The sequence below is a fragment of the Pirellulales bacterium genome (genome assembly GCA_036267355.1).
In the GTDB taxonomy this organism is placed as follows: domain Bacteria; phylum Planctomycetota; class Planctomycetia; order Pirellulales; family DATAWG01; genus DATAWG01.
The window spans coordinates 1-43577 of sequence record DATAWG010000039.1 but is presented as its reverse complement, the minus strand read 5'-3'; the positions used below and the strand labels follow the sequence as shown (position 1 = coordinate 43577).

Sequence of the window (43577 nt, the reverse complement as noted above, 5' to 3'; positions counted from 1 at the left end):
GAGGGTCCGGCCGCGGATTTCTGCGCCGTAGATTGCGCTTGCACGCTTGCTGCGAAGGCCAGCAGCAGGACCACGACCCAACCAAACACCCACCGCGAAGCGCGGCCTGGGCGCAAACTATTGTCTGACATGAGTGCCTCTCCAAACTGGTTGCCGGACGTACGCTGCAATTGCACCACAAAATCGCCCTGCACGCGAAGCGTTTTGTTGGCTCGCGTTCCAGTGCGCCGTGGTGCCGTTTTTCGGATCGCTCAACCGCCGATCGCGGCCAGCCGCTGCTTGGCGGCCGCCGCTTTGTCACTATCAGGATAACGGGCGAGCAATTCGTTGTACAACTTTTTAGCCTTGTCGACGCTTTTCAGCACCTCGAAACAGCGGGCTGCTTCGAAGGTGGCATTGGCCTGCCAAACGTGGAACGGCGCCGGCGACTGAGTATCGCCGAAGCCGTAGATCACCTTGTAATAGTTGCGGATCGCTTCCTTGTGGTTTCCCTGGTCGAAGTCGACTTCGCCCATCATGAAACGGGCCCGCGCGCCGACGACGCTTTCGGTTTTCTCGGCGACGGATTCATAAAGCTTCAGCGCTTCGGCCTGATGCTCGAGATTCTGCTCGTCGGAGCCTTCTTCGTAAACGGCCTCGAGCTTATGGGCCGAGTCGGGAAATTCGCTGAGCAGCCGTTTCAACAGGGCGAGAGATTCGTCCCACTTCTTCCCTTGCGCGGCAGCCTGGCCGGCATGGAAGAGGGCCAACTCGACGAACTCAGGCGAGGATGGTTTTGCGGCCTTCGCGGCATGGTTCGCAGAGGGCGGATTCTTGTCGGGCGATTTGGCCGAATTGTCGGCCGGGCTCGTGCCGAGAGCCTTTTCGAATGCCGCCAGAGCCGGCTCGTATTTCTCTTCCTTGAACAGGCTCTCGCCGACCATGAAGGCGGCGTCGGCGGCAAGCGCTCCTTGCGGATACGATTCCAGCTCGGCCGCAAACGCATCGTGTGCCTTGCCATACTGCTGGCTTTGGAAATAGGCCCAACCGAGCTTATGGGCGATCTTTTCGCCCAGTTCACCCTTGGGCGCTTTCGCCAGCCCGGCCGAATAGGCTTCCGCCGCCGCTCTGTAGTCTTTCTTATTGTGATAATCGAATTCGCCGACATTGAACCAGCTTTCGGCCGCCAAGGGGCTATCGCCATGATCCTTGGCCAAGCGAGAAAACGCGTCGGCAGCTTGTTGCTCGGCGCCGGTCGATTTTCGGCTCCAGGCCAACTCGTAGAGCACTTTATCCGCCGACGCATAGTTTGGATCGCCCGCCAAGAGCGAATCGAACGTTGCCGCGGCATCGGCATTTTTCTTCAACCCTTCCTGGGCCAGCCCAAGCACATAAAGAGCATCGCTGCGGGCAGGTGGTTTCGGATCCGATTTCAAATAGGCTTCGATATCCTCGGCCGCCCCGGCGTAGTTTTTCAGTTGCTGCCGGGCCGCGGCTCGGCCGTAATGCGCTCGGGCGGCAAGCGGATCGCCGGCGTGCTTATCGATCAGGGCCGCGAATGATTTTTCTGCCCCGGCCGCGTCGGACCGATTCAACTGCGACCAACCCAGGCCCACGAGCGAAGCGGGGACGAGCGGGCTGTCGGCCGCGTGGTCGAGCACCCATTGATATTCGGCCGCGGCGCCGGCGTTGTCGCCCGCTTCCAAGAGCATTTCGCCAAGGCGGAAGTGGGCCCGATCGAGCAATTTGCTTTGCGGGAAATCGGCGATGAGGCGCTTTAAGTCGCTTTGAGCCCCGGCGTCTTTCGTGGCCGAGCGGGCGATTGCCAGGGCCAACAGGGCTTCGTCGGCCTGCGAGCCGTGCGGTCCGGCGGCGAGCGATTTTTGCAGCGAAAGGGCGGCATCGGAATACTGTTTCAATTCGAGTTGGCTGCTGCCCAACAGAAACAGGGCCTCGGCTTGCCGTTCGGGCGACTTCAATTGCTCGACGGCTGGTTTCAGCAGCGACACGACCTCGGCGTATTTCTTTTCGAAATACAAGGCAAACGCCCGCCGCACGAGCCACGAGCGTGCATCGGGATGGTTCGGAAATTTCTTGATTAGCGCGGCATACGCTTTGTCGGCCTTGGCATATTTGCCCAGCAATAATTGCGATTCGGCGGCAACGAATTGGGCATCGGCCATTGACGCGTGGTCTGGAAAGGCTTTTTCGAATGCCTCGGCGTGGGCCAAGGCGGCGGCATAATCGCCGCTGTCCAGCGCCGCGGAAGCGGAGGTATACAGCGCGGCGGCCGCTTGCGAATTGCTCGGAAAATCCTTGGCGATGCGAGCATAGAGGGCCGCGGATTCGCCGCGGCGGCCCGGCAGGTCGTAAATCGCGTCGGCCTGATCCATCAGTAGATCGACGTGCCGCGGGCTCTTCTCCGCCAACGGCAGCGCCTTTTCCACTGCCGCGAGCGCTTCCGCCGGATGCTTTTCCTTCAACCAACTGCGGGCAATCCAATGCGCCGCTTCGACGGCATCCGGTCCACCGCCGTCGAGCACCTTGCCCAGCCACTTGCGGGCTTCGTTGTAGTTGCCGGCCAGATAATAGCAATTGCCGGCCGCCAGCGTTGCCGCGGCGACATATTGCGACTTCGGAAAAGTTTCCACGAGCGACGCATCCGCCGCAGCCGCCGCGGCATATTTCTTTTGCGAGGCCAACGCCATCCCGTAGCGCAGCGTGGCGTAATCGGCCAGCGGGTATTCCTTCTTGCCCGCGATCGAGGCAAACATCTGCTCGGCATCGGCGAAATGATTCGACACCAACAGTGTGTCGGCCTTGCGAATGTAGACTTCGCTGGCCAGTTCGTTCTGCGGAAATTCCTTGAGAAACGTGTCGAACGTCGCGCCGGCGGCATCTTGCTTGCCGAGTTCGGCCTGTGTCAGTCCAAGGTTGAACAGGGCCCTAGGCCGCAGGGGGCTTTGCGGAAAATCGGAAACCAGTCGGCTCCAAGCCTGCACGGCTTCGTCTTTCTTACCCTCGGCATAGAGCGATTGGCCGCGATAATAGAGGGCGTCGCCCACTTGCGGCGATTTCGGAAACTTGGCGATCACCTGGCCGAACGCGTCGGCCGCCTTGGCATACAGCTCGGTCTTGCCGGTCTGAGCGAGATTGAAATCACACAGGCCAAGGTCGAAATACGCATTGTTCAACTGTTCGAAGTTCGGATATTTCGCAACGACTTTTTCGAATGCCTCGCGGGCCTTGTCGTACTGTTTGTCTTTCTCGCTGAGATAGGAAACGCCGGCGTAAAACTGGGCCTGCGCGGCCAGCGGATCGTCGGGAAATGCCTTGAGGAACTTTTCCCATTCGTCGGCCGCCAAATCGAACGCTTTGCCGGTGTGCAGAGCGCGGGCGCCGTCGAACATCCGCTTGGCATCCTCGGAAGATTGAGCGGCCGGCGTGGCCGACGCATCGGCATTCGGCGGATTCGAAGCCGTCGCACCCGGCGCGGCCGGAGCCGGCTTGGCCGGTTCATCGGCCAGGGCTACTGCAGAGACGCTCGCCGTTGTCGCAAAAACAATAAGCAGACATGCTCGAACCCAATCGCGTGCCGTCATCGCAAATACCTCGTCGCAAAGCGTTGCCTACAATTCCGATCCGTTCCCCCCGCGCGCCCCGTGGATTTTTATTGTAGCTGTGGCATCGGGAGGAAGAAAGGTTTCGCGGCCCGCGTCTGCCGGGCTCTGCGGCACGGCGGACGAGATGGAATTCGGGCCCTGAGGCGGCCAGGCGAGTAGCTTTATCCTTTGCCGCCGCGTCCCTCGCTAACGCTTCGGGCTGGTGTGGCCGCCGCTCGAAGCGACACTAGCCCGAAGCGTCAGCGAGGAAGCGCGATGACAGACGCATTCTTCGCGCGCCGAAAAACGCGGGATGTCCGACAGGCCGCTTCCTTTTGCCGACGGAAACGGCTTGCCTGCTCCTTCATCCGCCGGCGCACTCAATAATTCGGCGTCGGCGCGCGGTAGTTGCTCATATCGATCGTGCGGAACCAATCGATCGTCTTCTTCAAGCCCTCGCGGAGCGGGATCGTCGGCTGCCAGGCGAGCTTTTGCCGCGCCAGCGTAATGTCGGGTTGGCGCATCGTCGGGTCGTCTTCCGGAAGCGGGCGGCGAACCAACTTCGATTTCGAACCGGTCATCTCCAGCACCAACTCGGCCAGTTGCAAAACCGTGAATTCATCGGGATTGCCGAGATTGATCGGCCCGATGCAATCGTCCGGGGCGTTCATCAGGCGGATCAAGCCTTCCACCAAATCGTCGCGATAACAAAACGAACGGGTCTGCGAGCCGTCGCCAAAAATCGTGATCTCCGTGCCGGCAATCGCCTGGCGAATGAAATTCGACACCACCCGGCCGTCGAACGGGTGCATCCGCGGGCCGTAGGTATTGAAAATCCGGGCCACGCGAATGTTCACCCGGTTCATGCGGTGATAGTCCATGAACAGTGCTTCGGCGGCTCGTTTGCCTTCGTCGTAGCAAGCCCGCGGCCCGATCGGATTGACCGACCCGCGATAGGATTCGGGCTGCGGATGGACTTCCGGATCGCCATACACTTCGCTGGTCGAGGCTTGCAGAATCTTCGCCCGGCAGCGCTTGGCCATGCCGAGCATGTTGATCGCGCCGACGATCGACGTTTTCATCGTCTTGATCGGATTGAACTGATAATGGCCGGGCGCGGCGGGGCAAGCGAGGTTGTAGATTTCGTCGACTTCGAGCCAGATCGGCTGAATGAGATCGTGGCGCACGAGTTCGAAATTCGGCAGCCCTAGCAGATGGGCGACGTTCGTCTTTTGGCTCGTGAAGAAATTGTCGATGCAAATGACATCGTGCTTCCCGGCGACCAATCGCTCACAAAGGTGCGAGCCGAGAAAGCCGGCGCCTCCCGTAATTAAAATTCGCTTGAGCGTCGGCACGTGCTGGTCCTACGAGGCCAAGTTCCGGAAGGATGATCGCCAAATTACTGCGCGGAGCAGCACCCAGGATATCCTGCGGCTCGGCGCGAGAGAAGGAGCGATCGCGAAACCGCAAGCGAGAATTGCCGCCGGCATCTCGGGGCGACTCGCTCGCCGCTATGCCGCGCGGCGCCCGGCCAGCAGGCGCTCGTTCCGCGCCAGCGACCAGTCGGCGTCGACCATCAGCCGCACAAGTTCGTCGAACGATGTGCGCGGCTGCCACGAGAGCCGCCGCCGGGCTTTGGACGCTTCGCCCAGCAGAAGATCGACCTCTGCGGGGCGAAGATACCGCGGATCGAGCGAGACGTGGTCTTGCCAATTCAGTCCGACGTGGCGGAAGGCGGCATCGAGGAATTCGCGCACACTGTGCGACTCACCCGTGGCGATCACGTAGTCGTCGGGCTCGTCTTGCTGCAGCATGAGCCACATCGCCTCGACATAATCGCGGGCAAAGCCCCAATCGCGGCAGGCGTCGATATTGCCCAGGAATAGCCGCTGTTGCAAACCCTCGCGGATGCGTGTGGCGGCGCGGGTGATCTTGCGCGTGACGAACGTCTCGCCGCGGCGGGGCGATTCATGGTTGAACAATATCCCGTTCGACACGTGCATTCCATACGCTTCGCGATAGTTCACCCCTTGATAAAAGCCGAACACCTTCGAGCAGGCATAGGGGCTGCGGGGATGAAACGGCGTCGTCTCCTTTTGCGGCGTTTCGCGCACCTTGCCATACATTTCGCTCGACGAGGCTTGATACACCCGCACCGGCCGGCGATCTTGCAATAATCGGGCCGCTTCCAAAATGCGCAAGGTTCCCAGCGCGTCGACATCGGCCGTGAACAGCGGTTGATCGAACGACACGCGCACATGGCTTTGCGCCGCCAGGTTGTAGATCTCGTCGGGCTCGATCGAGAGCACGAGGTTCATCAGGCTCGCGCCGTCGGTGAGATCGCCGTAATGAAGAAACAACCGTGTGGCCGGATCGTGCGGATCGGAATAGAGATGTTCGATCCGCTCGGTGTTAAAGGTGCTCGCCCGGCGGATCAAGCCGTGGACTTCGTATCCCTTGACGAGCAGTAGTTCGGCAAGATAAGAACCGTCTTGCCCGGTGATGCCGGTGACGAACGCACGGCGCGGGGTAGAAGAACGAGCGTCGCGAACCGGCTTCCGATCGTCCATGGCATTTTCCCCCGCAGCCCGCCCCACGTCGCTATCCGCCGGCGCGAGCGGCGGTTTGCTTGTTCTATGCTGCCGCCGCCAAGCCGCGATGGTGCGATTCGTACCAGGCGACGGTCTGACGCAGGCCTTCGGTAAACGGCGTGCTGGCCTCGAAACCGAATTCCTCGCGCGCTCGGCCCACGTCGAGACATCGCCGCGGTTGGCCGTCGGGCTGGCTGGCGTTCCAACGGATTTCGCCCGTGAAGCGGCACAGGCGACAAATCATCTCCGCCAGTTGCCGAATCGTGATCTCGCGGCCGGAGCCGATGTTGACCGGCTCGGGCTTGTCGTAGTTTTCCGTCGCTGCGGCAATTCCGCGGGCCGCATCGCGGACGAATAGAAATTCGCGCGACGCCGAGCCGGTGCCCCAGGCGTCGACAAACGCGGCCCCGGCTTCACGGGCCTCGATCGCCTTGCGAATCAGGGCAGGAATGACGTGGCTCGTTTCGGGATCGAAATTGTCGTGCGGCCCGTACAGGTTCACCGGCATCAGCGTAATCGCATTCATGCCGTATTGCTGGCGGTATGCCTGGGCTTGCACGAGCAGCATTTTTTTCGCCAAGCCGTAAGGAGCGTTGGTTTCCTCGGGATAGCCGTTCCAAAGATCGTCCTCGCGGAATGGCACCGGGGCGTGTTTGGGATAAGCGCAGATCGAGCCGATCAACACCACTTTGGCGACCTTCGCCAGCCGGGCCGCCTCCAAAAGCTGGATGCCCATGATGGCGTTGTCGTGGAAGAACAGGCCCGGGTTGGCCCGATTCGCTCCGATTCCGCCGACGACGGCAGCGAGATGCACGATCACTTCCGGCTTCATGACGCGCATCAACCGGCGAACCCCTTCGCGGCGGCGCAGATCGTATTCGAAACTGCGGGGAACGAAGATCGACGCCGGGCCATATGCGTCCAGCGCCGTGCAAACTTCGCGGCCCAAAAAGCCGGCCCCACCCGTGACGACCACACGTCGTCCGCGTAACAAGCCCATCGGTTCCATCCTGCGGGTTCGTCAAATCTAACTAGCGTTCCCTTCGTAGCAGGCAGACTCCGTATGCCGTCTGCCCTGCTCCGAGCGCAACACACGGTCGTGCGCCAGCGGCACATCAATCATGCCCGCTACCGCCGGGGCATTAGGGTCTTACAACCGGCCGATTTCGGCAAGCCCAATTTGGCGGCGTATAGAGACGCTAGCGTGGCGCCAGCGGCGCCGCGCCGCATGCCACGCGCCAAACCACAAGCGAGCTAGCTCGGCCGTTTGGAGTCGAAGCTCGCTTGCGAATTCGGGCGTCGCCGCCGGCCGCTCAGTCGCCGAAATCCAACGGCAAAATCATCTCGCGATTTTCCCGATACCACTCCGCCGTGCGGCGAAGGCCCTCTTCCAAAGAAACCTGCGGCCGCCAGTCGAGAAGCCGGTTGGCTTTTTCGACGTTCGCCCAAGTTGCCGGCACATCGGCCGGATGCGCCGGCGCGTAGCGGATCTCCGGCCGCCGGCCAACCAACTCGGCAATCTGCTCGATCGCATAGTCCAAACGAATCGGCCGGTCGCCGCCTAGATTTATCACCTCGAACCCCAGCGGCCGCAGGGCCGCGACGGTGCCCCGGGCAATGTCGTCGATATAGCTGAAATCGCGCTGCTGGCTGCCATCGCCAAACACCGTGATTGGCTGGCCTTCGGCAATCATGCGCATGAAGCGGAAGACGCTCATATCCGGCCGACCGGCCGGCCCATACACCGTGAAATACCGCAGCACGCTCACATCGATGCCGTGCAAATGATGGTACGTGTACGAGATCGCCTCCGCCGCCTTTTTCGACGCGGCATAGGGCGAAAGCGGCCGGTTGGTGTCGGCGTCTTCGGCAAAGGGGATCGGATTCTGCCCGCCGTAGAGACTTGATGTCGACGACAGCACGAACTTCGGAACGCCGAATCGGCGGCACATTTCGAGCAGATTCAGCGTTCCATCGGCATTGGTTTGAAAGTAAACCCACGGATCGGCCACCGATGGCCGAACGCCCGCGCGGGCGGCCAGATTCAGCGCCGCTGCAAAGGGGCCGGCAGATACGCTTTGCGGTTCAGCAGCGTCCTTCGCACGCTTGCCGGTTTCGCGCGTCGCCGTATTCTCCGCCGCGGCAAACACCCGTTCGAGCGCCGCGATATCCCCGATATCAACCCGCTCGAGCCGAAACCGGGGCCACGCCGCCAACTGCGCGAGCCGCCACTGCTTCAGCCGCGGATCATAGGCCGAGTTAACGTTGTCGACGCCGACAACGTCGTGCCCTGCCTCAAGCAGCAGCCGGCTCACCTGCGAGCCAATAAATCCCGCAGCGCCGGTGACCAAATAGCGCTGCGAATTAAAGGGGACGGGAGTCATTTTTTACGCGGTTCGGAAGGCACGCCGGCAATCTGCTTCTTGGGACGGCCGCGAGGGCGAAAGGTGTGTGCCAGCCCGAGTTGGCCGGTCACCTTCGCGGTCCACCGCTCGCCGCCGAACGGCTGGCCACGATTCACCGCTCGGCGAATCGCATCGAGTTCTGCCTTCGATTGGGGCGCGTTCACGTGGCGGATCCAATCATCGCCCAAGGGAGCCGGCGGCTCGGCAAGCAGATTTCTTTCGGCCTCGGTTCCTGACACGCGGCGATGCAAACTGCCCCATCGCCATTTTTCCGCCCGGCGGACCAAACCCGCGCGCAGCGGGTTACGCTCGACATATCGCAGGACGCCGAGCAAGTGTTCGTCGGCAGCCACGGGAAAGGATTTGAAACGGCCTTGGTAGACGTGCCCCATGCCGCTCGTGTTATGATGGGCCCGCCAGCGCTGGGCGTGCGTGACCGTTAGCCAGCGGAAGAATTCCGACACCTCTTGGCCGCGATCGCGCCGCGGCCAGACCACGAAATGCCAATGATTGCCCATCACGACATATCCCAAGATCCGCAGCGGCACGTGCTCGTGCGCTGCTTCGACGATTTGGTCGAAAGCGGCGAAGTCGGCGTCTTTCCTAAACAGCCGCAGCCTGCCATTGGCCCGGTTCAGCACATGGTAGGCGTATCCGCCCACGATAGTTCTCGCACGTCGAGGCATTCAAGTAGCGTACTGCAACCGCGTGGGACAGTCAATAATGACTCCCGTCCCCTTTAATTCCTCTTTAATGGCGCCACATGCATCAACCGGCGCTTTTGCTGCGGGGGGTTGGTTTGGCGGCGGTTTCGGCGGTCCAGGCTTGGAGGGCTTGGAATTGGACGGCGAAATCGTGTTCGCTCGTTCCCAGCGGGCTCTTGAAGAATGAAGCCAGAAATTTCATGACGCCCACGTCGCCGCGGCGCCATGCGCGCTCCGCGAAGCGGACCAGATCGAGCACCAGCGGGGCGGCCAGCAGCGAATCGCAGCCTTGCCAGATGAATTGCAGCGTCATCGGGGTGCCCAAGAAACCGCGGAAATGGATGTGGTCCCAGGCCGTCTTCCAATCGCCGAGGCTCTCGATGTATTCGATCGACACCAGCGTCTGCGGCGGATAGCCGAGGATCTGGCCCAGCAGCCGGTCTTTGCTCGTGACCTTGCTCTTCTTGTTCGTCGGGTCGTCGAGCACCTTGCCGTCCATGTTGCCGAAGATGTTGTGGCCGACCCAGCTCATCACTTCCAGATTGCGATGGGCAAACATCGGGGCCAGAACGCTTTTCATCAGCGTTTCGCCCGTTTTGCCATCGTAGCCCATGTGGCGCGTGCCGCGCTCGATGGCCAGTTCTTGAATCGCCGGCGGCGTGGCGCCTGTGGAGGGCGTGAAATTGATGAACGTGGCCCCTAAATCGAGCGCCGCAATGGCGTAGAGCGAACTGGCCGAGAGCGGGCACTTTCTAGGCTGATCGAGCAGTTTATCAAGCTGCGACCAGCGCTCGGGAATCGTCGACGCATCGACGGGCGGCTCGGTCGACGCAACGTAGACCACGATCAGATGGGCCAGCTTTTCGCGGCGGCGGAACGAATCCATGTCGTCCTGCAGCCGCTTGATCGCCTCGCGGGGCGTCTCGCGCCGCGACTGCACGGCCGGCTCGGCGAATTTGGAAATCGTCGGGCCGACGTTGTGGATCGTGCCCGGCCGAAGGTTCTTTTCGATCTTGTCGAGGTCTGGCTTACACTTGTGCAGGATTTCGGCCGAGATGGCTCGGCTTTCAGTGTGCATCCGCATCGCTTCGTCGAACAGGCGGCCGGCGCGAATATCGTGCCCGCCGACGATGAGGTCTTTCCAATCCAACAATTCGAGCGATTGGAACTGCGGCAGGGCGCTGACCAAGCCCGTCTCGCTCATCAGGCCTTTTTTCAGGGCCACGAGGCCAGTGAGAGCAGTCGTGGCAACTCCGCCTTTGGCGCCGATCAACCAGAGTCCGATTCGAGGCATGGGGGGGAAGGCTTGAGGCTGTAGGCTTGAGGGACGAAGCAGGAACCGCTGTCGGGGAGGGAAATCTAGCGGCGGTAGCGAAGCGGGATTCGTGTCGGCGCGTCGGCGAGAAAGAAGCGGTTGTATGAGGGCAAATGCACCGCGTTTCCCTGCGGACCCTTGGACGCGAACACGGAAGAAACTATGATTGTCGTTTGATTAGAGAACTCCGTCAAGCGGCTTGATTTTTCGCCACGGCTTCGAGCGCGCGGCCGCGCCCATCGGCCAGGACGGACCGCTGATCTCCTAGGCGATTAGCTGTCCGCTAGAATGCGAACATGTCCGACCCCTACTCCTCCCCCGAACCGTTGAAGCCACGCCGCCGGTGGTATCAATTTAGCGTGGAGGGGTTGCTCGTGATCCTCGCGATTCTTGCGGCTTGCGCCGGCACGTACTATCGAGCCACTCGACCAACCCGCGACGACGAACAGAGGGCTAAGGTTGTCGAGAAACTCAAAGCGCTCGGCGATGCGCTGCAGAAGCATGAGGATGCTTATAAGAAGTTTCCGAAGGTGCTTGAGGAGAAGCCCGCAAATAATCCGGCCAGCTAGTAACATGGCTCCCAGCCGCCACCGATCTCCTTCGTTTCTTTAGTATTTACGCTCTCAGCCGACAGGCTGCTGCCTATGCCCGCGATCTCTCGAATTCTGCAAGCGCTCGAACCCTCCGCTACGCTAGCCATGGCTGCCAAGGCCAAGGAACTTGCCAAGGGCGGCAAGAAGGTTGTCGATTTCAGCGTCGGCGAGCCCGATTTCACCACGCCGCAGCACATCTGCGACGCGGCCACCGCCGCCATGCGCGCCGGCCATACGCACTACACCGCCGCCAGCGGGATCATCGAGTTGAAACAAGCCGTGGCTGCGGCCTATGGCAAACGGCACCGCTTGACCTACGCGCCCGATCAAGTGGTGATCTCCAACGGCGCGAAGCATTCGCTGCACAATGTTTTCACCGCGCTTTGCAATCCGGGCGACGAAGTCATCATTCCGGCCCCGTATTGGGTCAGCTATGCCGAACTGGTGAAATTGACCGGCGCGACGCCGAAGATCATCCCGACGCGCGAAGAAGACGATTTCAAGCTCACGCCCAGCCAATTGCGAGCCGCGCTGTCGCCGCGAGCCACCATTTTGCTACTTTGCTCGCCCAGCAACCCGACCGGCAGCGTCTATACGCCGGAGGAATTGGCGGCGCTGGCGGATATCGTGCTCGAGCGGAATCTGCTCGTGGTCAGCGACGAGATTTACGAACGGCTGATTTACGCGCCGCACCGCTTCGCCAGTTTTCCGACGGTTCGCCCGGGCTTGCAAGAGCGCACGATCGTCGTCAACGGCGTGAGCAAGGCATACGCGATGACGGGTTGGCGAATCGGCTGGACGCTGTCGCCGAAGAATGTCGCAGTGGCGATGGCCGATTTGCAGAGCCAAGAGACGTCGAACCCTTCGAGCATCAGCCAATACGCCGCGTTGGCGGCCGTGGAAGGACCGCAGGAATGCGTCGAACGGATGCTCGCGGAGTTTGCCAAACGGCGCGAATTCGTGGCGGGGCGGATTCGCGAGATTCCGGGCCTGCACTGCACGGAGATGGCTGGAGCTTTTTATGCGTTTGTCAATATTCGCGAACATCTCGGCCGCAGCTACGTGGGCAAGCGGATCGAGAATTCGGCCGAGTGGTGTTTGGCGCTGTTGGAGCAGCAGAATGTCGCCACGGTGATGGGATCGGCGTTCGGCGCGGAAGGCTACGCGCGGATTTCGTTTGCCACGAGCATGGAGAATTTGCGCGAGGGGTTTGCGCGGATTGAAGGGTTTGTGCGCGGCGCGGAGTGAGCGCTGCGAACCCAGGGAAGGCCGAGGGTGGCGGTTGGGCAGTTGAAGATCTTGGGCGGCCTTCCCTGGGCTTGGCACCCCAGTGGAGAGGCGGTTAGCGGGTGTAGCCGGCTTGTTGGACGCCGTAGTAGACGGGGGCGCCTGGCGCCGGGGGCATGGGCTGTCGCATCTGCGACATTTGCTGCGGGGCGGGCGCGGTGCTGATCGAAACGGTGTCGATCATCCAGCCGCCGCCGACGTGTTGAAATGCCAGGCGAAACTGGATTTGCATCGGTTGCGTCGGGAAGTAGCCCACCAGCAGCAGTTCGCCCGCTTGGTCGATTCCCGGCCGCTGGGTGTAGACGGGTTGCAGCACGAGAATCGGACTGAGATCGAATTTCTGGTCGCGAAGTTTCTGGAAGATCGTGGCCAACTGGGCGGCGGAATTCCGCTCGCGGAAGCTCGGCGCGCCGAGATCGCGGAGCACGGTGTAATTGCCGGTCAAATTGCCGTGGTTCACGGCGGTGATGGCGTTCTTGACCAGCATCTCTTGCACGTCGAGCTGTCCATCGCGGCGCGGCGCTTGAGCGTCGACAGCGCTTGGAAGGAGCCAAATTCCAGCGGCCACAACCGCTGCCGCCGACCACGCTCGCCACACCGCTTTCATTGTCGTCATCGCCGATTCCTTTCATCGCGTCGCTCCCACGCTTCGCGGCGTGGCAACGACGATTGCGCTCCCCTGCGATCCAATTACCACGAATAAGCCAAACCGGCGCGGCCGCCGACGGTGCCTTCGTTGCACCCGACGCCCACGCTGCCGTTGAAATACAGGCTGTCGTAGAGCCGGGCCGTGCCCGAGGCGGCGACGGCATTGAGGCCCTCGAACGTGCCCCAGTTCACCGCGACGCCGAAATTTTGGCCTGGCGGCAAGCTGCCGACGCCGCTGCCCATCGCGATTGCCACGCCCACGCCCTGCGTGTTCTTCTTCACATCTTGCTGCAAGCTCTGGAAGGCCGGCGAGCTGGCGACGATCGTGCTCGCGCTCTCCGTGGCCAAGTTGCCGCTGGCATCGGACGTGACCAATTGGGTGGCGCCGGTTTGGGCGGCGGCGCTGGCGGCCGAGGTGATACCGGGAGCGGTGTAGGTGTTGGCGGCGGTGCCGAACACCATCTGGTTGGCCCGCGTGGTGGCGGCGCCTTGGCCGATGGCCGTCGAATTCGCGAAGGCGGCCACGGCGCTGTCGCCCAAAGCCGTGCTATTGGTTGCGCTTGCCGAACTGGCGTATCCGATTGCGGTGCTGTCGGTTCCGGCGGCCGACGCGGTCTGGCCGAATGCCGAGCCGTTGGGTCCCGCGGCGGTGCTGGCCTGGCCGTATGCCGAGCTATTGGCGCCGCTGGCGGTGCTTCCCTGGCCGGCCGCGGTGCTATTGGTGCCGCTAGCCACGCTGGTGTCGCCCAGCGCGGTGCTGTTCGTGTTGCTGGCCGAAGCGATATAACCGACAGCCGTGCTGTCGGTGCCGGCGGCCGAACTACCCTGGCCGAACGCCGAGCCGTTGCCTCCAGCGGCGGTGCTGGCCTGGCCGAACGCCGAGCCGTTCGCTCCGCTTGCCACGCTGGTGTCGCCGACCGCGGTGCTATTCGTGTTGCTGGCCGACGCGATATAACCGATCGCCGTGCTATCCATGCCGGCGGCCGAGCTTGCCTGACCAAACGCGGAGCCGTTTGCTCCAGCGGCGGTGCTCGCTTGGCCATAGGCCGAAGTATTCGAGTTGCTCGCGGTGCTGCCTTGGCCGGTGGCCGTGCTATTGGTGCCGCTGGCGACGCTGGTGTCGCCGAGGGCAGTGCTGTTGGTGTTGCTGGCCGAGGCGATGTAACCGATCGCCGTGCTATCCATGCCGGCGGCCGAACTGGCTTGGCCGAATGCGGAGCCATTGGCCCCCGCGGCACTGCTGGCCTGACCGAACGCCGAGCCGTTCGCGCCGGCGGTGCTGCCCTGGCCGAATACCGACGCATTGGCTCCCGTGGCACTGCTTCCCTGGCCGAACACGGCCGCATTGTTGTTCGTGTTGTCGGTTGCGGCTTGGCCGTATACCGAGCTGCTGCTGCCTGCGGCGGTGCTTCCTTGGCCGGTGGCGGTGCTATTGGTGCCGCTGGCCGTGCTGGTGTCGCCGAGCGCGGTGGTATTGGTGTTCGAGGCGGTGCTGGTAAAGCCATAAGCCGAGCTATCGGCGCCGGTCGCCGAACTGGCCTGACCAGTGGCCGTGCTATTCGAGCCGCTGGCCAAGCTTAGCTGGCCGACGGCGGTGCTATTGGTGTTGCTGGCGATCGAGGTATCGCCGAGGGCTGTGCTGCTGATGCCGCCTGCTGTGCTGGTGAAACCGACGGCAGTGCTGTCGCTGCCCGCAGAGGTGCTGCCAAAGCCAAGGGCGGTGCTAAAGTTCCCGCTCGCGGTGGCGGTGAAGCCTGCCGCCATCGCGTTTGTGCCTGCGGCCGTGGCTCCGTCGGCGGTTTGGGTGACGAAGTCTTCGCCGAGAAACTGTGCCATCGCCGAACGCGGAGCCGTTGCAAGTCCAATCGCGGTGACGGCGACCGCCAAAACGGATGGCGCGATTCGCAATTGGGCAATTCGTCTGTCGGAACACTTTTTTCGCATTTTTCATCCCCCCAAGAAACCGGCTCGCCTCTGGTGCATCGCCGGCAAATTGAACCGACGGCGCTTGGGCCCTATCGCTTTTCCCAGGTTCCCCCCTGAGAGCGGCCGCGCGAGTCTACTAATGCTCTATCGGCACCGATTTTGCCGAATGTGACGGAAATTTCGGTCAGGCCGACTTTCCTCACGGGGTAAGGCGATAGGATCGCAACGCTTGTATGGCCCGAAGATCGTGGGCCAGGAGAAGTTGGCAGCGGATGATTGCACTGCCAGCGTGCCGCCTCGAATTCGGCGGGAAATCGCCCAAGCTCTGCGGTTCACCCGCACTGCACGGCTCGTGCAGCCACGTGCGGCTACACTTGCCCGATCCAATTCGATTCGGCGCACTCGTGCCAACGGGCGCGGATTGGCTCGAATTGATCTTTGGGCAATAGTCCGGCTTCGAGCAATGCCGCGTTTTCGCGCCACCGGCCCGGATGCTTTGTGCCGACGATCGCCGTGCAAACTCCCGGCACGCTTAGCGTAAACCTTAGCGCGATGGCTGCCGCTTGCCGAGCGTCGCCGCTCGCAAAATCATATTTCAACTTTTGCGCTCGGTCCCAATAGGGTTGATGATAGGTGTTGTCGGGCCGGCTCGGATATCGCCAGACGGCATTGCCGATCGGCCGTTTGGCGATCACGCCCATCTGCCGCTCTCGGGCCAGCGGCAATGTCAGTTCGATCGATTGTTGATCGAAGACGCTGAGCGATGTTTGCAGCGAATCGAACGCACCGCATTCGACGGCATACTTCGCCGCCTGGGCGTCGCCGCTATAGCCGAGGTAGCGCGTGTAGCCCTTTTCGCGAGCCTTCTGCAACGCCGCGATCACGTCTCCCTTGCGCAGCTCGGCCTCCGAGCAGCTATGCAGGTGCACAAGATCGACTCGATCGGTGTGCAGCCGCTTCAAGCTTCGCTCGATGCTCTGCAAAAGCGACTCGGGGCGCCAATCGCCGACGCCTGGCGATTCTGGATGCCCACATTTCGTGAACAGATGAAATTCGTCGCGCCGGCTGCCCACGGCGTTGCCGATCAACTCTTCGCTATTCATGTAGCACTCGGCCGTGTCGATCACATTCAGCCCGGCGTCGAGTGCGTCGCTGAGCAAGCGGCCGACGGTGTCGGGGGTCGCTTCCTCGAACCCGATCTCGGCCCCGCCGAAACCGAGCACGCTCACCTGCATATCGGTCTTGCCGTATTGCCGCTTTTCCATGATGAAGGCTCCATTCATTGGCTTGAAGGGAATTGATTGGCTCGAATCGACCAACTTGGCTCTGTCTGAAAAATCGCCCCGCCGACCCACTAGCCCGAAGCGTTAGCGAGGGAGGCCCGCAACTGCGGCATCGTCTCGCTAGCTGACAGCCGCACGAAAACCGGCTGGACCATTACGCTCGGCCGAAAAATAACTTCTCCACAGACCCCTTTCCCCCTGCGGGAAAGGGCAGGAGGGGGGGTTCGAAAGGCGAAAGTTATTTTTCGGCCGAGCCTTAGCGAGGACCATCCGCTACGGAGCGCATCCTCGCTGACGCTTCGGGCTAGTGTTTTGCGCCATAGCCTAGCCTTGCCGGCGCCTCTCGAATCGTCGAGCGCCGCAGCCGGAGAGTCAAGCCTGTAAATCGCATGCGTCGCCGTCACGCGAGCTCGCCCAAAATCAGTCGGAGTGCCGCAGCCGACAGTGCCGCCGGAAACGATGCGGCGCCGTGCGGCTCGCTGACCACTTGCGATGTGTCGAGCGGCAAATGCACGAACGCGGCCCGCGTGTTCAGGCCCATCCGTTCCGTCAGATAACAACTCCAATAGAGCGTCGCGTTGCACAAATACGTGCCGGCGTGATACGACACCTGGGCCGGTATGCCGGCGGCGCGCAGCTTCACGGCCCAATCCCCCAGCGGCAACGGGCTGCGGTAGGCCACGGGCCCGTCGTCGGCGAGCGCGCGATATTGGTCCGGCGCTTCGGTGCTCGAACCGCCGACATTGATCCCAATCGCCTCGAGCTGCACGCGGCTGGAGCCGGGCGCCTGGCCAAGATGGATCGCGTAGTCGAATCCCGTGGCCAGATCGTCGCCGAGTCGCTGCTTGACGGTGCTGAAATCGACCGGATAGAGCCGTGTGACGATTTTCGGCCGGGCCGGGAGATTCTGCGTCAATTGCACGAGCGCAAGCCAACTGGCGTTGGTCTTCCAACGGTCGTATGGCTCGAACGCGGTGATCAGCACTGTTTTCATGGTTTCACCGCCACAGAAAAATCAACGTCGGCATTTGAAATTCGGGGTGCCATCCCCACGGCTCGGCGTCGGCATGTTTTTGATTCGTCTTACCGGCGGCTAGCCGCCGGTGCCGCATGCCCACGCACGGCCTTGGGCATGGCACCCATTCCGGAAGTTGCCGCGATTGTTTTCCGATCCATGCTTACACTCCTCGCAAACGATCCTCTACACCGGGGCTCGCATCAGGGCGGCGCCGCGCTCGGAGAGCGCCGCGTCGATTCGGGCCGATTGATCGGCCGAGAGCGACCAGCCCATCGCGGCGGCGTTTTCGCGCAGTTGCCCAGGCCGAGTCGCGCCGCACAATGCGGCGGTGATGCCCGGGCGGTGGATTGTCCAATTGATCGCCAATTGGGCGAGCGTTCGGCCGGTTTCAGCGGCAATCGGCCGTAGGCGATCGAGAAAGTCTTGGTTCCTTTGCCATTCGAGTCCTTGAAAGGGGGGATATTTGTGCCGGCTGTCGGTCGTCGGAAAGACGTAGTCGCGCGGCAATTTCCCTGCCAACAAGCCCTTCAACAGCGGCCAATACACGATCACCGACACGTCGTTTTCGACGCACCAGGGGAGCGTGTCGGCTTCGATTTGGCGTTGCAGCATGTTGTAGGGGGGCTGATACGCGCTTAAGGGGCAAGCTGCCGCGAATTCTTTGAGCTGCGCAAGCGAAACGTTCGACACGCCCACGGCCCGCGTCTTGCCCGCTTGCAAAAGCTTGCCAAGCGCTCCCGCCGATTCGGCCAGCGGAACGGCCGGATCGGGCGCGTGCAGATAGAGCAGATCGACGTGATCGGCGCCAAGCCGGCGCAAGCTTTCCTCGAAATGGCGGCGGAGCGTTTCGGGATGGGCGTCGAGCGTCATCGTTCGCGGCGGCTGCCAATGGATGCCGCATTTGGTGGCGATCACGGCCCGATCTCGCCGCCCGGCGATTGCCCGGCCGATCAGCGTTTCGCTTTCGCCTGTCAGGCCGTAATTGTAGGCCGTGTCGAAAAAGTTGACGTCGCACTCGAAGCAAGCATCGAGCGTCGCGGCCGCATCGGCCGCGGAAATTCCTTCGCGAGTCATTCCCGACAGCGGCCAGCATCCGAGGGCCACTGGCGCAACGCGGATATCGGTCTGTCCGATGAGCCGAAGCTCGGGATCGCGCTGCGGATTCGAGTGCATCAATGGGGCGAGAGATCGATGAGGCGAGACGTGGTGCGTAATTCGATCGTGGTGCGGATTGCCGTGGCTGCGGATGAGCCCCGATTGTAGCACCGCGGCTTTCGCTGACCACCGCTGGGGGCGGTCTTGCATAGGCCATTCGCTCCGCGGCCTCGCAATCGCGATCCTCTGAGTCCGCGAGCCGTCTTCCGCGCGAACCATCGAGCGGCTCGCGCCGTAATAATGTCGAGTGCCGTGCGCTGGCCATCTTTGGCGTTGGGGCAAGACTTGCGCCGGCCGGTTGGTTGGACCTTGCCGAACGGTGGCGAAGGTTTTAGGATAGGCCCGGTGCGTTCTTCCCGCCGAGGAGCGTTTTCTGGCAGGCCGTCCAGGGGCTTGTCGCACGGCGAGGAGGCGGGGACTTCGATTCGGGCGCAAGCGCGTGTCCATAGGAGTGTCGTGAAGATGACTGAACCGTCGGAAAACGCCATGATCGAGGCCGTTGGCCTGTCGAAATATTATGGCGACTTTGCCGCGATCGATGACGTTTCATTCAAGGTCCACCGGGGAGAGGTGGTGGCCTTTCTTGGTCCGAACGGGGCCGGCAAGAGCACGACCATGAAGCTGCTCACCGGCTATCTTTCGGCCACGGCCGGCGTCGCCCGGATCGAGGGGCACGACATGGCCACCGACCGGTTGGCCGGCTCGAGGGTGCTCGGCTATCTGCCGGAAAATGGGCCGCTGTATCCCGACATGACGCCCCGCAGCCTGTTGGAATTTTTTGCCGATGCCCGCGGCATGCCCGCCGCTCGCAAGCAAGAGCGGATCGGCGCGGTGGTCGATCTCTGTGCCTTGGGGAGCGTCATCGGAAAGCCGATTGGAAAGCTTTCCAAGGGCTTTCGGCAACGTGTCGGCATGGCCCAGGTGCTGCTGCACGAACCGGAGGTGCTGATTCTCGACGAACCCACGGCCGGGCTCGACCCGAACCAGATTCGCGAAGTTCGCGAGACAATTCGCCGGCTCGGCCAGAACAAGACGATCCTGCTGTCGACGCACATCCTGCAAGAAGTTTCGGCGATCGCCGATCGCGTGCTGTTTGTTTATGAAGGCAAGTTGATGTTCGACGGCACGGTGAAGGATTTTGCCAAGGATGGCCAATCGCTTGACGAACGGTTCCACGCCCTCAGCGCCGCCGCGTCGCACTAGCCGCTTCATGCCGCTGGCTCGAAAGAGCGCCCGTACCAAGAACACCCACCGACCAAACTCTGACCCCCGGCCCCTGATCCCTGGCCCACTACTGCTATGAATAGTCATGCTATCGGCGCCATTTTCCGGCGCAACTTCCTGAGCTATTTCAACAGCCTGACGGGCTATGTGTTTATCTGCCTGTTCGTGATGCTGTCGTCGTTTGCCGCATTTTGGACGTTCGATTTTTTCAACAACAACCTGGACAATCTCGACCAATTAAGTCGTTATTTGCCATATATCCTGCTGTTCTTCATCCCGGCCATCACGATGAGCATTTGGGCCGACGAACGGCGGCAAGGCACCGACGAATTGCTGCTGACGCTGCCGGCCAGCGATGTGGACGTTGTGGCGGGGAAATTTTTGGCCGGCGTCGGCATCTATAGCGTCGCACTGATGTTCTCCTTGATTTGCACGCTGCTGATGCTGCGTTTTTTGGGGCATCCCGACGTATTTCTATTCGCCGCGAATTACTTCGGCTTTTGGCTGATGGGCACGGCGATGATCGCCGTCGGCATGGTCGGCTCGTTTCTCACCGGCAATCTGACCGTGGCGTTTATCCTTGGCGTGGTGTTCAATGCCCCGCTGGTTTTCGCCGATTTGGCCGACGCATTCACCGGCAGCCCGGAATGGACGCAAACGATAAAGCATTGGGGCATCCCCGAGCAATTTCGCGACTTCGGCCGGGGCATGATCGGCCTCTCGTCGACGTTGTATTTCTGCCTGCTGGCGGTCGTAATGCTGTATTTGTGCCTGGTGTTGATCGGGCGGCGGCATTGGATGGGAGGCCGCGACGGGCAATCGCTTTTGGGGCACTATCTGGTTCGCTTTTTGTGCCTGCTCGTGGCCGCGGTGGGCTTGGACATGGTCGTCGAAACTTTCAATCTTCGCTACGACGTGACGGCCGAGCGAGTCAGCTCGCTTTCACCCGACACGGTCAGTTTGCTCCGCGGGCTGGATACGAAAAACCGGCCCATCCACATCGACGCCTACGTCAGCCCGCTGGTGCCGGAGAACTACGTCCAAACGCGGCTCAATCTGCTCAACGATCTGCGCGAGTTCGAGAAGCTGGGCGGCGGCCGGGTTCAAGTTCGAATTGTCAATACCGAACCGACCACCGAAGAGGCCACGAACGCAGAACAGCAATTCGGCATCAAGCCCCATGCGGTGCGCGGCAACAGCCGCGGCACGATGAAAGACGAGCAGATTTTCATGGGCGCGGCGATCACCTGCGGCTTGCAGAAAGTCGTCGTGCCGTTTTTCGATCGGGGCACTCCGATCGAATATGAGTTGATTCGCTCGATTGCCACCGTGGCCCAGGCGAAGCGGAAAAAATTGGGGGTCGTGACGACCGATGTGCAGCTCTTCGGCGGCTTCGACATGCAGCGAATGCAGCCTCTGCCGCGGCAGCAAATCATCGACGAACTGGAAAAGCAATACGACGTGGTGCAAGTCGATCCGTCGAAGCCGATCGAAAAGTTCGACGCGCTGCTGGCCGTGCAACCATCGTCGCTCGCGCAGCCGCAATTGTTCAATTTGATTCAGGCGATCCGCAACGGCCAGCCGACGGCCATTTTCGAAGACCCGGCCCCTGTATTCCAAGCGGTCGCCGGCACCACCGAGCCGAAACAGGGGATGCAAGGCATGCCGGGGCCGGCGAAGGGCGACATCGGCGAATTGTGGAGCTTGCTGGGAATCAAATACGTGGCCAAGGAGCGCGGCGGGGCATTCGCCGGAACAACATCCAGCGACTCGGTCGTGTGGCAGGATTGGAACCCCTATCCCAAACTGTTCGGAATTGCCCGCGGCCTGCCGCGCGAGTTCGTGTTCATCGGCCGCCACGAGCCGGGCGGAAAAACGCCCTTCAACGATGAATCGCCGATCACTTCCGGATTGCAAGAAATGTGGTTCCCCTTCCCGGGCGCGGTGGAAAAGCTGAACACCTCGACGATGAAATTCGTCGAGTTGATCGGCACCGGCAACACCACCGGCACGATCCCCTCGGATCAGATTCGCAGTGTCATCGAAGACGCGCAATCGCGCATTCAACTCGAAGACGAAAATACGACGCATGAATCGTATTGCGTCGCGGCGCATATCACCGGCGAAGTGAAAGGCAGACCGGCCCCGGATACCGAAAAGAAAGACGCCGGCAAAAAAGCCGACTCGGCAAAACCCAAATCGGCCGTCGAAGAGGCGGAAAAGAAACGCGCCGCCGAGGCCAGCCACACGGTCAACGTCGTCTTGGTGCCGGATATCGATCTGATGGCCAACGAAGTGTTCCGCATCCATTCCGATGCGGAAGAGGAAGAAATCGGCGCCCATTTCGACAACATCGTGTTCGTGCTCAACACGCTCGACGTTTTGGCCGGCGACACAAAATTCGTCGAAATCCGCAAGCGAGAACCATCGCACCGCACGCTCGAAACGATCGAAGGACTCGTCGCCGATTACCGCCAGGAACGCGACGAAGCCCACCATGAAGCGCAAGACAAGGTGAATGCCGAAATCAGCAAGGCACAGGCCGGCGGCGAGGAATTCGAGCAGAAACTCCGCGATTTTCAGAAGAAAGCGCAAGAACTGCAACGCAACGGCGAAGACATCACACCGGAATTGCGGGAAGAAATTACCGTCGCCGCCTTGAACCAAAAAGTCGAATCGCAACGCATTGCAAACCGCGTCGAACAGCTCAAGCGCGGCTTAGCGCGCCAAGACGAGATTCTCGATCGGCAGTCGAATTCCAAGACAATCCGCGTCGAGAATATTTACAAATTCGCGATCCTGGTGCTGCCGCCGATCCTGCCCTTCATCGTGGGCATGTTCGTGTTCTTCAGCCGCCGGGCCCAGGAACGCGAGGGGGTCGCGAAGTCGCGATTGAGATAAGTGATTTACCGGCTAGCGCCTTGCCGCTCGCAATTGGCCGGTGCCCGTTAGCGGCAAGGCGCTAGCCGCCGGTGTTTTAGCAAAGCCTTGGTTGCCGCCACCGGGAGCGCCCGTGGCATCGGTCTTAGCTTTTTTCAGGGTGAACAGGTCATGAGTGAATCGGCAAAAACATTTTCGGTGCTCGGCGTCGCGGTCCTATTGGCGGTGGCGGCCTTCGCCTCGCGGCCCCATATTACGACCGACGAAACGGAAGGACAGGTGGGCCAATCGCTGTTTCCCGAGTGGACCGACCCGTCGGCCGCCAAGAGCCTCGCCATCACCAGCGTCGATGAAACCACCAATTCGCTGAGCGATTTCAAAGTGGCCGACGTCAACGGCCGTTGGGTCGTGCCTTCGCACGAGGATTACCCGGCCAATGCCGAAGATCATGTGTTCAAGGCGGCGTCGAGCATCATCGGCCTGCGCGTGCTGGCGGTGGTGAGCGATGCGCCGGGCGACCAGGAAACCTACGGAGTCGTGGAGCCGAACGAAAAAACGCTCAGTTCATCGAGCTTCTCCGATTTTGGCCGGCTCGTCGTGGTGCGCGATGCCGCCAGCAAAGAGTTGGCCGGATTGATCGTCGGCAAGGAAGATAAATCGACCGCCGAAGGAGGATCGTCGAATTTGCGGTTCGTTCGCCGGGCCGGGCAGGACCGAATTTACAAGGTTTCGCTCGATACCGACGTGCTGACGACGAAATTCCAAGATTGGGTCGATACCGACATTCTCGCCATGAAACAGCCGTGGGATGTCAACAGCCTTCTGATCCGCGACTACACGCTCGACCGCTCGGTCGTTCGCAAGGACGACATCGACCTGTCGTTCGAAGAGAACAAAGCCGCTTGGTCGCTCAAGAAGCTCACCGAATACAAGGACAACGAGCCTAAGCAGATCAGCCTTCCGGTCAATGAAGAACTCGATAGCGGAAAAATCAACGAGCTAAAGACGAATATCTCGGGCCTGAAGCTGGTGAATGTCGCTCGCAAACCGGCCGATTTTTCCAAGCAATTGAAAACCGGCAAGGAATGGCTCGGCGACCCCGATGCCCAGGATTCGCTTGCCGACGGGGGCTTCGCGGTCTTTCCTCGGCAGAAGCCCACCGAAGTGCTTTCCGCCGGCGGCGACATGACGATCGGAATGAAAGACGGCGTCGAATACAAACTGCGCTTCGGCGGCGCGGCGATGACGTTCAAGAGCGATTCCGGCGAGAAGAAAAACACGGCCAAGAAAAAGGGAAATAAGGAAACGAATGTCGAGCGCCTCGTTTTCGTGACCGCCCAATTCAATCCCGATCTGATTCCCAAGCCCGTGCTCGAGCCGCTGCCCGAGGCGAAAACTCCGGCGAAAGAAACAACGCCGCCAAAAGCCACCCAGCCCAACAAGACGGAACCCAGCAAGACCGAACCGAAGAAGGCCGAGCCGAAGGTGACGGAGCCGCCCAAGACCGGCTCGGAAAAGCCCGAAGAGAAGACGCCGGCCGCGAACAAGCCAGCCGATAAAGCGCCTGCCGATAAAACCCCCGCCGCGCCGAAGCCCGCCGCCGGTTCCAGCGACAATAAGCCAGCCGAAAAATCGGACGCTAAACCACCCGAGGCGCCGAAGGGGAGCCAAACCAATTCGCGAATTTCGGGCGAACTCTTGGCCCTCGCCGATCCGACCGACGACGTGAAGAAAACGGATGGCGCCAAAAAGCCGGCCAGCGACGCTAAAGCGCCGGATGCTCCCAAGTCCAACGATAAGAAGCCGGCGGAAACCAAAACGGCCGACAAGCCGGCCGAAACGACACCCGCTGCGAAAAAGCCGGCTGACAAGTCCGCCGACAAGAAGCCTGAAAAGAAAACCACGGACGATGAGCACAAAACGCCTGAACCGGCAAAGCCCGCAGCCGAGAAGCCGAAGAGCGATATCCAGCGCGCCGAAGAGGAACAGGCACGCGAGGCCGAACGCAAGCGGATCGAAACCGAAAATCGCCGTAAGCAAGATGAATACGACGATACGGTGAAGAAAGGCAAGGCGCACGCCAAGGAATTGAACAGCCGCTTCGCCGATTGGTACTACATGATCTCGGAAGACGAGTACAAGAAGGTCCACATCGGCTTGAGCGACATCACCAAGCAAAAGGCCGGCTCGGATAGCCTCCCCCCAGCGCCGACGAATCCGTTCGACGCTCACGGACTGAAGCTGCCGCATCCCTAGACGAGCCGCGCGATCGATCGGGGCGCGCGAAGCCGTAAGCGAGCTTCACAACGCCCGTCGCGTATCGAATCTCGCTTGCGGCTTCGCGCGTCGCCGTCATGGATCGCCGGCCGACGCCTTCCCTTCTTCTTGCCCGAGCCGCCGCAGCAGATCGAACGTGTAGATGCCCGTGTCGTGGCCGTCGCTGAATTCGATCGAATAGGCGTAATGGCCCACGGGCTGCATGCCGCGCACCTTGAGCGGCCGCGCTTCCTCCGGTTTCAATACCGGAAATAGCGGAGCGGGCTGATTTCGCTTTTCACGGCAGGTGGCGCACGGGCAAGCGTCGCGCAGCTCGCGGAACGAATAAACCAACCGCCGTCCGTCGCTCCAATCGATCGCGAGCTGATCGGCTCCCACGAGGCTCAACTTGGTCGGTTGGATATCCACGGTGTGTGCTCTGTTTTTGGTGTGAAGCCGTCGCGGAGTGGAGCGTTTAAGCCCAGGGAAGGCCAGCGACGCGCTTTCCATTGGCCATACGCTCGATGGGCCTTCCCTGGGCTTGACGCACCGAGCGGCTCAACAACCGCCGCGTTGATTAATCCTTATCTCCGATCGATGAATCGCTTTCCTTTTCCCTCGAACCGCGGCAGCGATCCGAGCGGCACCGGCTGCACTTCCACGCTCATGCCCAATCGCAATTGCAATTCTTGGGCGATCCGCGCCGGATCGTTCGAGCGATCTTCGACCTCGAGCCGAAGCTGGTCCAGTTGGGCAGCTTTGTAGACGATCGCTCGAAACTCGACGACTTCCGGAAAGCTGCGGACGATCTGCTCGATGGAACTGGGAAAGATATTCACGCCGCGAACGACCAGCATGTCGTCGGTGCGGCCCAGGATGCCTCCGTCCAGGCGCACGAATCGGCTTGGTCCTTCGCCATGCCAAACCGGCCGCACAAGGTCGCCCGTTCGATAGCGGATCGCGGGGCTGCCGAATCGCCCTAGGGCGGTGAGCACCAATTCGGCGAGTTCCCCCTCGGCCGCCGGAGTGCCGGTTGCGACGGAGAGAAACTCGGCGATGAATTCGCTTTCGTTGACGCTCACGCCCGTGCCGGCCAGATCGCCGTAGCCCCACGGGCCCACTTCCGTAGCGCCGCAATGATCGAGCAATTTGGCCCCCCACGCTTCTTCGATCCGATTTCGGACGGCGGGCACCGAGCCACCCGGCTCGCCGGCCACGATGATCCGGCGCACGCCCATGCCCGCCACGTCGAACTTATTGTCGGCCGCCACTTCCGCCATGTGCAATGCGTAGCTGGGGGTGCAGCAGATAACGGTCGCCTGGCTCGTTCGGGCAAGCTCCAAGCGGCCCAGTGTCGAAACGCCGCCGGTGGGTATCAGCAAGCAGCCGCGTTCGGCCAGGGCGTCGTACGCGCTCCAAAAGCCGACGAACGGACCAAACGAAAATGCCATCAGCACGACATCCTGCGGCGTCACCTCCGCCGCATCCAACACGAATTGCCAGCATTCGATCCACCATTGCCAATCCTCGGCCGTGTCGAGCACCACCAGCGGGCGGCCATGCGTGCCCGAGGTCCGATGCAGCCGCGAATAGCGATCGACCGGCCAAGTGCGGTTGACGGCCAGATCGTGTTCGTGGTGTGAGCCGAGCAGATCGGTTTTGTAGGTAAAGGGCCAGGCGGCCAATTCATCCAGCGATCGGACCGGGCGCTGGATTTCGCCCAGTTTTTCCGAATAAAAGCGATTTTCCGGCAGGATTCGGTCGAGCAGTTCGTTCAACCGCCGCAGTTGGTGCCGGCCAAGCGCGCGGGGCTCCAGCGTTTCCAACGCGCGTCGATCCTCGGCAGTTTTGGGCGCCATGCCAGCATCATAATGCGCGTTGGAGGCAGCGGCCAGGGCGGTGTCTCGTGCCGCCGTGCTTGCAAATGCGTATTCTCGCGAAATCGCGCTGACGAATCGCCGGCGATGAGCTTAAAAACCGGGGCTGTCTCCAACCTCGACATTAGGTACACTCCCCCCGCCGTGCTACGAGCTAGCCGTCCCGCGCGTGCAGTTGGATGGCACATTTCGCCGACCGCGACGCGTGGCCGCGGAATTCAATAGGGAGATCGAATGGCGAGCCCGACCACGAAATTCAAGAACCTTTATCGGGCCCACGGCATCCGCGGCATTGCCGAGCATCTGGCCGCCGAGGTTGCCAAGATTGGGCAGCGAAGGCCGCCGGTCGAAAAATTCTGGTCCGAGTATCTCACCTGGCTGACTTGGGCCAACCCCGGAATGCTTGCCCGCGGGAATGTCTACAGCATGGATTTTGCGATCCGCAATCTTCCGAGCGGTTCGCCGATCGTCGAGATTGGTTCGTTCGCGGGATTGTCGGCAAATGTGATCGGCTACTTGAAACAGCGGCACGGCGCCGCCAACCGGTTGATCACCTGCGACCGCTGGATTTTTGAATTGCGGCCCGGAGATGAAGCCAAACAGTTGGCCGATTCGCCGACCGTCTCGCATGCCGATTATCGCAAGCTGGTCAAAGCAGCGTTTCTGCAAAATGTCCGCACGTTCAGCGGCCACGATCTGCCCTGGACGATCGAGCTTTTGTCGGACGAATTTTTCGCCGCTTGGACGGCCGAAGAAAAACGGCACGACGTCTTCGACCGGGAAATTCAGCTCGGCGGCCCGATCAGCTTCTGCTACATCGACGGCAACCATTCCTACGAATTCGCCAAACGCGACTTCGAGAATTGCGATCGCTATTTGGAGCGCCGCGGTTTCATGCTGCTCGACGATTCGGCCGATGGCTCGCCCTGGGAGGTGTGCCGGGTGGTGCGCGAAATCTTGGATTCGGGGCGCTACGAGACGGTCGCAAAAAACCCCAACTATCTGTTCCGTAAAAAGTAATGGCCGCGCTCGGCGCAACGACAGAAACGGAAATTCCATGCATCCCCGGTTGCTCAAGTTGAAACTCAAAGCGCGGCGTCGGCTCGGATTGCCCGCCGTCGTTTCGCTTCGACCGAAGAAGCCGCCGATCGGGCATGTGCTGCTTTCGTATCTCACCGGTTCGTTCACGCATTCCGAGCCGACGTCAACCCACTCCAATTGCTGGGAATCCCGCCAAATAGGCCAGACATTCTTGGAATTGGGCTATGGCATCGACGTGATCGATTGGTTCGATCGACGATTTGTTCCGCGGCGGCCGTATCGATTTTTGATCGACATCGGCTGCAATATGCCGCGCCTCGCGCCGCTGGCGGGCGAGAGCTGCGTGAAGCTTTTGCATGCCACCGGCAAACACTGGCTATTTCAGAATCTGGCCGAAATGCAGCGGCTTGCCGATTTGTTTCGCCGTCGGGGCGTCGTGCTCGAACCGCGCCGGCAATCGCCGACCGGTTGCGCCGTCGAATTGGCCGATTGCGTCACGGTGCTCGGCAATCAGATGACGGCCGACACGCTGTCCTATGCCGGCAAGCCCGTCTATCCGATTCCGCCTTCGCCGGCAGCGCAATTCAATTGGGACGATGCGAAGGATTTCCAGCGCACGAGCCGCCGCTTTCTGTGGCTGGGGAGCACCGGGATGGTTCACAAAGGCTTGGACCTGGTGCTGGAAGCGTTCGCCGGCATGCCGGAATTCGAGCTCGTCGTTGCCGGGCCGGTCGATGCAGAGCCCGATTTCAACAATTTCTACCACCGCGAACTTTACGAGACCCCAAACATTCGCACGCTCGGTTGGATCGACGTCACCGCGCCGGAATTCGCCGCGCTGGTGCGCGGGGTGTCGGCGATGGTTTACCCGTCGTGCTCCGAAGGATCGGCCGGGTCGGTGATCGTCGGGTTGCATGCCGGGCTGATCCCGATCGTGAGCCGGGAGACCGGAATCGATATGGACGATTTCGGCGTCGAACTCAAGCACAATACGATCGCCGAGATCCGCCGGGAGGTGCGGGCACACGCCGAATGCAGCCCCATCGAACTGCGGCAGCGGAGCCGCGCCGCGTGGCAGCGAGCCCGCACGTATTTCACCCGCGAACGGTTCGCCGAGGCGTTTCGCAACGTGGTGTTGGAATGGCTCGAGGCGCCCAGCGCGGCAATTCGGGCCGAATGCGCAGCGACGGCGCGCGAATCATGGCAGGTCGCGGATGTGCACCTCGGTGTGCGTGACGACCGCCTTCCCCTCGACATACGTGGCGCTGGAGACCGTGCGCAGCACCTTCAGGATTTCGAGCCCGCTGCGAACTTGAGCGAGCGTCTTCTTTAGCTGTTCGGGTTCGTTCTTGTCGAACTTCAAGCTGGCTCCCTCCCCTTCATGCGTTTTCGCATACACCAGCCGCACGACATATTCGATCCACGGCGTGCTGGCTTCGACGAGCCCTGCGCAATCGACGAACGAAGCGCTCGCCAGCGGCCGTTTCATATCTCCGGCCGGCCCCTCGGCCTCGAACGGCGTCGGGCTCAAGAGCTCGGCGGTGTGCTCCGGCGATAGGGTCAACACGGCAACATGCTTGCCAAGCCCGGCGCCGGGCGCCAGTTGGCCATCGACGCCCAACTCTCGCGGGAGCGGGTAGGAATAGATCGTGCCAGAGCGGACTTCGCGCACCTGCGCGTCGGGAATCTTGAAGCCCGGAGCCAACGCATTTGGTTCCTTCTGCTTGATTTTCGCCACGATCTCGTCGGCCACGGCGCGATATTCGCCAATTCCCTTTTTCAACAAATCGGCATCGCTAACGCCCCAGACCAGCGCGGGCTCGAACATCGGCAGCACCGAATCCTGCGGCATTCCGTTGAACCAGCGCCGGCTGATGATCTTGGCGTCCCAGACGAACGCGTGCTGGCCGTCGGCAAGCGCCGGTTGGAGCATCGCGATGTTGGCGTTGTTCAGCCGTGCGAGAAGCGGCTTGGCAAACTCCATCCACTCGTGATATTCGCGTTTCTGTTCCGTCGTCAGTGTCGGCAGCGCCAATTCCTCGAAGTAGCTTTGCGCCTTCGTCAGCCATTTAACCGACATCGGATAATCTTCCGGCAGCGTTTTCGTTCGCCCGAGAATCGCCACCAGCGGCGTTCCGCCAAGATGCTCCATGATGTCGAGCGGCTTCGAGCCGTCGAGCCGTGGGTTGACCGCCCAACTATAGGCGTAGCAATCGTAGCCGCGCTCGGTGAGCACCGAACTGGAAAGCGATGCGCCGGGAGCGGGCATCAGCGAGCGCAGATCCTTCTTGAGCGACGTTAGATCGGAGCGAAGCCGCGCCTGCACGTCGGCCGCCATTCCCGAGGCCGATGCCGCGCCCAACGCCATCTGCATGAGATTATCGAGCGAATCGTGGCTGCCCATGGCGATCGCCGCTTCCTTGGATTCGAATCCGATCCCGACCAACCGTTTGTCGGCCAGTTTGTAAAGCGGCTGGAATTCCTCGCGCTCGACCATCCGCGGCCCGCTGCCCAACGCCGCCAAGGGAGCGGCCGAGGGGGTGAGGGCAATCAGCAAATAGTCGCCGCGAACGCCGATGCTGATCATCATTTCGAGTTGTTTCAGCCGGTCGACGATTTGCTTGAGCTGCCCCGGCTTTTCTTCGTAGTCTTTGGCCTGGGAAAGAGCTTCATTCCAGGGGACCATCTTGCCGTCGAGCTTCAGGGTTAGATAATCGTCGCCGCCGATCTTCGATCGTTGAAAGCGGCCCTTCAGATCCGAATTCGGCTCCGCGGCGATCGCGTCGTTCACCGCCTTTTCTAGCCGTGCCAACTGGGTTTTGACGCGAGCGGCATCGGAGTGCTTGAACGCCAAAACGATCGTCGGAATCTTCAGCTTGTCGAGATGCGCCGACAGCTTGTTGATGATCGCCCGCACCATTGCCTTGGGAGCTTGTTCTGAATTGGCGCCGCCATGCGGCTCGAAGGCCGACGGATTGTAGGCGGCTGCGTTGTAGCTATCTTCCGCGAGGCCGATCAAGTCGATCGTTTGCTGATCGGCGTACCAACTGATCTCGTTGGAAAACAGATCCAGCAGCATGTCGATCAATTGCTGATTTTCGGGCTTTTGAAGGGTCTGATTGAATTCGGTCGCCCCCATGCTGTAGTAGAGCTGCAGCATCGACCAGGATTCTTGTATGACTGGAATCTCTTTGAACTTCGCCCAGGCTTTGCTATTGGCGACGATTTCCACCTGTTCTTTCAGCCGCATCGTCGAACTGAACACGGCTGCGTCGGCCGGCACCCAATCGAGCGCATTGCCGAATTTCGGCGGCGCGTCGGCGGCGAATGCGGCACTTTGAAACAGCCCGACCACAAGGGCGACCATCATGATCCGCCCGAGATGCGTTTTGCCACCGCGATTGAATCCCGGTCGATAAGTCATGACAGATTCCCTGCAAAAGAATGGACGGCGAAAGAGCGCGAACGCCGAAGGGCCCCGCCAACATAATAACCCGGCGGGCATTATAAGTAGCCCAAGATGCGTAAACAAGAATCCGCTGCGGCAGTACGGCCGTGCGACGCACCGACCTGTCGGCGATTTGCCTCTGTGCAAACGGCGTTGTTGTTTCGGCGATCACCTGCGGCGATAGCCCGCAGCGCTAGCCAGGGAGAGTGCCAATCTTCCCTTGCTAGCGCTGCGGGCTAACGAGTCGCTCGACAAGCGTGCAGCGGCACGCGTGCTGCCTAAGCCTTCGAGATACTTCGAGCCGGTGCAAATACCTTTCGGCGGAGGATGCAACCGGCGGCAACGCCGATGCCCAGAACAGCCAAGAGCAGGCCCGAGGGTTCCGGCACCGCGGATGGCGCCGCCGATGCGCTAGCCGAGGAAAATGCGTCGGCCAATTGGCTCGCGCTAACCGGCGGCAAATCCTCGCTGGCCAGCAAGATGTTTTCGTCGCTCACGAGCGTCGCGATGTCGGCGGCGATGTCGGCGGCGATGTCGGCGGCGGATGTCGAAGCATTGGCCGGATTGGCGGCCGCCGAATTATCGCCCGCCGCAGCCGAACCGATTGCCGCCGCCAACGATGCATCGAGCAGGCTTACCGACACGGCGGAATCGGCCGATTCCAATTGCTCCAGCGCGATGATCCGCTGCTGAAGCTGACCGATTTGCTGCGAAACGGGCACGGTCGGCGAGCTACTGGCCGCTGCCGAATCGGGCGCACCGGCGGGGCTTTCCGTGGATTGCGATGCGGCGGCGCCGGCGGGGCTGATTGTCACCGTGGCGCCGGCGCCGATCGAAAGCGAGTTTTGCAGAATCTGAGTGGCGGTGAGGCTAGCGCCGGGGCCAACAATCGTGTCGCCGCTGTAGCTGGTCGCACCGCCGGAAGTGGTGGCCGTGCCCGTGATCGTGCCGACGGCTTGGTTCGTGCCGGTGACCGATAGCCCGCCGCCGCTGGTGATCGAGCCGTTGTTCGTGATGTTGACGACTTGGCCGCCCGAAAACGCTGCGACGCTGCCGGCCAGTTGCAAGGTGGCGGCCGGAGCCACGGTCGCCGTGACTCCGGAGCCGACGACCGCCGGGCCGCTGGCGGCATTGAATTCCAGCGTGCCGGCCTTCACTTGCAAACTGGTTCCGGAGACGAGCGTCGGCGCCGCGGCAACGACGATGGTGCCGGTGCCCGAGCCCGCGGCGCCGACGATCAACGTGCCGGCCGCGGTCAGGCCGTTCGTGGAAGTGAGTGTGTCACCCGAGGCGACGGCGAGCTGCGCCGCGTCGCTTCCGGACGACGAAGCGATAAGATAGCCGACGGTTTGCGTGGCGCCGATCTCGACCAGCGGGGAAACGCCGTTGAGCGCGGCAATCTGAAGCAACCCTGGGCCGAGCGTGCCGCCGGAGACGGTGGCCAAGGTTCCGCCGGTGACGAACGTGCCGCCGCTGTAGGTGTTCACGCCGGTGAGCGTGAGGGTGCCGCTGCCAATTTTATCGAGCGCCAACGTGCCGCCCGGCGGAGTGCTCGCCGTCGTGTCGGAGAGAAGGCCGTAAAAGGCCGACGGGCTGGTGCCGTCGCTGCCGACGGTGAGGGTCGTCGACGTTGCGCTATTGTTGGTCACGATGCCGCCGCCGGTCAGCGAGCCGACGCTTTGCGAAAAGCCGTTGAGCGCGACCGTGCCGCCGAGGCCGAGCACGAGGGCCGAGTTTTCCGGGATCGTGTTTGCGGCGCCGGCTCGGAGTGTGCCGGAACTGATCGTCGTGGCGCCGGAATATGTGTTCGCGCCGCTCATGACGAGGGTGCCGCTGTCGGTGAGCGTGAGGCCGCCGGCGCCGCCTTGGGTATCGGCGATCACTCCGCCATAGGTGAGCGAGTTTGGCGTGGTGTTTTGATTGCTGCCCGAGACGCTATCGACATCGATCGTGCCGCCCGTGGGGCCGAGTGCGATGCCGCGATTCGAGTTGAGCGCGAACGTGGAGGTAGCTGCAAGCGTGCCGCCGTCGAGCGTGATATTGGTCGACGGCGACGTGGGGTCCGCGCCCAGTTCGGCATCGGACGAGAACAGCAGAGTCGTGCCGGCGGCGATCGTCGTACCGAGTGAATAGGAATCGCTGCCGGTCAAAGCCACGTAGCCGCCGTTTTGCACCGTGAGCGAATTCGCTCCGCTCAATGGGCCATTGAACGTGAGCAGTCCTCCGCCTCCGCCGAGACGGTAGTTCGAGCCGTACGGCGTGAGCGTGCCGCTGTAGACGTAATTGCCCGTCGAGCCGAGGCTGGCCGATGGCAGGTTGGCTCCGCCGACGGCGCTGCTGAAATTTAGACTGTTGGAACTATTGGCGGCCAAGGCGACCGTGCCGGCGGATCCGCTCGTGAGATGGATCAGAAACGTTTGCTCGATGGCCGAGCCCGCGGCAACGGTCCCGCCGCTATTGACCGTGATGTTCGGCGATGCGCCGGCTGGCAGGTTGGCGTCGGCGGCGAATTCCAAAATGCCGCCGTTGACCGTGGTCGTGCCGGTATATGAATCGGAGCCGCTGAGAACTTGCGTGCCGGTGCCGGATTTCACGAGCGACAGGATGCCGCTGCCGCCATTTGCGATCGTTCCCGCAAAATTGAAAATCCCGATGCCGCTAATTGTCAGCGTGGTCGGTGTCGAGGCGGCGGCTTCGACGATCGCCGTGGCCGATGTCGAACTCAATCCGCCGACGCTCACACTTTCGCCGTTGAGGTTCAGAGTCTCGCCGCTGGCGGTTCCGAACGCGACGACATTCGGGGCGCTGGCGTTCAGCGCCCCCGTGCTGCCGACGCGAAGCGTGCCGCCGTTGATTGTTATGCCGCCGGTGAACGTGTTCGACCCGCCGAGAGCGAGCGTTCCGCTGCCGGCAATGGCGAGTCCGTAGCTGCCGCCGATATTACCGCCGATGCTGAGGGCGTTGGCGCTGCCGGCGAGCATAATCGTCGGCGTCGTAGCGAGCGTGATCGCGCCGGTCGTTTGGCTGAGAGCCGCGGAGCCTTGGAACGCAAAGCTGCCGCTCCAGGTTTCCGGATTCGTCGTGGTAACCAGATTGCCCGACCTGTTGTCGAGCGTGCCGCCATTGACCACAAACGGGCCGGTGCCCAGAGCCGCCGCGTTGTTGATGGCGAGCGTTCCGGCGTTGAGCGTGGTCGTGCCGCTGTAGCTGTTCGCGGAGGCGAGAGTTAGCAGGCCATTGCCCGACTTGGTGAGTCCGGTGGCTGAGCCGTTGTTGGCGATCGTTGAGCCGATGGCGAGGCCGCCAGCGGTGTTGTTTTGAATGACGACCAGGTCGGCGCCGGCGGCCCCTTCGAGCGTTCCGCCGCTGATGGTGTCGGTGAATCCGGCGACTGCGGGCGTCACCAAGATGCCGCCGGAGATGATGCCGTTGGTTCCCGAGAGCGTGATCGTGTCGGCCGCGGCGGAGCTGAATCGCAAGCTGTTGGTGGTCGAGCTGCTCGGCGGATTCGAAGAGACCGTTACGGTGGTGTTGTTTCCGGCAGCCCAAGCGTCGTTGGTGTAATTGGTCGGCTGGGTCGAGAGTCCGACGACCTGGCCGCCGACGATGGTTGCCCAATCGGTTTGTCCGACGGTGGCCCAGCCGCCGAGGATCGACGATGCTTGGTTCGTCGCCGTCGTCGTGATTCCATTGGTCGCCGACTGCGCACCGCCGGGAAGGCCTAAAGATATTGTTCCGCCCGGTGCGCGGCTGATCGTGTTGCCGAGCGACAAGAGCAACGGATCGTTGGCATTGGCAGTGAGCTGGATGCTTGACGCTCCGGAATTGATTGCAAGGCTGCTGAAGGTTTGGCTGTACGACGTGTTCGACGCGCTGCCGCCCACCAGATCGATTGCGCCGCCGGATACGGACAGGCTGGTCGAACTGGCGACGAGATTCGTGGTTGGCGCTCCGCTGGCGCCGAAATTGAGAGTCAACGCGCCGCTGCCGGTTTTGATCAGCGTGCCGCCGCCGGTCACGGCACCGGCGATCGTCGTCGCGCCGGGGCCGGCGAAGGTGAGCGTGAGGCCCTGGGTGTTGATGCCGCCGGTAAGCGTGAGTTGATCGCCCGACGCGGTGGAATCGGAACCGATCGTCGCCGAGCTTCCCAAGACGATCGGGCCGGCATACGTGTTGTTGCCGATGAGATTAGCGATCGCCCCGGCGCCCGCAATTCCGCTGCCGCTGATATTGAGCGAAATTCCCGTCGTGCCAGACTCCATGATGCCGAAAGTGGTCGGGCTGCCGCTGGTTTGCAATTCGAGGTCGGCGCCTGAAAAGACGCTGACGCTCGACGTGTTTCCCAGCGCCGAGCCGTTTTGCAGATTCAAACGACCCACGAACACCGACACAGGCCCGGTAAAACTATTCGCGCTGGTCAGATAGACGGCGCCCCCAATGCCGCCGTTGCCGCCGATGTTCAGGCCGGTCGAACCGCCGATGCCGGTCGAATTGCCGCTGGCGTTGGCGAACCAATAATCGGCGCCGCCGTTGGCCGCGCCGGTGTTGGTGAACGTAATCGAATTCGCGGTAACGCCCGATTGAACCGTGACGGTTTGCGCGCCGAACGGGGCAGGCGAGCTTGCGAGCGACAAGTTCAAGCGCATCGCGTATTGAGCATTGGTGTCGCCAAAGATGGCGTTGCCCGCGCCGCTCGAGGAGAAACTGGTCGAGCCGTTTTTTCCGGCGTTGGTCCAATCGGCCGTGGCGGTGTCCCACGAATTGCTCGTGGCGCCGGGGCCGGTAACGCCGGACCAGGTTGCGGTCGAATTGACGACCGTCTGAATCGCCGTGGCATATTGCGACAAATCGACGGCGAACGAGAGATCGCCATATGCGGCGTTCGCTGGAGGGCTGGATGTGCCGCGATCTTGGCCGATGTCTTCAAGATCGACGAGGATGCCGGCGAGGTTCCATCCGCTGCCGGAATTCGAGAAAACGCCGCCGCCGGAATCGTAAGTGGCCACTTGGGCCATATTCGAACCGATGGCCGCGACCTCGGCAGTAACGACCGGCAATTGGCTGCTATCCCAGGCCGCGCTCGACGGCGGATCGTAGACGGGATTGTAGAACGTCGTGCCGAATGTCGTCGTATTGCCGATGGGAACGCCCGTAAACGTGACGATGCTTTCGCCCCATTGCGGTGCTCCGCCGCCGCCCCATGCGAAGCCCGCGTCTTGATAGGTGCCGGCGGGATAGGAATTGTTTTTGGTCGTCCAGAACGCATCCGAGGAAATGTCGTTGGGCGTGCCTCCCGAAGGGCTGGTCGAGGTTGCACCAAGCATCAGCACGCCGCTCGACGAACTATTGGCGTTGTTCCAATACAACGCCCCGCCGTTTCGATAGCCGGTGCCCACCATTGCCACGACACTTCCGGCAGCGGGAGTGGTGGTCGCGATATTCTGGTAAATAGACGGCAGCGGTGGCGCTTGCGCCAATTGCACCAGTTGCAGGTCGGGCTCACCGGGTAGATAAACGTGGTTCACCACCTGATACGATTGGCTCGTGCCGCCGGGAAAGTCGAACGTGGCGACGGCGGTCGGAATGGAAACGCTCACATGCGACGCCGTTATCGCCCAGCCATCGCCGAGATACACCGTCGAACTGCTCCCGACTCTGCCGACGTTGTAGAAGATGCTATTGAAGCCGGCCGAAGTAGTGTTGATCGTCGAACCCCCTTCGACAACCAGCGCTCGAGCCTGCTCGCTCAGCAGCAACGGCGCAATCGCTGCCGTCAGGGCAAGTCGGATGAGCCAGCGGAAAGGGTGCACTAGAATCCGGCTCCAAGTTGCGGAATCGCCGCCGATGCGAAAAGAACTGCGGCCGACAGGCTGAAGGCTGTCGGGACAACGACGGAGGCTCGTCCATGCGCTGGCCTGGCGCCGTCGGCCTGCGTCCCCTCCCCTGCGGGCCGGTTCATTCATAATAGCTGCCGGTTGCGGCAGGGCAAAGCGACTGGCGGGGGGCGAGTCGGGAATGCGGTGATCGGGGAGTGGTTATGGCGGGGTCGCCCAGGGAAGGCCAGGGAAGATTTTCGCCATGGGGGGAGACCAAACGGGGCCTTCCCTGGCCTTCAGGCCGCAAATAAGAGGCGCCAAAGCGCGGCTGCTCGGCCACGGCCCTACTCAGTGGGCGACGTGCCGGGTGTGGCCCGGACGCACGGTTTGGCCAGCCACATGCAGCTCGCCTTCGTGGAGTTCGACCGTTTCCACCCGGATGATGCCGTCGCGGCCTGGATTGGCCGGCAGCGGCAGCGTGAGGAATAAGAGGGGATCGGCCCCTACTTCCCGCAATTCGACCTTGCAGCCGATGCTTTCGCAGCCGCTGCGCAATTGATGGATTACATCGTTGAGCGGCAGCGGAACCGCCCCCGCGCGGGCCCGCTCAAGCCGCACCCCCAAAACATTCGGTGCCTGTAGATACACCTCGGCGGTGAGCGAGAGCACCGTGTTTACATTCCCCTTTTCATAGCGGCAACCGACGATCAATTCGCCATCGTGAATCGCCACCCGGGGGTCGTGAAATTCCGGGGGAATCAATTGCCGGTGATTCCGTTCGCGATCGACGGCCAGCCAACCGTTGATTTGCTCGGCCGTAAAGACGGCTTCCCAATGACCGTCTTTGAGGGCGTCGTTGCGGAGCTCCGCGGTGCGTCGAATCATCTTCTCGCTAGCCTGCTGCTGCTCGGCCGAATCCATGGCCAGCGCTTCGACGTAAAAATGCGGCACATGGCGAAATGCCAGCCAAAGCCAAATGCCGCCGCCGCACAGAAGCAGCAACAACGCGCCGACGATAATCAGCGGAATGCGGAATCTGCGCGACATGCCGGCGTCCTCGTTCCCCGCTCCGTTCCGAACCGCCGAATCCTAGCGCCCGACCTCGGAAGAGTCAACGACGGCCCTCGCGGCGGCAAGGTTCGCGCTTCGCCTAAGCCGGCCGAGCCGCAAATGCAAAGCACGCTAACGGCAGAGTAGTCGCTCTCGTGTGCCACTGGCTCTGCCAGTGTGCGTCGAGCTGACACGCTCCACCAACGAAGACACTGGCAGAGCCAGTGACATGCCCGCAGGATTCATGCGTAAGAAACTAAACCGGCTTGCTCGCACCGCGGCGGTCGAGGAATTTCGGGCGTTTTACGCGTGTGGCCGGCTTTTGGGCACCGAAGAACTCGGCAATTCGGCCGACCACCGCCCGCTGCTCCAACTCACGCAGTTCGGGGAAAATCGGCAAAGCCAGGGTTTCCCGGGCCGCGCGCTCCGATTCCGGCAGGCTGCTTGCCGTATAGCCCAAGCTGCGGAAGCACTCTTGTTGGTGCAGCGAAACCGGATAGTAGATTTCCGAGCCGATTTTGGCGCTCGACAAATGCGTGCGCAGCGCATCGCGCCTCCCGTCGGGCACGCGAATCACATACTGATTCCAAACATGCATGCATCCGGCCGCGGTGGCAGGCAGTGCCAACACCTGCTCCAATCCATATTCGGCGAACAGTTCGTGATACAACTCGGCGTTGGCTCGCCGCAGTTGGGCCCAGCGATTCAAGTGCGGCAGTTTCACCTGCAGCACGGCCGCCTGGATCGAATCCAATCGGCTGTTGATGCCGACCACTTTGTGATAGTAGCGCGGCTCCATGCCGTGGGCCCGCAATAGCCGCAGCCGCGCGGCCAGTTCGTGCGAATTGGTGGTCAGCATCCCGCCGTCGCCAAAGCCGCCCAGATTCTTCGTCGGATAAAAACTGAAACAGGCCATATCGCCAAGCGTGCCCGCCGAACGGCCGCGATAACCCGCGCCGATCGCTTGGGCCGCGTCTTCGATCACCGGAACATTCAGCCGCTCGGCTACCCGGCAAATCTCCTCCATGTCGGCACATTGCCCGAACAGGTGCACCGGCAGGATGGCTTTGGTGGCGCCGGTGGCACGGGCGGCGATCGTTTGCGGATCGATATTGAACGTCGCCGGGTCGATGTCGACGAACACGGGCGTTGCCCCCAATCGCCAAACGGCGCTTGCGGTTGCGAAAAACGTGTACGAGGGCAAGATCACTTCATCGCCGGGGCCGATCCGCAACGCCATCAACGCCAGCAACAGCGCATCGCTGCCGGAAGCGCAGGCGATCGCGTGGTGCGCGCCGGCAAAAGCGGCGATCGATCGCTCGAACTGCTCGCAATCGGGACCCAAAATGAATCGTCCCGACTCGCAAACCCGATCGATGGCCGCCCGAATGGCCTCGCGGAGCGGCTCGTATTGCCGGCTCATATCCAGCAGCGGAACCGGCACGGAAACGTGGGCCGAAGAGGAGTCGCTTGCCGATGCCGACGAACACTTGCCGGGAGATCCATCCATGGAAACACCCTCAGGTTGCAGATTCGATTGTGGGCCGCGATGACGGGATAAGGCCGACCCTCGCGGAGCGCCGGAAAAGCATTGCCAACGGCGTGGCCGACGGTCGGGCAAAGTTACGGTGGTCGCCCGTTTGCGTCAAGAGAGATCATGCTGAAAGTGTCGCTTGTCGCTCGAAAATAAGGTGCTCTTTCGCGTGTTCGATATGCCACTGGCGTTCCGTGTGCCACTGGCCAGCGCAGTCGGCCAGTGTGAATGCAGGTTGGCATGGCCATTCGTCAGCTCAGGGGGGAAACGGGAAGCCTAGGTGGAATTGCACCTAGACAGACGGCCTTCGTTTAGCCATTGTTCGGGGATTCGAGCTTTGCTCTCCTGCCGGCACTGGCCGACTGCGCGGGCTAGCGGCACACAGCCGGGCCAGTGGCACACAGCCGGGCCCGTGGCACACTGGGAACGACTGGTGCGAATTCTTCAGCCCAATGCCGCGGCGACGATCTTTTGGGCTTCGGCGACAACCGAGTTCAGATGCGATTGGCTTGTAAAGCTTTCCGCGTAGATCTTGTAAATATCCTCGGTGCCGGAGGGACGGGCGGCGAACCAAGCATTCGCTGCGACCACTTTCAAGCCGCCGATCGCCGCGTCATTGCCGGGAGCCCGAGTCAGCTTGGCCACGATCGGCTCGCCGGCCATCGTGTCGGCCCGCACCGCTTCGGGCGAAAGCTTTGCCAGGCGGGATTTTTGCTCGGGCGTGGCCGGCGCATCGATCCTCGTGTAATACGAGGTGCCGAATTGGGCCGCCAGCTCTTGATAATGTTGGCCGGGGTCTTTCTCCGTGACGGCCGTGATTTCGGCGGCCAAGAGGTCCATGATCGGGCCGTCCTTGTCGGTCGTCCACACCGTGCCGTCGCGGCGCAAGAAACTCGCTCCCGCGCTCTCTTCGCCGCCGAAACAATACGAACCGTCGAACAAGCCCGGCGCGAACCATTTGAACCCCACCGGCACTTCCGAGAGCTTCCGGCCAAGCCGTCCGACCACCCGGTCGATCATACTGCTGGAGACCAGCGTCTTGCCGACCGCAGCGCTCGCCGGCCAGTCGGGGCGATGCGTGAGCAGATAGCGAATGGCGACGGCCAGAAAATGATTCGGATTCATTAGCCCCGCGCCGGGCGTGACGATCCCATGCCGATCGGAATCGGGATCGTTGGCAAACGCAACGCGAAACTTGTCCTTCAGCCCGACCAGCCGCGCCATCGCATACGGGCTCGAGCAATCCATGCGGATTTGGCCATCGTGGTCGACCGTCATGAAGCCGAACGTCGGATCGACCGTCTTGTTCACGACCGTGATGTCCAAACCATAGCGTTCGACGATCGGCTCCCAATAATGCACCGCCGCGCCGCCGAGCGGATCGACGCCCAATTTGAGCCCGGCCGAACGAATCGCCTCCATATCGATCACGCTTGCCAAATCGTCGACATACGGGCGGACGTAATCCTGCTGGTGCGTCGTGTCGGCGCGGAGGGCGGCAGCAAGCGGCACCAACTTCACTTCCACATTGTTCGCTTTCAGCAGATCGTTGGCGCGGCGCTGGATCCAACTGGTGACATCGGTGTCGGCCGGGCCGCCGTTGGGCGGATTGTATTTGAAGCCGCCGTCTTCCGGCGGATTGTGCGACGGAGTGATCACGATGCCGTCGGCCGAATGCTGCTTGCGGCCCCGGTTGTAGACGATGATCGCCCGCGAAATCACGGGCGTGGGCGTGACGCCGTCGTCGGGCTGGATGATCGTTTCGACGGCGTTGGCTGCGAGCACCTCCAGCGCGGTATTTTGAGCTGGGCTCGACAGCGCATGCGTATCCTTGCCCATGAAAATCGGGCCGTCGATGTGTTGGCCGCGGCGGTAGTCGCAGATGGCTTGGGTGATGGCGCGAATGTGGGTCTCGGTGAACGTGCCGCGAAGAGGCGTGCCGCGATGACCGCTCGTGCCGAAGGCTACCAGTTGCGCCCGATCGCTCAGATCGGGCTGGCGATCATGATATTCGCGGTCCAAGGCCGCAACGTCGATCAGCATGTCGCGCGGGGCGGGCTTTCCAGCTAAAGGCGAAATTGGCATGGCAGGACCTCCGTTTTTTCCGACGCGCGAAACCGCATGCGAGTCGCGATGTCGCTTGGTTCCCTTAACGCTTTTGTAGAAACGCTTGCACGGCGGCGACGATCACGGATTCTTCGTCCGTGCGAATGACGCGCACGGTCGCTCGGCTGCGATCGGGCGAAATCACCGCGGAATTGCTTTCGTTGCGCGGCGCGTCGATTTGAATGCCGAAGCATTCCAACGATTCACAGATCAGCCGGCGAACCTCCGCGGCATTCTCGCCAATTCCACCGGAGAAGACGAGGGTGTCGAGCCCACCCAGCGCCGCGACGAAAGCCCCGATCCACTTTTTCACTTGATAACAAAAAATCGCCACCGCTTCCGCTGCCCGTTCGTCGCCGGCCCGGCGAAGCAGCAGATCGCGCATGTCGGGAGTGGTTTCCGAAATGCCGAAAAGGCCGCTCTTGCGGTTGACCATATCGTCGACCTGATCGGCCGTCATATGGCGGTTGCGCATCAAATACACGAGCAGGCCGGGATCAATGTCGCCGCAGCGCGTGGCCATCACCAATCCGGCGGTCGGCGTAAAGGCCATCGTCGTGTCGATGCATTTTCCCGCGCGCACCGCGGCAAGGCTGGCGCCGGCGCCAAGGTGGGCAAGAATGACCCGGCCGGCCGCGGCTTCCGCGCCGGCGACACGACCAAGTTCTTGAAGCAAAAACGTGAACGACAGCCCGTGAAAACCGTACCGCCGCACGCCTTCCGCTTCCAATTGCCGCGGCAGGGGAAGCAGCTTTGCCACGCGCGGCAAGTCGCGATGAAAGGCCGTGTCAAAGCAAGCCACTTGCGGCAACCTCGGGCAGCGCTCGGCGAATGCTTCAATGAGCGCGATTTCGGCCGGCAAATGATTCGGATCCCAAGGGCTGATCCGCTTCAACTCGGCGATCGTCTCGGACTCGACTAATTTCGATTGCCAGAGTTTTGGACCGCCATGCACGATCCGATGCCCGACGGCTGCAATCGATTCGAGGCCGATTCGGTTGTCGAGCCAAGCGATCAGATGCTCGACGGTTCGCGAAGAATCGGCGGCATCGATGGTCTGCCGCGAAGATGTCCCATCCGAGATTTTGAAACTGAGCGTCGAATGACCGAGCCCGATGCGATCGACTTCGCCCGACAATTCCTTATGGGGCCTCTCGCCGAGCGCATACACGGCAAACTTGATACTCGACGAGCCGCCGTTGATCGTGAGCACGCGCGTCGCCATACGGGAACACTTCGTTCTCGGAAATCGCAGTTAGGGAATGTGAAACGGCGCCAGCGATCCCAATCGCGTGGATATTATAGACGATTGCGGCCTGTTGTCGTGCAGGATTGGCGCGGGAGGTTCACTCGGAGAGGTGACGACAAGATGTATTGAGCCGTCGTCGATCCAGTCCAACGACCGAACGACGCGGAGTACATCCCGAGCTTCCGCAAGTCCGGTGCCTACCGCAATCCGACGCAAATCCAACGGCAGTTCTCGAAGCGATCCAAACGCGAACATTCCGTTTGGTTCCGGCAAATAGGGGCGGAGGAAAACGGGTCAGAACTATTTCTCACCTCGACATTCTACGGCTTGTAAATAGTTCTGACCCCGTTTTCTGCCTTGGGACAGGAAACGAGCTGCGTCCTTTTGTCCTTGCCTGGAGCACGTCAACACCGCGCAAACGGCGGCGGAAGTCGCGGCGGTCCGGCATGCGATCCAGCGCGGCAATCCATTCGGCAATCCCGACTGGCAGCGCCACACGGCCAAACGGCTCACCTCCAATCAACGCTTGGCCCCCACGGCCGCCCGCGGAAGAAACCGCCCGGCGACCAGTCGTGAAAAAAGCTGCGTCC

The 43577-nt window shown here is 61.8% G+C and carries 26 protein-coding genes; 6 read left to right on the top strand and 20 right to left on the bottom strand.

Annotation, left to right across the window (positions count from 1 at the left end; all coding sequences use genetic code 11):
* Nucleotides 1-251: 251 nt before the first annotated feature.
* From VHX65_06660 to VHX65_06630, 7 genes are all read right to left on the bottom strand, one after another.
* Nucleotides 252-3581 (bottom strand): tetratricopeptide repeat protein, encoded by a 3330-nt coding sequence (locus VHX65_06660; protein HEX3998212.1) that lies wholly within the window; start codon nt 3579-3581, stop codon nt 252-254.
* A 380-nt stretch (nt 3582-3961) separates the two neighbouring features.
* Entirely contained in the window at nt 3962-4936 is a 975-nt protein-coding gene (locus VHX65_06655) for a UDP-glucuronic acid decarboxylase family protein (GenBank protein ID HEX3998211.1), read from the bottom strand.
* Between the two features lie 156 nt (nt 4937-5092).
* Nucleotides 5093-6151 carry a GDP-mannose 4,6-dehydratase gene (gmd, locus tag VHX65_06650; protein ID HEX3998210.1) on the bottom strand — a complete coding sequence of 353 codons (1059 nt, stop codon included), beginning with the start codon at nt 6149-6151 and terminating at the stop codon, nt 5093-5095.
* Between the two features lie 64 nt (nt 6152-6215).
* Complete coding sequence (locus VHX65_06645; protein HEX3998209.1) at nt 6216-7172, bottom strand: GDP-L-fucose synthase; 957 nt, start codon at nt 7170-7172, stop codon at nt 6216-6218.
* Nucleotides 7173-7485: 313 nt separating this feature from the next.
* Nucleotides 7486-8556 carry an NAD-dependent epimerase/dehydratase family protein gene (locus tag VHX65_06640; protein ID HEX3998208.1) on the bottom strand — a complete coding sequence of 357 codons (1071 nt, stop codon included), beginning with the start codon at nt 8554-8556 and terminating at the stop codon, nt 7486-7488.
* Complete coding sequence (locus VHX65_06635; GenBank protein ID HEX3998207.1) at nt 8553-9239, bottom strand: transposase; 687 nt, start codon at nt 9237-9239, stop codon at nt 8553-8555. Before VHX65_06635 ends, VHX65_06640 begins: the two co-directional genes overlap by 4 nt.
* Nucleotides 9240-9345: 106 nt before the next feature.
* Nucleotides 9346-10575, bottom strand: a complete 1230-nt coding sequence (locus tag VHX65_06630) for an inositol-3-phosphate synthase (GenBank protein ID HEX3998206.1) — start codon at nt 10573-10575, stop codon at nt 9346-9348.
* Between the two features lie 317 nt (nt 10576-10892).
* On the opposite strand from VHX65_06630, the gene VHX65_06625 reads away from it, so the two are divergent.
* Together VHX65_06625 and VHX65_06620 are read left to right on the top strand one after the other, a co-directional pair.
* A complete protein-coding gene (locus VHX65_06625) occupies nt 10893-11165 on the top strand; it encodes a hypothetical protein (GenBank protein HEX3998205.1) in 273 nt (90 codons plus the stop codon).
* A 75-nt stretch (nt 11166-11240) separates the two neighbouring features.
* Nucleotides 11241-12437 carry a pyridoxal phosphate-dependent aminotransferase gene (locus VHX65_06620; GenBank protein ID HEX3998204.1) on the top strand — a complete coding sequence of 399 codons (1197 nt, stop codon included), beginning with the start codon at nt 11241-11243 and terminating at the stop codon, nt 12435-12437.
* Between the two features lie 94 nt (nt 12438-12531).
* On the opposite strand, the gene VHX65_06615 is transcribed toward VHX65_06620, so the two are convergent.
* The 5 genes from VHX65_06615 to VHX65_06595 all read right to left on the bottom strand — a co-directional run bounded on the left by VHX65_06615 (nt 12532) and on the right by VHX65_06595 (nt 18524).
* A complete protein-coding gene (locus VHX65_06615) occupies nt 12532-13092 on the bottom strand; it encodes a hypothetical protein (GenBank protein ID HEX3998203.1) in 561 nt (186 codons plus the stop codon).
* Nucleotides 13093-13166: 74 nt separating this feature from the next.
* A complete protein-coding gene (locus VHX65_06610; protein HEX3998202.1) occupies nt 13167-14960 on the bottom strand; it encodes a hypothetical protein in 1794 nt (597 codons plus the stop codon).
* Nucleotides 14961-15418: 458 nt separating this feature from the next.
* A complete protein-coding gene (locus VHX65_06605; protein ID HEX3998201.1) occupies nt 15419-16333 on the bottom strand; it encodes an aldo/keto reductase in 915 nt (304 codons plus the stop codon).
* 400 nt (nt 16334-16733) lie between these two features.
* The gene (locus tag VHX65_06600; protein ID HEX3998200.1) at nt 16734-17327 is read right to left on the bottom strand and encodes a pyroglutamyl-peptidase I; all 594 of its coding nucleotides are present in this window, start codon (nt 17325-17327) and stop codon (nt 16734-16736) included.
* 207 nt (nt 17328-17534) lie between these two features.
* The gene (locus VHX65_06595) at nt 17535-18524 is read right to left on the bottom strand and encodes an aldo/keto reductase (GenBank protein HEX3998199.1); all 990 of its coding nucleotides are present in this window, start codon (nt 18522-18524) and stop codon (nt 17535-17537) included.
* A gap of 444 nt (nt 18525-18968) precedes the next feature.
* On the opposite strand from VHX65_06595, the gene VHX65_06590 reads away from it, so the two are divergent.
* From VHX65_06590 to VHX65_06580, 3 genes are all read left to right on the top strand, one after another.
* Nucleotides 18969-19709 carry an ATP-binding cassette domain-containing protein gene (locus tag VHX65_06590; GenBank protein HEX3998198.1) on the top strand — a complete coding sequence of 247 codons (741 nt, stop codon included), beginning with the start codon at nt 18969-18971 and terminating at the stop codon, nt 19707-19709.
* A 96-nt stretch (nt 19710-19805) separates the two neighbouring features.
* Nucleotides 19806-22631: a Gldg family protein gene (locus VHX65_06585; protein ID HEX3998197.1), complete on the top strand. Its 2826-nt coding sequence runs from the start codon at nt 19806-19808 to the stop codon at nt 22629-22631.
* A gap of 150 nt (nt 22632-22781) precedes the next feature.
* The gene (locus tag VHX65_06580; protein HEX3998196.1) at nt 22782-24866 is read left to right on the top strand and encodes a hypothetical protein; all 2085 of its coding nucleotides are present in this window, start codon (nt 22782-22784) and stop codon (nt 24864-24866) included.
* Nucleotides 24867-24962: 96 nt separating this feature from the next.
* On the opposite strand, the gene VHX65_06575 is transcribed toward VHX65_06580, so the two are convergent.
* A complete protein-coding gene (locus tag VHX65_06575; protein ID HEX3998195.1) occupies nt 24963-25295 on the bottom strand; it encodes a DUF971 domain-containing protein in 333 nt (110 codons plus the stop codon).
* A gap of 155 nt (nt 25296-25450) precedes the next feature.
* Nucleotides 25451-26725 carry an AMP-binding protein gene (locus VHX65_06570; protein ID HEX3998194.1) on the bottom strand — a complete coding sequence of 425 codons (1275 nt, stop codon included), beginning with the start codon at nt 26723-26725 and terminating at the stop codon, nt 25451-25453.
* Nucleotides 26726-26977: 252 nt separating this feature from the next.
* Between VHX65_06570 and VHX65_06565 the strand changes: the two genes are divergently transcribed.
* Nucleotides 26978-27763 carry a class I SAM-dependent methyltransferase gene (locus tag VHX65_06565; GenBank protein HEX3998193.1) on the top strand — a complete coding sequence of 262 codons (786 nt, stop codon included), beginning with the start codon at nt 26978-26980 and terminating at the stop codon, nt 27761-27763.
* Between the two features lie 1219 nt (nt 27764-28982).
* On the opposite strand, the gene VHX65_06560 is transcribed toward VHX65_06565, so the two are convergent.
* The 6 genes from VHX65_06560 to VHX65_06535 form a co-directional block, all read right to left on the bottom strand.
* A complete protein-coding gene (locus VHX65_06560) occupies nt 28983-31208 on the bottom strand; it encodes a hypothetical protein (GenBank protein ID HEX3998192.1) in 2226 nt (741 codons plus the stop codon).
* Nucleotides 31209-31510: 302 nt separating this feature from the next.
* The gene (locus VHX65_06555) at nt 31511-37042 is read right to left on the bottom strand and encodes an autotransporter-associated beta strand repeat-containing protein (GenBank protein ID HEX3998191.1); all 5532 of its coding nucleotides are present in this window, start codon (nt 37040-37042) and stop codon (nt 31511-31513) included.
* Between the two features lie 354 nt (nt 37043-37396).
* Nucleotides 37397-38095 (bottom strand): hypothetical protein, encoded by a 699-nt coding sequence (locus VHX65_06550; GenBank protein ID HEX3998190.1) that lies wholly within the window; start codon nt 38093-38095, stop codon nt 37397-37399.
* A gap of 259 nt (nt 38096-38354) precedes the next feature.
* Nucleotides 38355-39608, bottom strand: a complete 1254-nt coding sequence (locus VHX65_06545; GenBank protein ID HEX3998189.1) for a DegT/DnrJ/EryC1/StrS family aminotransferase — start codon at nt 39606-39608, stop codon at nt 38355-38357.
* Between the two features lie 468 nt (nt 39609-40076).
* On the bottom strand, nt 40077-41717 hold the full coding sequence (gene pgm, locus VHX65_06540; protein HEX3998188.1) for a phosphoglucomutase (alpha-D-glucose-1,6-bisphosphate-dependent): 1641 nt from the start codon (nt 41715-41717) through the stop codon (nt 40077-40079).
* A 64-nt stretch (nt 41718-41781) separates the two neighbouring features.
* Nucleotides 41782-42963, bottom strand: a complete 1182-nt coding sequence (locus tag VHX65_06535) for an acetate/propionate family kinase (protein ID HEX3998187.1) — start codon at nt 42961-42963, stop codon at nt 41782-41784.
* Nucleotides 42964-43577 lie beyond the last annotated feature (614 nt).

What these genes read in the sequence shown, in the direction of transcription:
- VHX65_06660 (HEX3998212.1), bottom strand. Translation starts at nt 3,581, where the DNA reads ATGACGGCACGCGATTGGGTTCGAGCATGTCTGCTTATTGTTTTTGCG.
- gmd (HEX3998210.1), bottom strand. Translation starts at nt 6,151, where the DNA reads ATGGACGATCGGAAGCCGGTTCGCGACGCTCGTTCTTCTACCCCGCGC.
- VHX65_06645 (HEX3998209.1), bottom strand. Translation starts at nt 7,172, where the DNA reads ATGGGCTTGTTACGCGGACGACGTGTGGTCGTCACGGGTGGGGCCGGC.
- VHX65_06640 (HEX3998208.1), bottom strand. Translation starts at nt 8,556, where the DNA reads ATGACTCCCGTCCCCTTTAATTCGCAGCGCTATTTGGTCACCGGCGCT.
- VHX65_06630 (HEX3998206.1), bottom strand. Translation starts at nt 10,575, where the DNA reads ATGCCTCGAATCGGACTCTGGTTGATCGGCGCCAAAGGCGGAGTTGCC.
- VHX65_06625 (HEX3998205.1), top strand. Translation starts at nt 10,893, where the DNA reads ATGTCCGACCCCTACTCCTCCCCCGAACCGTTGAAGCCACGCCGCCGG.
- VHX65_06620 (HEX3998204.1), top strand. Translation starts at nt 11,241, where the DNA reads ATGCCCGCGATCTCTCGAATTCTGCAAGCGCTCGAACCCTCCGCTACG.
- VHX65_06615 (HEX3998203.1), bottom strand. Translation starts at nt 13,092, where the DNA reads ATGACGACAATGAAAGCGGTGTGGCGAGCGTGGTCGGCGGCAGCGGTT.
- VHX65_06610 (HEX3998202.1), bottom strand. Translation starts at nt 14,960, where the DNA reads ATGGCACAGTTTCTCGGCGAAGACTTCGTCACCCAAACCGCCGACGGA.
- VHX65_06605 (HEX3998201.1), bottom strand. Translation starts at nt 16,333, where the DNA reads ATGAATGGAGCCTTCATCATGGAAAAGCGGCAATACGGCAAGACCGAT.
- VHX65_06600 (HEX3998200.1), bottom strand. Translation starts at nt 17,327, where the DNA reads ATGAAAACAGTGCTGATCACCGCGTTCGAGCCATACGACCGTTGGAAG.
- VHX65_06595 (HEX3998199.1), bottom strand. Translation starts at nt 18,524, where the DNA reads ATGCACTCGAATCCGCAGCGCGATCCCGAGCTTCGGCTCATCGGACAG.
- VHX65_06590 (HEX3998198.1), top strand. Translation starts at nt 18,969, where the DNA reads ATGACTGAACCGTCGGAAAACGCCATGATCGAGGCCGTTGGCCTGTCG.
- VHX65_06585 (HEX3998197.1), top strand. Translation starts at nt 19,806, where the DNA reads ATGAATAGTCATGCTATCGGCGCCATTTTCCGGCGCAACTTCCTGAGC.
- VHX65_06580 (HEX3998196.1), top strand. Translation starts at nt 22,782, where the DNA reads ATGAGTGAATCGGCAAAAACATTTTCGGTGCTCGGCGTCGCGGTCCTA.
- VHX65_06570 (HEX3998194.1), bottom strand. Translation starts at nt 26,725, where the DNA reads ATGGCGCCCAAAACTGCCGAGGATCGACGCGCGTTGGAAACGCTGGAG.
- VHX65_06565 (HEX3998193.1), top strand. Translation starts at nt 26,978, where the DNA reads ATGGCGAGCCCGACCACGAAATTCAAGAACCTTTATCGGGCCCACGGC.
- VHX65_06560 (HEX3998192.1), bottom strand. Translation starts at nt 31,208, where the DNA reads ATGACTTATCGACCGGGATTCAATCGCGGTGGCAAAACGCATCTCGGG.
- VHX65_06550 (HEX3998190.1), bottom strand. Translation starts at nt 38,095, where the DNA reads ATGTCGCGCAGATTCCGCATTCCGCTGATTATCGTCGGCGCGTTGTTG.
- VHX65_06545 (HEX3998189.1), bottom strand. Translation starts at nt 39,608, where the DNA reads ATGGATGGATCTCCCGGCAAGTGTTCGTCGGCATCGGCAAGCGACTCC.
- pgm (HEX3998188.1), bottom strand. Translation starts at nt 41,717, where the DNA reads ATGCCAATTTCGCCTTTAGCTGGAAAGCCCGCCCCGCGCGACATGCTG.
- VHX65_06535 (HEX3998187.1), bottom strand. Translation starts at nt 42,963, where the DNA reads ATGGCGACGCGCGTGCTCACGATCAACGGCGGCTCGTCGAGTATCAAG.